Annotated in this window: 67 protein-coding genes and 1 pseudogene (2 of these 68 only partly in view); 14 read left to right on the forward strand and 54 right to left on the reverse strand. The window is 72.1% G+C overall.

The annotated features are described in order from the left end of the window. From pfkB to CTE05_RS00775, 3 genes are all read right to left on the reverse strand, one after another. Nucleotides 1-443, reverse strand: the 5' end (the start) of a protein-coding gene (gene pfkB / locus CTE05_RS00765) for a 1-phosphofructokinase (protein WP_146844227.1). 505 nt of this gene lie to the left of the window's left edge; 443 of the gene's 948 nt are visible here — the first part of the coding sequence; its start codon is at nucleotides 441-443; its stop codon lies off the left edge, out of view. Then, nucleotides 440-1,201: a DeoR/GlpR family DNA-binding transcription regulator gene (locus CTE05_RS00770; RefSeq protein ID WP_146844229.1), complete on the reverse strand. Its 762-nt coding sequence runs from the start codon at nucleotides 1,199-1,201 to the stop codon at nucleotides 440-442. Before CTE05_RS00770 ends, pfkB begins: the two co-directional genes overlap by 4 nt. A 223-nt stretch (nucleotides 1,202-1,424) precedes the next feature. Next, nucleotides 1,425-2,549 (reverse strand): GuaB3 family IMP dehydrogenase-related protein, encoded by a 1,125-nt coding sequence (locus CTE05_RS00775; RefSeq protein ID WP_146844230.1) that lies wholly within the window; start codon nucleotides 2,547-2,549, stop codon nucleotides 1,425-1,427. A 123-nt stretch (nucleotides 2,550-2,672) separates the two neighbouring features. Here CTE05_RS00775 and CTE05_RS00780 point away from each other — a divergent pair, with 123 nt between their 5' ends. Together CTE05_RS00780 and CTE05_RS00785 are read left to right on the forward strand one after the other, a co-directional pair. Further along, nucleotides 2,673-3,392 carry an exonuclease domain-containing protein gene (locus CTE05_RS00780; RefSeq protein ID WP_146844231.1) on the forward strand — a complete coding sequence of 240 codons (720 nt, stop codon included), beginning with the start codon at nucleotides 2,673-2,675 and terminating at the stop codon, nucleotides 3,390-3,392. Nucleotides 3,393-3,504: 112 nt separating this feature from the next. Continuing rightward, nucleotides 3,505-5,079: a helix-turn-helix domain-containing protein gene (locus CTE05_RS00785; protein ID WP_146844233.1), complete on the forward strand. Its 1,575-nt coding sequence runs from the start codon at nucleotides 3,505-3,507 to the stop codon at nucleotides 5,077-5,079. 96 nt (nucleotides 5,080-5,175) lie between these two features. Here the strand turns inward: CTE05_RS00785 and CTE05_RS00790 are convergent, their stop codons facing one another. The 4 genes from CTE05_RS00790 to CTE05_RS00805 form a co-directional block, all read right to left on the reverse strand. Then, entirely contained in the window at nucleotides 5,176-5,994 is an 819-nt protein-coding gene (locus CTE05_RS00790) for a VanZ family protein (RefSeq protein WP_186814686.1), read from the reverse strand. A 123-nt stretch (nucleotides 5,995-6,117) separates the two neighbouring features. Next, complete coding sequence (guaB, locus tag CTE05_RS00795) at nucleotides 6,118-7,629, reverse strand: IMP dehydrogenase (RefSeq protein ID WP_146844236.1); 1,512 nt, start codon at nucleotides 7,627-7,629, stop codon at nucleotides 6,118-6,120. 40 nt (nucleotides 7,630-7,669) lie between these two features. Next, nucleotides 7,670-8,341, reverse strand: a complete 672-nt coding sequence (locus CTE05_RS00800; protein ID WP_443092657.1) for a helix-turn-helix transcriptional regulator — start codon at nucleotides 8,339-8,341, stop codon at nucleotides 7,670-7,672. Between the two features lie 213 nt (nucleotides 8,342-8,554). Next, nucleotides 8,555-9,472, reverse strand: coding sequence for a MerR family transcriptional regulator (locus CTE05_RS00805; protein ID WP_146844239.1), 918 nt, complete (start codon nucleotides 9,470-9,472; stop codon nucleotides 8,555-8,557). A 253-nt stretch (nucleotides 9,473-9,725) separates the two neighbouring features. Between CTE05_RS00805 and CTE05_RS00810 the strand changes: the two genes are divergently transcribed. Further along, nucleotides 9,726-10,022 carry a WhiB family transcriptional regulator gene (locus tag CTE05_RS00810; protein WP_146844240.1) on the forward strand — a complete coding sequence of 99 codons (297 nt, stop codon included), beginning with the start codon at nucleotides 9,726-9,728 and terminating at the stop codon, nucleotides 10,020-10,022. A gap of 145 nt (nucleotides 10,023-10,167) precedes the next feature. On the opposite strand, the gene groES is transcribed toward CTE05_RS00810, so the two are convergent. Continuing rightward, entirely contained in the window at nucleotides 10,168-10,464 is a 297-nt protein-coding gene (gene groES, locus CTE05_RS00815) for a co-chaperone GroES (RefSeq protein ID WP_055912235.1), read from the reverse strand. 204 nt (nucleotides 10,465-10,668) lie between these two features. On the opposite strand from groES, the gene CTE05_RS00820 reads away from it, so the two are divergent. The 4 genes from CTE05_RS00820 (at nucleotide 10,669) to CTE05_RS00835 (ending at nucleotide 13,933) form a co-directional block, all read left to right on the forward strand. Beyond that, a complete protein-coding gene (locus tag CTE05_RS00820; protein ID WP_146844241.1) occupies nucleotides 10,669-11,850 on the forward strand; it encodes a class I SAM-dependent methyltransferase in 1,182 nt (393 codons plus the stop codon). After that, nucleotides 11,850-12,998, forward strand: a complete 1,149-nt coding sequence (locus CTE05_RS00825; RefSeq protein ID WP_146844242.1) for a glutamate--cysteine ligase — start codon at nucleotides 11,850-11,852, stop codon at nucleotides 12,996-12,998. Before CTE05_RS00820 ends, CTE05_RS00825 begins: the two co-directional genes overlap by 1 nt. A 69-nt stretch (nucleotides 12,999-13,067) precedes the next feature. Continuing rightward, the gene (locus tag CTE05_RS00830) at nucleotides 13,068-13,415 is read left to right on the forward strand and encodes a PadR family transcriptional regulator (RefSeq protein WP_146844243.1); all 348 of its coding nucleotides are present in this window, start codon (nucleotides 13,068-13,070) and stop codon (nucleotides 13,413-13,415) included. Beyond that, nucleotides 13,412-13,933, forward strand: coding sequence for a hypothetical protein (locus CTE05_RS00835; protein WP_146844244.1), 522 nt, complete (start codon nucleotides 13,412-13,414; stop codon nucleotides 13,931-13,933). Before CTE05_RS00830 ends, CTE05_RS00835 begins: the two co-directional genes overlap by 4 nt. A 3-nt stretch (nucleotides 13,934-13,936) precedes the next feature. Here the strand turns inward: CTE05_RS00835 and tsaD are convergent, their stop codons facing one another. After that, complete coding sequence (gene tsaD, locus CTE05_RS00840; RefSeq protein ID WP_146844245.1) at nucleotides 13,937-14,977, reverse strand: tRNA (adenosine(37)-N6)-threonylcarbamoyltransferase complex transferase subunit TsaD; 1,041 nt, start codon at nucleotides 14,975-14,977, stop codon at nucleotides 13,937-13,939. Nucleotides 14,978-15,063: 86 nt separating this feature from the next. On the opposite strand from tsaD, the gene CTE05_RS00845 reads away from it, so the two are divergent. Then, nucleotides 15,064-15,705: a malonic semialdehyde reductase gene (locus CTE05_RS00845; RefSeq protein WP_146844246.1), complete on the forward strand. Its 642-nt coding sequence runs from the start codon at nucleotides 15,064-15,066 to the stop codon at nucleotides 15,703-15,705. Between the two features lie 7 nt (nucleotides 15,706-15,712). Here CTE05_RS00845 and CTE05_RS00850 read toward each other — a convergent pair whose 3' ends face one another. Genes CTE05_RS00850 through CTE05_RS00875 form a run of 7 tightly spaced genes read right to left on the reverse strand, consistent with a single transcriptional unit; the run spans nucleotide 15,713 to nucleotide 21,544 of the window. Then, complete coding sequence (locus CTE05_RS00850) at nucleotides 15,713-16,537, reverse strand: sulfurtransferase (RefSeq protein WP_146844247.1); 825 nt, start codon at nucleotides 16,535-16,537, stop codon at nucleotides 15,713-15,715. Further along, nucleotides 16,534-17,004 carry a ribosomal protein S18-alanine N-acetyltransferase gene (gene rimI / locus CTE05_RS00855; RefSeq protein WP_146844248.1) on the reverse strand — a complete coding sequence of 157 codons (471 nt, stop codon included), beginning with the start codon at nucleotides 17,002-17,004 and terminating at the stop codon, nucleotides 16,534-16,536. Before rimI ends, CTE05_RS00850 begins: the two co-directional genes overlap by 4 nt. Next, on the reverse strand, nucleotides 17,001-17,720 hold the full coding sequence (gene tsaB, locus CTE05_RS00860) for a tRNA (adenosine(37)-N6)-threonylcarbamoyltransferase complex dimerization subunit type 1 TsaB (RefSeq protein WP_146844249.1): 720 nt from the start codon (nucleotides 17,718-17,720) through the stop codon (nucleotides 17,001-17,003). The genes rimI and tsaB overlap by 4 nt, the downstream gene beginning before the upstream one ends. A gap of 4 nt (nucleotides 17,721-17,724) precedes the next feature. Next, nucleotides 17,725-18,255, reverse strand: coding sequence for a tRNA (adenosine(37)-N6)-threonylcarbamoyltransferase complex ATPase subunit type 1 TsaE (tsaE, locus tag CTE05_RS00865; RefSeq protein ID WP_146844250.1), 531 nt, complete (start codon nucleotides 18,253-18,255; stop codon nucleotides 17,725-17,727). Continuing rightward, entirely contained in the window at nucleotides 18,252-19,415 is a 1,164-nt protein-coding gene (alr, locus tag CTE05_RS00870) for an alanine racemase (RefSeq protein WP_371863340.1), read from the reverse strand. Before alr ends, tsaE begins: the two co-directional genes overlap by 4 nt. Nucleotides 19,416-19,439: 24 nt before the next feature. After that, nucleotides 19,440-20,054 (reverse strand): nucleoside/nucleotide kinase family protein, encoded by a 615-nt coding sequence (locus CTE05_RS20500; RefSeq protein WP_246123176.1) that lies wholly within the window; start codon nucleotides 20,052-20,054, stop codon nucleotides 19,440-19,442. Next, nucleotides 20,051-21,544 (reverse strand): bifunctional ADP-dependent NAD(P)H-hydrate dehydratase/NAD(P)H-hydrate epimerase, encoded by a 1,494-nt coding sequence (locus CTE05_RS00875; RefSeq protein ID WP_246123177.1) that lies wholly within the window; start codon nucleotides 21,542-21,544, stop codon nucleotides 20,051-20,053. The genes CTE05_RS20500 and CTE05_RS00875 overlap by 4 nt, the downstream gene beginning before the upstream one ends. 107 nt (nucleotides 21,545-21,651) lie before the next feature. Between CTE05_RS00875 and CTE05_RS00880 the strand changes: the two genes are divergently transcribed. Next, nucleotides 21,652-22,638, forward strand: a complete 987-nt coding sequence (locus tag CTE05_RS00880; RefSeq protein ID WP_146844252.1) for an LLM class F420-dependent oxidoreductase — start codon at nucleotides 21,652-21,654, stop codon at nucleotides 22,636-22,638. 6 nt (nucleotides 22,639-22,644) lie between these two features. Here the strand turns inward: CTE05_RS00880 and CTE05_RS00885 are convergent, their stop codons facing one another. Genes CTE05_RS00885 through CTE05_RS20700 form a run of 3 tightly spaced genes read right to left on the reverse strand, consistent with a single transcriptional unit; the run spans nucleotide 22,645 to nucleotide 25,018 of the window. Further along, on the reverse strand, nucleotides 22,645-22,998 hold the full coding sequence (locus CTE05_RS00885) for a holo-ACP synthase (RefSeq protein ID WP_146844253.1): 354 nt from the start codon (nucleotides 22,996-22,998) through the stop codon (nucleotides 22,645-22,647). After that, entirely contained in the window at nucleotides 22,995-24,851 is a 1,857-nt protein-coding gene (glmS, locus tag CTE05_RS00890; protein WP_146844254.1) for a glutamine--fructose-6-phosphate transaminase (isomerizing), read from the reverse strand. Before glmS ends, CTE05_RS00885 begins: the two co-directional genes overlap by 4 nt. Nucleotides 24,852-24,892: 41 nt before the next feature. Then, entirely contained in the window at nucleotides 24,893-25,018 is a 126-nt protein-coding gene (locus CTE05_RS20700; RefSeq protein ID WP_281286141.1) for a YbhB/YbcL family Raf kinase inhibitor-like protein, read from the reverse strand. Nucleotides 25,019-25,155: 137 nt separating this feature from the next. Here CTE05_RS20700 and CTE05_RS20505 point away from each other — a divergent pair. Beyond that, nucleotides 25,156-25,647, forward strand: a pseudogene (locus tag CTE05_RS20505) (TetR/AcrR family transcriptional regulator); the annotation flags it as partial. Next, on the forward strand, nucleotides 25,642-26,736 hold the full coding sequence (gene coaA, locus CTE05_RS20510) for a type I pantothenate kinase (protein ID WP_371863342.1): 1,095 nt from the start codon (nucleotides 25,642-25,644) through the stop codon (nucleotides 26,734-26,736). The pseudogene CTE05_RS20505 and the gene coaA, both read left to right, overlap by 6 nt. A gap of 3 nt (nucleotides 26,737-26,739) precedes the next feature. Here the strand turns inward: coaA and CTE05_RS00900 are convergent, their stop codons facing one another. The 7 genes from CTE05_RS00900 to CTE05_RS00930 form a co-directional block, all read right to left on the reverse strand. Next, nucleotides 26,740-27,339 (reverse strand): hypothetical protein, encoded by a 600-nt coding sequence (locus CTE05_RS00900; protein ID WP_146844256.1) that lies wholly within the window; start codon nucleotides 27,337-27,339, stop codon nucleotides 26,740-26,742. Between the two features lie 138 nt (nucleotides 27,340-27,477). After that, a complete protein-coding gene (locus tag CTE05_RS00905) occupies nucleotides 27,478-28,179 on the reverse strand; it encodes a DedA family protein (RefSeq protein ID WP_246123178.1) in 702 nt (233 codons plus the stop codon). 167 nt (nucleotides 28,180-28,346) lie between these two features. Further along, nucleotides 28,347-29,012, reverse strand: a complete 666-nt coding sequence (locus tag CTE05_RS00910; protein ID WP_222595390.1) for a peptide deformylase — start codon at nucleotides 29,010-29,012, stop codon at nucleotides 28,347-28,349. Then, on the reverse strand, nucleotides 29,012-30,361 hold the full coding sequence (glmM, locus tag CTE05_RS00915; protein WP_146844257.1) for a phosphoglucosamine mutase: 1,350 nt from the start codon (nucleotides 30,359-30,361) through the stop codon (nucleotides 29,012-29,014). Before glmM ends, CTE05_RS00910 begins: the two co-directional genes overlap by 1 nt. Nucleotides 30,362-30,485: 124 nt before the next feature. Next, nucleotides 30,486-30,974: a 30S ribosomal protein S9 gene (gene rpsI, locus CTE05_RS00920; protein WP_055912205.1), complete on the reverse strand. Its 489-nt coding sequence runs from the start codon at nucleotides 30,972-30,974 to the stop codon at nucleotides 30,486-30,488. 38 nt (nucleotides 30,975-31,012) lie between these two features. Continuing rightward, entirely contained in the window at nucleotides 31,013-31,462 is a 450-nt protein-coding gene (gene rplM, locus CTE05_RS00925; protein ID WP_055912203.1) for a 50S ribosomal protein L13, read from the reverse strand. Nucleotides 31,463-31,695: 233 nt separating this feature from the next. Then, the gene (locus tag CTE05_RS00930) at nucleotides 31,696-32,631 is read right to left on the reverse strand and encodes a LysR family transcriptional regulator ArgP (RefSeq protein ID WP_146844258.1); all 936 of its coding nucleotides are present in this window, start codon (nucleotides 32,629-32,631) and stop codon (nucleotides 31,696-31,698) included. A 70-nt stretch (nucleotides 32,632-32,701) separates the two neighbouring features. Here CTE05_RS00930 and CTE05_RS00935 point away from each other — a divergent pair, with 70 nt between their 5' ends. After that, nucleotides 32,702-33,298 carry a LysE/ArgO family amino acid transporter gene (locus CTE05_RS00935; protein WP_246123179.1) on the forward strand — a complete coding sequence of 199 codons (597 nt, stop codon included), beginning with the start codon at nucleotides 32,702-32,704 and terminating at the stop codon, nucleotides 33,296-33,298. A gap of 3 nt (nucleotides 33,299-33,301) precedes the next feature. Here CTE05_RS00935 and CTE05_RS00940 read toward each other — a convergent pair whose 3' ends face one another. Beyond that, complete coding sequence (locus tag CTE05_RS00940) at nucleotides 33,302-34,984, reverse strand: ABC-F family ATP-binding cassette domain-containing protein (protein WP_146844259.1); 1,683 nt, start codon at nucleotides 34,982-34,984, stop codon at nucleotides 33,302-33,304. 103 nt (nucleotides 34,985-35,087) lie between these two features. Between CTE05_RS00940 and CTE05_RS00945 the strand changes: the two genes are divergently transcribed. After that, a complete protein-coding gene (locus CTE05_RS00945) occupies nucleotides 35,088-35,528 on the forward strand; it encodes a DUF5709 domain-containing protein (RefSeq protein WP_146844260.1) in 441 nt (146 codons plus the stop codon). A gap of 3 nt (nucleotides 35,529-35,531) precedes the next feature. Here the strand turns inward: CTE05_RS00945 and truA are convergent, their stop codons facing one another. After that, on the reverse strand, nucleotides 35,532-36,449 hold the full coding sequence (gene truA, locus CTE05_RS00950; protein ID WP_146844470.1) for a tRNA pseudouridine(38-40) synthase TruA: 918 nt from the start codon (nucleotides 36,447-36,449) through the stop codon (nucleotides 35,532-35,534). A gap of 144 nt (nucleotides 36,450-36,593) precedes the next feature. Here truA and CTE05_RS00955 point away from each other — a divergent pair, with 144 nt between their 5' ends. Continuing rightward, nucleotides 36,594-37,361: an ROK family protein gene (locus tag CTE05_RS00955; protein ID WP_146844261.1), complete on the forward strand. Its 768-nt coding sequence runs from the start codon at nucleotides 36,594-36,596 to the stop codon at nucleotides 37,359-37,361. A gap of 33 nt (nucleotides 37,362-37,394) precedes the next feature. Here CTE05_RS00955 and CTE05_RS00960 read toward each other — a convergent pair whose 3' ends face one another. The 26 genes from CTE05_RS00960 to rplV all read right to left on the reverse strand — a co-directional run. Further along, nucleotides 37,395-38,126: an alpha/beta fold hydrolase gene (locus tag CTE05_RS00960; RefSeq protein ID WP_146844262.1), complete on the reverse strand. Its 732-nt coding sequence runs from the start codon at nucleotides 38,124-38,126 to the stop codon at nucleotides 37,395-37,397. 102 nt (nucleotides 38,127-38,228) lie between these two features. Further along, on the reverse strand, nucleotides 38,229-38,798 hold the full coding sequence (gene rplQ / locus CTE05_RS00965; RefSeq protein ID WP_146844263.1) for a 50S ribosomal protein L17: 570 nt from the start codon (nucleotides 38,796-38,798) through the stop codon (nucleotides 38,229-38,231). A 76-nt stretch (nucleotides 38,799-38,874) separates the two neighbouring features. Continuing rightward, on the reverse strand, nucleotides 38,875-39,885 hold the full coding sequence (locus CTE05_RS00970; RefSeq protein ID WP_056023453.1) for a DNA-directed RNA polymerase subunit alpha: 1,011 nt from the start codon (nucleotides 39,883-39,885) through the stop codon (nucleotides 38,875-38,877). Between the two features lie 153 nt (nucleotides 39,886-40,038). After that, nucleotides 40,039-40,440: a 30S ribosomal protein S11 gene (gene rpsK / locus CTE05_RS00975; RefSeq protein WP_055912186.1), complete on the reverse strand. Its 402-nt coding sequence runs from the start codon at nucleotides 40,438-40,440 to the stop codon at nucleotides 40,039-40,041. A 60-nt stretch (nucleotides 40,441-40,500) separates the two neighbouring features. Continuing rightward, on the reverse strand, nucleotides 40,501-40,881 hold the full coding sequence (gene rpsM / locus CTE05_RS00980; RefSeq protein WP_056023447.1) for a 30S ribosomal protein S13: 381 nt from the start codon (nucleotides 40,879-40,881) through the stop codon (nucleotides 40,501-40,503). Nucleotides 40,882-41,067: 186 nt separating this feature from the next. Continuing rightward, nucleotides 41,068-41,181 carry a 50S ribosomal protein L36 gene (rpmJ, locus tag CTE05_RS00985; protein WP_013117849.1) on the reverse strand — a complete coding sequence of 38 codons (114 nt, stop codon included), beginning with the start codon at nucleotides 41,179-41,181 and terminating at the stop codon, nucleotides 41,068-41,070. A 68-nt stretch (nucleotides 41,182-41,249) separates the two neighbouring features. Then, complete coding sequence (gene infA / locus CTE05_RS00990; protein ID WP_013770189.1) at nucleotides 41,250-41,471, reverse strand: translation initiation factor IF-1; 222 nt, start codon at nucleotides 41,469-41,471, stop codon at nucleotides 41,250-41,252. A gap of 296 nt (nucleotides 41,472-41,767) precedes the next feature. Beyond that, nucleotides 41,768-42,736: an LPXTG cell wall anchor domain-containing protein gene (locus tag CTE05_RS20090; protein WP_186814704.1), complete on the reverse strand. Its 969-nt coding sequence runs from the start codon at nucleotides 42,734-42,736 to the stop codon at nucleotides 41,768-41,770. Nucleotides 42,737-43,063: 327 nt separating this feature from the next. Then, complete coding sequence (gene map, locus CTE05_RS01005; protein ID WP_146844266.1) at nucleotides 43,064-43,906, reverse strand: type I methionyl aminopeptidase; 843 nt, start codon at nucleotides 43,904-43,906, stop codon at nucleotides 43,064-43,066. A gap of 2 nt (nucleotides 43,907-43,908) precedes the next feature. Continuing rightward, entirely contained in the window at nucleotides 43,909-44,490 is a 582-nt protein-coding gene (locus tag CTE05_RS01010; RefSeq protein ID WP_146844267.1) for an adenylate kinase, read from the reverse strand. Next, nucleotides 44,487-45,782, reverse strand: a complete 1,296-nt coding sequence (gene secY / locus CTE05_RS01015; protein ID WP_146844268.1) for a preprotein translocase subunit SecY — start codon at nucleotides 45,780-45,782, stop codon at nucleotides 44,487-44,489. The genes CTE05_RS01010 and secY overlap by 4 nt, the downstream gene beginning before the upstream one ends. Nucleotides 45,783-45,942: 160 nt before the next feature. Beyond that, complete coding sequence (rplO, locus tag CTE05_RS01020) at nucleotides 45,943-46,686, reverse strand: 50S ribosomal protein L15 (RefSeq protein WP_146844269.1); 744 nt, start codon at nucleotides 46,684-46,686, stop codon at nucleotides 45,943-45,945. A gap of 2 nt (nucleotides 46,687-46,688) precedes the next feature. Then, on the reverse strand, nucleotides 46,689-46,871 hold the full coding sequence (gene rpmD, locus CTE05_RS01025; RefSeq protein ID WP_028045050.1) for a 50S ribosomal protein L30: 183 nt from the start codon (nucleotides 46,869-46,871) through the stop codon (nucleotides 46,689-46,691). Then, nucleotides 46,871-47,536 carry a 30S ribosomal protein S5 gene (rpsE, locus tag CTE05_RS01030; protein ID WP_055912175.1) on the reverse strand — a complete coding sequence of 222 codons (666 nt, stop codon included), beginning with the start codon at nucleotides 47,534-47,536 and terminating at the stop codon, nucleotides 46,871-46,873. The genes rpmD and rpsE overlap by 1 nt, the downstream gene beginning before the upstream one ends. Nucleotides 47,537-47,570: 34 nt before the next feature. Beyond that, complete coding sequence (gene rplR / locus CTE05_RS01035; RefSeq protein ID WP_056585849.1) at nucleotides 47,571-47,945, reverse strand: 50S ribosomal protein L18; 375 nt, start codon at nucleotides 47,943-47,945, stop codon at nucleotides 47,571-47,573. A gap of 1 nt (nucleotide 47,946) precedes the next feature. Continuing rightward, entirely contained in the window at nucleotides 47,947-48,486 is a 540-nt protein-coding gene (gene rplF, locus CTE05_RS01040) for a 50S ribosomal protein L6 (protein WP_056585851.1), read from the reverse strand. Nucleotides 48,487-48,510: 24 nt separating this feature from the next. After that, the gene (rpsH, locus tag CTE05_RS01045; protein WP_055912171.1) at nucleotides 48,511-48,909 is read right to left on the reverse strand and encodes a 30S ribosomal protein S8; all 399 of its coding nucleotides are present in this window, start codon (nucleotides 48,907-48,909) and stop codon (nucleotides 48,511-48,513) included. Between the two features lie 78 nt (nucleotides 48,910-48,987). Further along, the gene (locus tag CTE05_RS01050) at nucleotides 48,988-49,173 is read right to left on the reverse strand and encodes a type Z 30S ribosomal protein S14 (RefSeq protein ID WP_028045055.1); all 186 of its coding nucleotides are present in this window, start codon (nucleotides 49,171-49,173) and stop codon (nucleotides 48,988-48,990) included. 2 nt (nucleotides 49,174-49,175) lie between these two features. Further along, on the reverse strand, nucleotides 49,176-49,748 hold the full coding sequence (gene rplE / locus CTE05_RS01055; RefSeq protein ID WP_055912169.1) for a 50S ribosomal protein L5: 573 nt from the start codon (nucleotides 49,746-49,748) through the stop codon (nucleotides 49,176-49,178). Continuing rightward, nucleotides 49,748-50,089, reverse strand: a complete 342-nt coding sequence (gene rplX, locus CTE05_RS01060; protein ID WP_146844270.1) for a 50S ribosomal protein L24 — start codon at nucleotides 50,087-50,089, stop codon at nucleotides 49,748-49,750. Before rplX ends, rplE begins: the two co-directional genes overlap by 1 nt. Before the next feature lie 2 nt (nucleotides 50,090-50,091). Next, complete coding sequence (gene rplN, locus CTE05_RS01065) at nucleotides 50,092-50,460, reverse strand: 50S ribosomal protein L14 (protein ID WP_034625870.1); 369 nt, start codon at nucleotides 50,458-50,460, stop codon at nucleotides 50,092-50,094. 153 nt (nucleotides 50,461-50,613) lie between these two features. Then, entirely contained in the window at nucleotides 50,614-50,907 is a 294-nt protein-coding gene (gene rpsQ / locus CTE05_RS01070) for a 30S ribosomal protein S17 (protein ID WP_056585853.1), read from the reverse strand. Nucleotides 50,908-50,911: 4 nt separating this feature from the next. Further along, nucleotides 50,912-51,151, reverse strand: coding sequence for a 50S ribosomal protein L29 (gene rpmC, locus CTE05_RS01075; protein ID WP_056023416.1), 240 nt, complete (start codon nucleotides 51,149-51,151; stop codon nucleotides 50,912-50,914). Beyond that, a complete protein-coding gene (rplP, locus tag CTE05_RS01080) occupies nucleotides 51,151-51,567 on the reverse strand; it encodes a 50S ribosomal protein L16 (RefSeq protein ID WP_055912160.1) in 417 nt (138 codons plus the stop codon). Before rplP ends, rpmC begins: the two co-directional genes overlap by 1 nt. Before the next feature lie 3 nt (nucleotides 51,568-51,570). Continuing rightward, entirely contained in the window at nucleotides 51,571-52,404 is an 834-nt protein-coding gene (rpsC, locus tag CTE05_RS01085; RefSeq protein ID WP_146844271.1) for a 30S ribosomal protein S3, read from the reverse strand. Further along, nucleotides 52,404-52,704, reverse strand: partial view of a 50S ribosomal protein L22 gene (gene rplV, locus CTE05_RS01090; protein WP_055912156.1) — the 3' portion only. Its footprint extends 68 nt past the window's final position; only the last 301 of its 369 coding nucleotides appear in the window; its start codon lies beyond the right edge, outside the window; it ends in the stop codon at nucleotides 52,404-52,406. Before rplV ends, rpsC begins: the two co-directional genes overlap by 1 nt.

A 52,704-nucleotide genomic window follows, 5' to 3' on the forward strand; every position in this document is an offset into this window, starting at 1 on the left:
AAGAACGTCTCCGGCGCGCCGAGCGGCAGGCTGCCCGCGCAGACCAGCGCACCGGGCTGCGTCCGGAGCTGCGTCTCGAGCGCGGCGAGCAGCGCGTCGACCTCGTCGGGCGTCAGCCGCGGGCCGGGGGCGTTGATCTTGGTGGTCACGCCCGAGCTCTCGACGATCGTGAGGTTGCTGCGGGTCTGGTCGGCGAGCGGGACGGCGAGCGTCGGGACGTCGATCTCGGCGAGCATCTCGACCAGGCGCGCACCGTCGGCACCACCGGTCGGCAGCACCGCGAGCGTGGGGACGCCGTGCCGGACGAGCACCCGGGAGACGTTGATGCCCTTGCCGCCGGGGTGCAGGTGCCCGCCGTGGGCGCGGTTGACCTCGCCCACCTCCAGGCGGTCGACCTCGAGCGCCCGGTCCAGGCTGGGGTTCGGCGTCAGCGTGACGATCATGCGGTCACCACCCGCGGGCCGGCGGCCTCGAGCTCCTCGACGAGCTCCGGCTCGACCCCGCTGTCGGTGATGATCGTGTCCACCTGGGACAGCGGCACGACGTGCGCGAACTCGACGCGGCCGATCTTGGAGTGGTCCGTGAGCACCACGGTGCGTCGCGCGTTGGCGACGAGCGCCCGCTTGACGGCGGCCTCCGCGAGGTCCGGGGTGGTCAGGCCGTGCTCGACGCTGAGCCCGTTGGTGCCGAGGAACGCGACGTCGGCGTGGATGTCGGCGAGCTCGCGCTCCGCCCAGGACCCGACGGCGGCGAGCGTCCGGCCGCGCACGGTGCCGCCGACGAGGTGGAGCGTGAGGTTCGGCCGCATCGCCAGCACCATCGCCACGGGCAACGCGTGGGTCACCACGGTGAGCTCACGGTCCGACGGGAGGAGCTCCGCGAGCCGGACGGTCGTCGTACCGGCGTCGAGGATGACGGCGCCGCCGTCGGGCAGCTCGTCGAGAGCGGCCTTGGCCACCCGCTCCTTCTCGCCGGCGAACCTGGTCTCGCGGTCCGCGACGCCGGGCTCGAAGCCGAGCCGCTCGACGGGGATCGCGCCGCCGTGCACCCGACGGACGAGGCCGTGGCGCTCGAGCACCGTGAGGTCGCGGCGGATGGTCTCCGGGGTGACGTCGAGGTCCTCGGCCAGCCGGTTGACGTCGACCCTGCCCTCGGCGCGAGCCGTGGCGAGGATCTGCTGGTGCCGCTCGGGTGCGTACACATCGACTCCGTCGTCCTGCGCGCCGGCCCTGACTCCGGCGTCCACTTCGTCCAGAGTGCGCCCCGTCACACGCCGATGTCAAGCGATACGGACATATTCGGCGGTAATCAAATGTTGATTCGGGCATCACTCCTGGTCACAAGTCCGCGTCCCACACGATCAGACACACGAAGACGCCCGGGTGCGCCCGTTTCGGGGCGCCACCGGGCGTCGTCGGAAAGGATCAGTGCGGCTGGTACGGGCTCACGACCACCTCGACGCGCTGGAACTCCTTGAGGTCGGAGTACCCGGTCGTCGCCATCGCGCGACGGAGCGCCCCGACGAGGTTGAGCGTGCCGTCCGCGGTGTGCCCCGGACCGAACAGGATCTGCTCCAGCGAGCCGGCGGTGCCGACCTCGACCCGCTCGCCGCGCGGCAGCTCCGCGTGGTGCGCCTCGGGCCCCCAGTGCCAGCCGCGGCCGGGTGCCTCGGTCGCCCGGGCGAGCGCCGCACCGAGCATGACCGCGTCCGCACCGCACGCGACCGCCTTGACCAGGTCCCCCGAACGGCCCACACCACCGTCGGCGATGACGTGCACGTACCGTCCGCCGGACTCGTCGAGGTAGTCCCGCCGCGCCGCGGCCACGTCGGCCACCGCCGACGCCATCGGCGCGTGGATGCCGAGCGACAGCCGGGTCGTGTGCGCGGCGCCACCGCCGAAGCCGACGAGGACGCCCGCCGCGCCGGTGCGCATGAGGTGCAGCGCCGCGGTGTACGTCGAGGCCCCGCCGACGATGACCGGGACGTCGAGCTCGTAGATGAACCGCTTGAGGTTGAGCGGCTCCACGCGGCCGGAGACATGCTCCGCCGAGACCGTGGTGCCACGGATGACGAACAGGTCGACGCCGGCGTCGACCACGGTGCGCCAGAACTCGTTCGTGCGCTGCGGCGAGAGGGCACCGGCCACCGTGACCCCGGCGGCGCGGATCTCCTTGAGGCGGGCGGTGATCAGCTCCGGCTGGATCGGCGCCGCGTAGATCTCCTGCATCCGCGCGGTGGCGCGGGCGCTGTCGAACGTCGCGATCTCCGCGAGCAGGGGCGTCGGGTCCTCGTACCGCGTCCACAGCCCCTCGAGGTCCAGGACGCCGAGGCCGCCGGCCTGGCCGAGCGCGACCGCCGTGGCGGGGCTCATCACCGAGTCCATGGGGGCCGCGATGATCGGCAGGTCGAAGTGGTAGGCGTCGATCTGCCAGCCGACCGAGACCTCTTGGGGGTCACGGGTCCGCCGCGACGGGACGACCGCGACGTCGTCGAAGGAGTAGGCGCGGCGTCCGCGCTTGCCGCGGCCGATCTCGATCTCGTTGCTCACCGGGCAAGGCTACCGGGGTGCGGCACCGGTCCCCGATCCCGCGGCACGCGGAGCACGTTCCGCGGCGATGTCGGACGTCGGTGCGACTCTGGTCGCAGCACCACACCGAAGGAGCACCGCGAGATGAGCTGGACGGACGGGCCGCTGCTCGGCTTCGACACCGAGACCACGGGCGTCGACGTCGACCACGACCGCATCGTCACCGCCGCCCTGGTCCGTCGCGACGCCAGCGGCACCCACGTCCGCAGCTGGCTGATCGACCCCGGCATCCCCATCCCCGACGCGGCCGCCGCCATCCACGGGGTCAGCACCGAGCACGCGCGCACGCACGGCCGCCCGCCGCGCGAGGCCCTGGAGGAGATCGCCACCGACCTGGCCGAGGCCCTGCGCACCGGCGTCCCGGTCGTCGCGTACAACGCGTCGTTCGACCTGTGCCTGCTCGACGCCGAGCTGCGGCGGCACCGCCTCCGGACGCTGCCCGACCGGCTGTGCAGCGACGCGCGCCCGGTGATCGACCCGCTCGTGCTCGACCGCGCGGAGGACCGGCTCCGGGAGGGCAAGCGCAAGCTCGTGGACCTCTGCGGCTACTACCAGGTCGTCGAGTCCGGGACCCTGCACACTGCCGACGTCGACGTCGTCGCCACGCTCGACGTGCTGGAGCGGATCGTCGGGCGGTTCCCGCACCTCGCCTCGCTCGACCTCGACACCCTGCACGAGTACCAGTCGACGGCGCACCAGGCGTGGGCCGAGAGCTTCAACGCGTGGCGCGCCGAGCAGGGCTTCGACGGCCCGGGGGCGTCCGACGTCTGGCCCACGCGGGAGCCTGTCGGCACGCTCTGGTGAGACGCACGTCATATCGCGGCTGAGTTCCCCAGCGTGCACCGTGACGGATCCGACCGATTCGATGCCTCGGCACCGGCTGGCAATATCTCATCCATGAGATAACGTCATCGCCATGACGACGACCACCCTTCCGGTCCCGACGAGCACCGGGTCCTTCCCGGTCATCCAGGACCCGCTCGCCCACGTCGGCTCCCTGGTCCGCTCGGCCCGCCAGCACCGCGGCCTCACCCAGGCCCAGCTCGCGGAGCGCCTCGCGACGAGCCAGTCCGCCATCCACCGCATCGAGCAGGGCGCCCAGAACGTCAGCCTCGAGATGCTGACCCGCATCGGCGCCGCGCTGGACTCCCCCATCGTCACGCTCGGCGGCCCCCAGCGCACCCACCTGCGCGTGCAGGGCGGCCAGACGCTGAGCGGCCGGATCGACGTCAACACCAGCAAGAACGGCGCCGTCGCCCTGCTCTGCGCGTCGCTGCTCAACCGCGGAACCACCCGGCTGCGCAACGTCGCCCGCATCGTCGAGGTCGACCGGATCGTCGAGGTCCTGCGCTCGATCGGGGTCCGCGCGGTGTGGTCCCCCGACGGCCGGGACCTGGAGATCGTCGTCCCGCGGCACCTCGACCTGGACGCCATCGACGTCGACGCCGCCCGCCGCACCCGGTCGATCATCATGTTCCTCGGGCCGCTCCTCGGGCTCGAGGACGAGTTCCGCCTCCCCTACGCGGGCGGCTGCGACCTCGGCACCCGGACCGTCGAGCCGCACCTCATCGGCCTGCGCCCCTTCGGCCTGGACGTCACCGCGACCGCCGGCGACTACCACGCGCTCGTCGCCCGAGCCGGAGCGCAGGACCTCTCGATCGTGCTGACCGAGCGCGGCGACACCGTCACGGAGAACGTCATCATGGCCGCAGCAGGCCGCGAGGGCGTCACCACCATCCGCAACGCGAGCCCCAACTACATGGTCCAGGACCTGTGCTTCTACCTCGAGCTGCTCGGGGTGCGCATCGACGGCATCGGCACGACGACCCTGCGCGTGCACGGCCTGGCTGCCATCGACGCGGACGTCGAGTACGCGGTGTCCGAGGACCCGGTCGAGGCGATGAGCCTGCTCACCGCCGGCATCGTCACCGGCTCCGAGATCACCGTCGGCCGCGTGCCCATCGAGTTCATGGAGATCGAGCTCGCCACCCTCGCCGAGATGGGCCTGCGCTACACGCTCTCCGAGGAGTACGCCGCTGCCAACGGCCGCACCCGCCTGGTCGACGTGACGGTCCACCCGAGCGACCTGCGCGCCCCGATCGACAAGATCCACCCGATGCCGTTCCCCGGGCTGAACATCGACAACCTGCCGTTCTTCGTCGCCATCGCCGCGTGCGCCGAGGGCTCCACCCTGGTGCACGACTGGGTCTACGAGGGCCGCGCGATCCACCTGACCGACCTCACCCGGCTCGGCGCCGACGTCCGGCTCCTCGACGCCCACCGGCTCCAGGTCAGCGGCCCCACGCACTGGTCCGGCGCCGAGGTCTCCTGCCCGCCCGCGCTGCGCCCCGCGGTCGTCATCCTGCTCGGGATGCTCGCCGCCAAGGGCACGTCCGTGCTGCGCGACGTCGACATCATCGCCCGCGGCTACGAGCAGCTCCAGGACCGCCTGGTCGAGCTCGGCGCGCAGATCGAGACGTTCCGCGACTAGCCCTCTCGCGGCGGCCGTCCGCGTCGGCCAGGTGGGCGCGCAGGTCCGCCGTCGTGCGGGCGTACGCGTCCGCCGGCGCCAGCACGGACCACACCCCTAGCGACGGACGGCCCACACCAGCACGCGGGACCCGTCGACGGCGTGCAGCTCGACCGTCTGGCCGCCGACGCCCTCCGTCAGCACGTCACCGGGCAGGGCCGTCCCGACCTCCCAGGTGCCGTCGGACCGCTCGTAGGTCAGTGCTGAGCCTGGCCCGGCGTCCGACGGCACCGACGCGGTCCCGCCGTCGGCCTGCAGGCACACCGACCCGTCGCTGCCCGCGTACGCGCTGGCGCCGCCCGGCAACGAGGTGACCGTGCCGGCGGGCGGCTCGTCGCACGCGTACACGACCGCGTAGGTGTGAGTGGTCAGGGTCGAGGCGACCGCCCAGCCGACGAGCAGCGCGGCCAGCCCGCCGGTCACCAGCCGCCGGGCCGGCGGCAGTGCGGGGCGGCGCACGATCGCCAGCACGACGCCCGTCAGGGCCAGTCCGAGCAGACCGCCGACCGTGTTGAGCAGCACGTCGTTGACGTCGAACGCACGCCACGCCCATCCCACCGACGCCGACACGAGCAGCTGCACCGTCTCGATCAGGAACGTCACGCCGACGCACGCGAGCACGAGCGCCTCGTACCGCCAGCGGACGACCAGCGGCAGGAGGACCCCGAACGGGATCGTCATGAGGACGTTGCGCTGCGCCTCCCACCCGCCGAGCAGGTCCGGCCGTTCCAGCGTGAGGTCGTACCTGGCACCGTCGCCGCGCTCGACCTGCCCGAACGGCAGGGGCAGGAAGGCTGCACCGGCGAGCACGACGAGGTAGAGCACGAATGCCACGGTGGCCGCGCGGCGCAGGACGGGATCGGGCTGAGCGTTCACCGCTCCAGCCTCGCCGCCGCACCCGGAGCAGCGCGTCCGCCGACGGCCCGACCGCACGTCAGACCGTGGTCGTACCCTCGTCGACGGACTGTCGTGCGGTCGACGAGATCGTCGGGACGCGGCTCAGCGGCCGGTGTAGTTCGGCGCCTCCACCGTCATCTGGATGTCGTGCGGGTGGGACTCCTTGAGCCCTGCCGCGGTGATCCGGATGAACTGGCCGCGGTCCTGCAGCTGCGGAATCGTGTGCGCGCCGACGTAGAACATCGACTGGTGCAGCCCGCCGATGAGCTGGTGCGCGACGGCGGACAGGGGGCCGCGGTACGGCACCTGGCCCTCGATGCCCTCGGGGACGATCTTCTCGTCGGACGACACGTCGGCCTGGAAGTACCGGTCCTTGGAGTAGGAGATCCGGCCGCGGGACGCCATCGCGCCGAGCGAGCCCATCCCGCGGTAGTGCTTGAACTGCTTGCCGTTGACGAACACGAGCTCGCCGGGAGACTCGTCGCAGCCGGCCAGCAGCGAGCCGAGCATCACGGTGTCGGCGCCGGCGACCAGGGCCTTGGCGATGTCCCCGGAGTACTGGAGCCCACCGTCGCCGATGACCGGGACGCCGGCGGGCTTGCAGGCGCGGGCAGCGTCGTAGATGGCGGTGACCTGCGGCACCCCGACGCCGGCGACGACGCGGGTGGTGCAGATGGAGCCGGGTCCGACGCCCACCTTGACGGCGTCGACACCCGCGTCGACCAGCGCCTGAGCGCCAGGGGTCGTCGCGACGTTGCCGCCGATGACCTGCACGTGGCGGGTCGACGGGTCGGACTTGAGCTTGCGGACCATGTCGAGCATGAGGCGAGCGTGGCCGTTCGCGGTGTCGACGACGAGCGCGTCGACACCCGCGTCGACCAGCGCGGTGGCCCGCTCCCAGGCGTCGCCGAAGAACCCGATCGCGGCGCCGACGACGAGCCGGCCCTCGCTGTCCTTCGTCGCGTCCGGGTACTGCTCCGACTTCACGAAGTCCTTGACGGTGATGAGCCCGCGCAGGATCCCGGCGTCGTCGACCAGCGGGAGCTTCTCGATCTTGTGCTTGGCCAGCAGCGCCGCGGCGTCGTCGCGCGCGATGCCGACGGGGGCGGTGACCAGGGGCATCGGCGTCATGATGTCGCGGACGCGGCGCGTCTCGAAGTCCCCCGGCGGGACGAAGCGCAGGTCGCGGTTCGTGATGATGCCGAGCAGCAGGCCGTTCTCCGCGATGACCGGCAGCCCCGAGACCCGGTAGATGCCGCACAGGTGGTCCAGCTCCGCGAGCGTCGCGTCGGGCGACACGGTGACCGGGTCGGTGATCATGCCGGACTCGGAGCGCTTCACCAGGTCGACCTGGTGGGCCTGGTCCTCGATGGACAGGTTGCGGTGCAGGATCCCGATGCCGCCCTGGCGCGCCATGGCGATGGCCATGCGCGACTCGGTGACGGTGTCCATCGCGGCGGACAGCAGCGGGACGCGCACGGTGATCTCGCGCGTCAGGCGCGAGGACGTGTCCACCTCGCTGGGGATGACGTCGGTCTCCCCCGGCAGGAGGAGCACGTCGTCGTAGGTGAGCCCGATGCGGGCGAACGGGTCGGCAGGCGAGTGCTCCGTCATCCGGCAAGGATACGCGGGCGCGCGCGTGCTGAGGTCCCGCCTACTGGATCAGGCCCCGACGCAGGCCGATGGCGACCGCTTGGGCGCGGTCGTTCGCGCCGAGCTTGCGGAACAGCCGGCGCGCGTGGGTCTTGACGGTGTCCTCGGACAGGTAGAGCTCGGCACCGATCTGGGCGTTCGACCGGCCGTGGCTCATGCCGGTGAGCACCTCGATCTCCCGCTTGGTCAGCGGGACCCCGGGGATCGCGCCCGTCGTGGGCACCCCCACAGGTGCGCCGTTCGCGTCGGGCGCGGTGACCGCAGGGTTGCCGTTCGACGGGGTGCGCAGGTCGCTGGCCCGGAAGCTGCCCTGGCTGGGCACGTCGACGGACGGCCGCGACGAGGGCTGGACGGGGAGCACCGGGCTGGCCAGCACGTGCGCGGCCACCGCGGAGAGCTCGGCGCGGCCGACGTCGGGTGCGAGGAACCCACGTGCGCCCAGGGCGAGCGCCCGGTCGAGCGCGACGGTGTCGTCCGGCAGGGCGAGCAGCACGATCGCGGCCGACGGCGCCACCGCGCGCAGCCGGCGGATCGCCTCGATCGCGCCGGGCGCTGCGAGGTGCGCGTCGAGCAGCACGACCGTCGGCGGCATCCGCCGCGCGAGGCTCAGCAGCTCGTCGACGGTGGACGCCGCTCGCACCGGTCCGAGCGCGGGCACCCCGATGGAGGTCACGACAAGTCGCTCCCGAACGACCGCCGAGCCGTGACAGACCACGACTCCCGCCATGTTGTTTCCCCTCTCGGGCCCCGTGCGGGCCACCCTGAGTCCTATCGGCCGAGGATCACGCTGAAGTTAGCCGGAGAGTCGAACCGCACTCTCCGTGGGCGGGGCTTCGTCCGCCTGTGCGTCACCTGGGTGGAATGTCACCCCCGCTCGGCGGAGATCTCACCCGTCCACGCCCGCGGTCGCGACGGCGAGAACCTCGTGCAGCAGGCCGGTGAACGTCCTCGCCCGGTGCACGGAGCGACCTAGCGGGACCGCTCCCGCCGCCCGGTCCGGCACCATCACGAACTGCGGCAGGTCCGGCTGCTCGCGGGCCAGCCGGTCCACCACCTCGAGGTCGACGTCGACGCGCTCCCCCAGCGTGACGACGGCCCGCGCGCGGGTCATCGCGGTGAGCTCGACCGCGTGGTGGGGGCCCACGGGGCCGCCGACGATGCGTGCGTCGACCCCCTGCGCCGCCAGCGCCCCGGCGAGGACGTGGGCGACCAGCGGCCGGGCCTCGCGTGCGGCGACCAGGACGAGGACGACCGGCCGGCGTCCGGCGCCGAGCGGGACGGGCCGGTCCCGGAGGGCGGCGAGCACCCCGGCGTGGACCGCGAACGTCGCGTCGACGCCGGGCAGGTCGACGACGGTGCGCCGGGCGAGGGCGGCGAGGACCGGCTCGACCAGGCTCGTCCACCAGTGCACGACGTCCGTGCTCCCGTCGAGCGCGAGCAGGCGCGCGCACCGCGCGACGTCCCCCGCGAGCGCGGCGTCGACGACGGCGGTCGGCGTGGTGGGCGACGCGTCGTCCGTGGACGCGACAGGACCGGCGACCACGTCGGTCGCGAGCGCGATCCGCGCGGACTCGACCGGCGCGACGCCGTCGAGCGTGAGCCGCCGCATGATCAGCAACCGCTCGACGTCGGTGGCGGAGTACCGGCGGTGGGCGCCCGCGGAGTGCTCGGACGGCCCGAGCCCGTACCGGCGGTCCCAGGTGCGCAGCGTCGCGGGGGCCACCCCGAGGCGGCGGGCGACGGCCGCGACGGCGAGCGCGGGCGTCGGCGCGGCCGCCGGTTCGTCGTCGTCGCGCGTCACCATGGCGCGATTCTGCCAGGCCGCCACGATTCGGCCCGATCTACGCGTGTCGGCGCCGACACGCCGACCTGCGGCAACATCCGCAATCGCGCCATCGCACGAATGTGTGACACACCCTTGAACAACTTCTGGCGCGGTTGTAACGTCCTCCCCAACGCGTCACCCCCGGTGGACACCACCGGACATCCGTGTTCACAACTTTTTCGGTGCATCCGCCACCGCGGCATCGCACCAGAGCGACTCAGGAGGAACACACATGGCCGAGATCTCGCGCCTCCCCGGACCGGTGATGGACCTGTGGGAGTGGCAGTTCGACGGTGCCTGCCGTGACGAGGACCAGGACCTGTTCTTCCACCCCGAGGGCGAGCGGGGATCCGCCCGCCGCCGCCGCGCCGAGGCCGCCAAGGCCATCTGCGCGACCTGCCCGGTCATCAAGGAGTGCCTCAAGCAGTCGCTCGCCGTGCGTGAGCCGTACGGCGTCTGGGGCGGCCTCTCCGAGGACGAGCGCGCCGCCGTCCTCGCCGAGCGTGGCCGCGCCAGCCGCGTCGGCTGACCCACCGCTTCTCCCAGAGCCCCTCACCCCGTCGGCACGATCGGGGAGAGGGGCTCTGGCACGTCCGCACCCACCGACGCGGAAGGCCCCCACGGCAGCTGCCGTGGGGGCCTTCCGAGCGAGCGGGGCGCGGGCGCCCCTCAGCTCACTTGACGACGATCGCGAGGATGTCGCGGGCGGAGAGGATGAGGTACTCCTCGCCCGAGTACTTGACCTCGGTGCCGCCGTACTTCGAGTAGATGACCTTGTCGCCGACGGCGACGTCGAGCGGGATCCGGTTGCCGTTGTCGTCGACACGGCCGGGTCCGACCGCCAGGACCTCGCCCTCCTGGGGCTTCTCCTTGGCGCTGTCCGGGATGACGAGACCAGAAGCGGTCGTCGTCTCTGCCTCGAGCGTCTTGACGACGATCCGGTCCTCGAGGGGCTTGATGGAGACCGACACAGCGGACCTCCCCTTCGCATGTGAGTAGTTCTCTGAGGTTCGTGCGCGCTCGTCGACCACGTCGTCGCGGGTGCCGTGGCCTGGAGCGCAGCTGGCACACTCACCGGGAGAGTGCCAGCCATCACTCTAGGAACCGGTTAGCACTCGGTCAAGGCGAGTGCCAACGGGCGGTTCCGCACGGCCCCTGCGTGCGAGGATCGCGACATGGACCGCGACGGCATCGCCCAACTCCTCAGCCCCGCCGGCTGGGCCCTGCTGTCGGCCCTGCCGCCGTACGACGAGAGCCGCACGCTCGCCCTCTCCGAGCGCATGCGCGACGAGGGGATCGATCCCGCACTCGTGGCTGCCGCGCTCACCCAGTCGCGCCTGCGCGCCAAGGCCGCCGGGAAGTTCGGGACGTTCGCGGCCGGCATGCTCTTCACGGCGGCCGGGCTCGAGCAGGCCACACGGCTCAGCGTCGCGGCGCACCACGCCCGCCGGTTCCGCGACGCTGGCAGCACGCGGGTCGCGGACCTGACCAGCGGCATCGGGGCCGACGCGATGGCCTTCGCGGGCATCGGCCTGCGGGTGCTGGCGACGGACGTCGACGAGGCCACCGCCGCGATCGCGACCGTCAACCTGCGGCACTTCCCCGACGCCGAGGTGCGCCACGGGGACGGGCTCGCGCTCGACCTCGAGGCGGAGGGCGTCGACGGCGTCTACGCGGACCCGGCGCGCCGGACGTCGTCGGGGAGCCGCGTGTTCGACCCGACCGCCTACGAGCCGTCGCTCGACGCGGTGCTCGCGGTCCGCGACCGGGTGCCCGCGCTCGGGCTCAAGCTGGGTCCCGGCATCCCGCACTCGGCCCTGCCCACCGACGCCCAGGCGCAGTGGGTCTCGGTGGACGGCGACGTCGTCGAGGTCGGCCTCTGGTTCGGCCCCCTGGCACCGGAGGGGCCGGGACGCTCGGCGCTCGTGCTGCGCGACGGCGAGGCGCACGTGGTCCAGCAGACGTCCGAGGAGCGACCCCCGACGGGCCCCCTCGGCGGGTACCTGTACGAGCCGGACGGTGCGGTGATCCGCGCCGGGCTCGTCGGGGAGACCGCCGCGCAGGTGCACGGCCGCCTGCTGGACGCCACCATCGCCTACGTGACCTCGGACGCCCTGACCGCCGTCCCGACGGCGACCGCCTACCGGGTGCTCGACGTCATGCCGTTCGGCCTGAAGCGGCTCCGCACGTACCTGCGAGGACGCGACGTGGGCAAGCTGACCATCAAGAAGCGCGGCACGGCGGTCGTCCCGGAGCAGCTGCGGCGTCAGCTCGACCTGCGGGGCAGCGCCACGGCGACAATCATCCTCACGCGCGTGGCGGGCAGCCAGCAGGTGCTCGTGGTGGAGCCCGTCTGATGGCCGCGCCGGTCACCCTCCCGTTCGGGCGCTCCGAGCGGTCCACCGTGGGCATCGAGTGGGAGGTCGCCCTCGTCGACGCCGACTCCGGGGACCTGCGCCAGGCGGCCGAGGCCATCCTCGCGGCGGTCCGGCCCGCCGGGGGCGGCGAGCACCCGCTGATCACCCAGGAGCTGCTGCTCAACACCGTCGAGATCCGGTCGGGCAAGTGCCGCACGATCGGCGAGGCGACCGCCGACCTGCAGCGCGCGCTCGACGAGGTCGAGTCGGTGGCGACGCCGCTGCGCATCGAGCTCATGGGCGGCGCGACGCACCCGTTCGCCAACTGGGCGCAGCAGAAGGTCACCGACAAGCAGCGGTACGCGACCCTCATCGACCGGACGCAGTGGTGGGGCCGGCAGATGCTCATCTACGGCGTGCACGTGCACGTCGGCATCGAGGACCGCGCCAAGGTGCTGCCGCTGTCCCGGGCGATGCTCACGGTGTTCGCGCACATCCAGTCGCTGTCGGCGTCGTCGCCGTTCTGGGGCGGCCGGGACACCGGCTACGCCTCGAACCGCGCGCTGCTCTTCCAGCAGCTGCCGACCGCGGGTCTGCCGTTCGCGTTCGAGGACTGGTCCCAGCTCGAGCAGTACGTCGGCGACATGATGCACACTGGCGTCATCGACCAGTTCGACGAGGTCCGCTGGGACGTCCGCCCGTCGCCGCGGTTCGGCACCCTGGAGATGCGCATCGCCGACGGCGCCTCCAACCTGCTCGAGGTCGCGGCGATCTCCGCCCTCACCCACTGCTTCGTCGAGCACTTCTCCTCGATGCTCGACCGCGGCGAGACCCTGCCGACGCTGCCGCCGTGGTTCGCACAGGAGAACAAGTGGCGCTCCGCGCGCTACGGCATGGACGCGATCATCATCACGAACGCGGCCGGTGACGAGGAGCTGGTGACCGATGCGGTCGGTCGCTGGCTGGTCGAGCTCGCGCCCGTGGCCGAGCGGCTGGGCTGCGCGGCCGAGCTCGAGCAGGTGCGGGTCATCCTGCGCCGCGGCGCCTCCTACCAGCGGCAGCGGGCGGTCGCGCGGCGCCATGCGGGCGAGCTGGACGCAGTGGTCCGGTCTCTCGTGGCCGAGCTCAAGGCCGGCCGCCCCCTGTAAGCACCCCCGTCGTGAATCCGACGTCGCCTACTACTTGTTTATACCTAATAGCAGGCATAGCCTGAACGCATGGACGAGCCCCGCGACCCGCAGCTCCTCAAAGGAGTGCTCCCGATGCTGGTGCTCGCCCTGCTCACCGAACGCGAGTCCTACGGCTACGAGCTGGTGACCAGGCTGCACGAGAGCGGCCTCGACGACCTGAGCGCCGGGACCCTCTACCCCGTCCTCAACCGCCTCGAGCGCGACGGGCAGATCTCGTCCCGCCTCGTCGCCTCCTCCGCGGGCCCGGCCCGCAAGTACTACCTCCCCACCGACACGGGTGCGGAGCAGCTGTGGAGCACGGCCCGCGCCTGGCAGCAGCTGGCCGTCACGGTCGACCACCTGCTCGCCCGCGCCACCCCGAAGGAGACGTCATGACCTCGACACGCGACACCCTGGTCCGGGAGCTCTACCTGATGCGGTTCAGCTGGGCCATGCAGGACTTCCCGAAGGACAAGCAGGTGGTCCGCGAGCTCCGCTCCGAGATCGACGTGGCGGCGTCCGAGGTCGGCATGCGCCAGGCGGTCGCGGACCTCGGCCACCCGCGGGTGCTCGCCGACGGCTACCTGAGCGAGCTCCGCCGGCCGGTGCCGCGCTGGACCACCGGAGCGGTCTGGGGCGCGCTGGCCGTCGGCGCCGTGGCGTACCTGGCCGTCGCGTACGCCATCGGGACGATGGACACGATCGGGCAGATGGGCGGCGGCACGCTCGAGCGCGCGTTCCTCGGCGCGACGACCACGTTCACCCACGACGACGACGCGATGTCCGTCGCCTCGACGTTCACCTGGCAGGTCCTCGTGTTCTACGCGTGCGTGTTCACGGTGCCGTTCCTGCTGGGTGCGCGCGTGTGGCGCGCCTGGGCCAAGGCACCCGTCGGGCGGCCCGTCGCAGCCTGACGGTCAGACGAGGACCTGGGTCAGCGGCATCGAGGAGTCGACGGGCAGGTCCAGCGACGACGGCGGCAGGCCGCGGCGCACGACCGCCGAGCCGAGCGCCGCGATCATCGCGCCGTTGTCGGTGCAGTAGCGGATCGGCGGGATGCGCAGCGTGATGCCGGCCTCGGCACACCGCTTCGCGGCCATGTCCCGCAGCTGCGAGTTCGCGGAGAACCCGCCGCCGACCACCAGCGTGTCCACACCGTGCGCGCGGCAGGCGGCGATCGTCTTGGCGGTCAGCACGTCGGCGACAGCCTCGGCGAAGGAGGCGGCGACGTCCGGCAGCGGCACCTCCTGACCGGAGTCCTGCCGCGCCTCGACCCACCGCGCGACGGCGGTCTTCAGCCCGGAGAACGAGAAGTCGGCGGCGTGCGCGGCCTGGTCCTTCGCGGCGGTGAGGCCGCGCGGGAAGCGGATCGCCGCCGGGTTCCCCTCCCGCGCCAGGCGGTCGATGTGCGGGCCGCCCGGGTAGGGCAGCCCCAGCAGCCGGCCGACCTTGTCGAACGCCTCCCCCGCGGCGTCGTCGAGCGTCGAGCCGAGCTCCGTGACGCGCACCGTGTCGTCGAGGAGGAGCAGCGACGAGTGACCGCCGGAGACGACGAGCGCCATGACCCGCTCGGGGAACGCGCCGTCGACGAGCTCGTCGACGACCGCGTGACCGATCACGTGGTTGACGCCGTACAGCGGCTTGTCGAGGGCGAGCGCGAGCGCCTTGGCGGCGGAGGCTCCGACGGTCAGGGGGCCGACGAGCCCGGGGCCGGCCGTGACCGCGATCGCGTCGACCGCGCCGAGGGAGACGTTGGCGGTGGCCAGCGCCCGCTCGATCGTCGGCACCATGGCCTCGAGGTGGGCGCGTGACGCGATCTCCGGGATGATCCCGCCGAACCGCGCGTGCTCGTCGACCGAGCTGGCGACGGCGTCGACCAGCAGGTCGTAGCCGCGCACGAGGGCGACGCCGGTCTCGTCGCACGAGGTCTCGATCCCGAGGACGAGGGGGTCTGCCATGCGCCCAGGATAGGCGGGCGCGACGCTGTGACGATCGCCACCCCACTCCCCGGAACATCGGCGAGTGGTTGATGCTTCAACCACTCATGACCACTGACATCACCGTCCTCGACGGCCTCGACTTCCCGACGCCCGGACTGGCCGTCGCGGACGACGTCGCCGACCTCCTCTTCCGCGAGGCGCGCACCGCCGCCACGTTCACCCCCGACGAGGTCAGCGACGAGCAGATCGCCGCCGTCTACGACCTGGTCAAGTGGGGCCCGACCGCCCTCAACACGATCCCCCTGCGCCTCCTGGTCGTCCGCACGCCCGAGGCCCGTCAGCGCCTCGCCGCGCACATGAGCGAGGGCAACCGCGACCGCGTCCTGGCCGCCCCCGTCTCGCTCGTCCTGGCGGCCGACACCGGCTTCCACACCCACATCCCGACCCTCGCGCCGCACATGGCCGCACTCGCCGACGCGCTCGAGGGCCAGCCCGAGCAGCGCGAGTCGATGGCTCGCACCAACGCACTCATCCAGGCCGGGTACCTGATCGTGGGCCTGCGCGCAGCCGGCCTGGCGGCGGGCCCGATGGGCGGCATGGACACCGACGCCATCGACCAGGAGTTCTTCGCCGACAACGGCTGGAAGTCGCTCCTCGTCGTCAACGTCGGGCACGTCGAGGGCGCCGGGACGCACCGGCCGCGCGCCGAGCGGCTCGGCTACGCGCAGGCGTCGCTGACCGTCTGACCCGCCCCTACGCCGTCCCGGTCGCGACCGGCCGGGACGGGTCGTTCGACCACTGCGACCACGAGCCCGGGTACAGCGCGGCCTCGACACCGATCGACGCCAGCGCGGCGACCTCGTGCGCGGCCGTGACGCCGGACCCGCAGTACACCGCGACCGGCCCCACGAGCGACGCGAACCGCTCCCGCAGGGCGGCGTCGGACAGGAACGCGCCGTCGGGCCCGAGGTTCCCGGCCGTGGGCACCGAGCGCGCGCCGGGGATGTGGCCCGCGCGGGGGTCGACGGGCTCGACGTCACCGGCGTACCGCTCGGCCGCGCGCGCGTCGAGCAGCGAGCCGTCCCACGCGGCCGCCTGGTCGGCGTCAATCGTCGCGAGCGACCCCGGCTCCAGGACGACGTCCCCGGGCTCCGGCGTCACGGACCCCGCCTCGAGCGGCAGCCCGGCAGCGGACCAGGCGGCGAGGCCGCCGTCGAGCAGCCGCACGTCGCGCACGCCCGCCCAGCGCAGCAGCCACCACGCGCGGGCTGCGGACGTCCCGCCGACCGCGTCGTACGCGACGACGGGCCGATCGGCCGTGACGCCCCACCGGCGAGCGGCGGCCTCCAACGCGGCGAGGTCGGGCAGCGGGTGCCGGCCCTCGAGCGGGGACGCCGGCGCGGCCAGCTCGGTCTCCAGGTCCACGAACACGGCGCCCGGCAGGTGCCCCTCGAGGTAGCGGTCGTGACCGTCCGTCTGCCCCAGCGCCCAGCGCACGTCGAGCAGGACCGGCGGGTCGCCGCCGACCAGGGCCGCGTGCAGCGCGACGGCGTCCACGATGACCGCGTCCCTCGTCATCCGGCCTCCTCCTGACCACGCAAGTCCAGCCGCATGGTCCACGCGTCGATGTTCCCCGGCTGGTAGTACCCCCGGCGCTTGCCGAGCCGTTCGAAGCCGACGCTCTCGTACAGGTGCAGCGCGGCGAGGTTGTCCACCCGCACCTCGAGGAGCACGACGGCCGCGCCGACCTCCCGGGCCCGGTCCAGCAGGTTCGCGAGCATCAGCCGGCCCAGACCTTGCCCCTGGAAGCGCTCGTCCGTGCCGATCGTCATCACCTGCGCGTCGAACCCGTCGAACCACAGCCCCGCGTACCCGACGAGCTCTCCGCCGACCGTCGCTCCCACGTACCACCGGCCGGGGCCGACGATCTCCGCGGCGAGGCTCTCGGGGGACCAGGCGGCCGGGCCGAACAGCTCGACCTCCATGCGCTCCAGGGCGGGCAGGTCCGCGGGAGTCAGGGCGCGGACCTCGACCTCCGAGCTCATCCCAGCACGCGCTTGCGCGCGGCCTGCGGCACCGCGTCGGGCCGGCGCAGGTAGAGCGGCTCGGTACCGAGCGCCTGTCCGCTCGCCAGCCGGTCCAGCGCCAGTCGCGCCAGCTCGGCCGGGTCGGGGTCGAGGAGGGCCGGCGCGTCGAGGTCGGGGCGGGCGCCGGCTCTCCCGACGTCAGGGCGGTCGGCGAGCACGTCGGCGTAGAGCAGCGCCCCGCGTCCCACGGCGAGCGCCCCGCGCGTGCGGGCGTCGGCAGCCACGTCGGCGGCTGCGGCGACCTCCGGCGCGACGAGCACCTCGATCCGTCCCGTCTCGACGAGCCGGTACAGCGACCAGTACACCTCGCGCCGTCGCGCGTCCGTGGCGACGAGCACGTCCGTCCCCGCGGGCAGGACGCGCGACGCCCGCAGCGCCACGGCGTCGAGGCTCGGGACCCCGTGCGTCGGGATGCCGAGCGCCAGCGCGAGGGTCCGCGCGGTGACGAGCCCGACGCGCAGCCCGGTGAAGGGCGCGGGGCCGGTGCCGACCACGACGGACGTGAGGTCGCGCCGGTCCACCCCCGCATCGGCGAGGACGGCCGCGATCATCGGGGTGAGCAGCTCCGCGTGGTGCCGCTGCTGCGCGTCGGAGCGCTCGGCCAGCAGGGCGCCGGCGTCGTCGGTGAGGGCCACCGCGACCGCGGCGGAGGTGTCGAGGGCGAGGACGGGCACGAGCTCAGCCTGCCACCGGGTCGGCGTCGGGCAGCGCGACGTCCGCCCAGCGTGCACCGACGGGCCGGACGGTGACGACGCGCTCTCCCGCGGCGGCGTCGTCGAGGTCGTCGTCGGCGAGCGCTCCCCCGCGCGGTCGCTGCAGCGTGATCTCGAGGCGGTCCTGCGCGAGCGACTCGACCCAGCCCTCGCCCCACTCGACCACCGTCACGGCCTCGTCCAGGCTCGCGTCGAGGTCGAGGGCGTCCACCTCGTCCAGCGAGCCCAGCCGGTAGGCGTCCACGTGCACGAGCGTCGGGCCGCGCGAGCCGTCGGGGCGCGCGACGGGCGGGTGCTCGCGGGCGATGATGAACGTCGGCGACGCGACCTGACCGCGCACCTGGAGACCGGCACCGATGCCCTGCGTCAGCGTGGTCTTGCCGGCCCCGAGGTCCCCGGTGAGCACGACGAGGTCGCCGGCGCGCAGGACCTCCGCGAGCGCGCGGCCGTACGCCCGGGTGGCGTCGGCGTCCTGAAGCGTGACCGTGACGCTCACGGGGCCGTCCCCTCGCTGTCGACGTGCACCCGGGGCACGCGTGCACCGATCCTCGTGACGATCTCGTAGGAGATGGTCCCGGCGGCCACCGCCCAGTCCTGCGCCGTCGGTCCGCCGTCGCGACCGTTCCCGAACAGCTCGACGCGCGCCCCCGCCTGCTCGGTCGCGTCGGGACCCAGGTCGACGACGACCTGGTCCATGCAGACGCGCCCGGCGACGCCGATCGTGCGGCCGCCGACGCGCACCGGGCCGCCGGGCTGCTCCTGCGTGCCCGACGCGTGCCGCGGGATCCCGTCGGCGTAGCCGAGCGGCACGAGTCCGAGGACCGTGTCGTGCGTCGTGACGTACTGGTGCGCGTACGAGACGCCGTGCCCGCCCGGCACCCGCTTCACGTTCGCGAGCTCCGCCTCCAGCGTCATGGCCGGCACGAGACCGTAGTCGTCGTGCCCCCCGAGCTGCGGGACGGGTGACAGGCCGTAGACCGCGATGCCCGGTCGCACGAGGTCGTAGTGCACGGCGGGGGTGGTCAGCGTCGCGGCGGAGTTGGCCAGGTGCCGGACCTCGAGCCCGACCCCGGCGGCGTCGACGGTGCGCAGGGCGTCGGCGAACACCTCGCCCTGGTGCTTGACGGTCGGGTGCTCCGGCTCGTCGGCGAACGCGAGGTGGCTCCAGAGCCCGACGACCTCCACGGCACCCTCGGCCCGCAGGCGCAGGACCTCCGGCAGGAGCGCGGCGAGGTCGGCCGGGGTGAGCCCGTTTCGGCCGAGACCGGTGTCCACCTTGAGGTGCGCCCGGGCGGGACGGCCGGCGGCGCGCGCGGCCGCGGCGAGCTCGGCGAGCGCCCACGGCGCGGACACCGACACGTCGACGTCGGCCTCGACGGCCTCCCGCAGCGGTGCACCGGGCGCGTAGAGCCACGTGAGCACGCGGGCCCCGGTGATCCCGCCGCGCCGCAGCGCGAGCGCCTCGTCGACCTGCGCGGCACCGAGCCACGTCGCGCCCCCGGCGACAGCGGCGGCGGCGGTCGGCAGGAGGCCGTGGCCGTAGCCGTCGGCCTTCACGACGGCCATCACCTGCGCGGTGGGGGCGTGCGCGGCCAGCGACCGGACGTTGGATCGGACGGCTGCGAGGTCGACGACGGCACGGGCGGGGTAGCTCACGGCGCCCAGTCTCGCACCGTGATGTCAGGCGAGCCGAACGACGACGTCGGCGCGGACGGCCGTCGCCGCGACGAGACGGGCGTTCTTCTCGTCGGGCCCGTGCGACCACGCACGCGCCGCCTCGGGCGACTTGCCGAACGCCTCGTGCCGGGCCACCAGCCGGCTCAGCCGCAGCGCGTCGTCGGGCGCCAGGAACCACGACTCGTCCAGCAGAGCGGCGACGGGACCGAAGCCGTGCTCGTCGAGCAGCAGGTAGTTCCCCTCGACGACGACCAGCCGGGCCTCGGGCGGCACCGCGATGGCGCCGGCGACGGGATTGCGCAGCTCGCGCCGGTACTCGGGTGCGTAGACGGTCCTGCGGGGGTCTCGCAGGCGCGTGAGCAGTGCGACGAACCCGTCGGCGTCGAACGTGTCCGGCGCGCCCTTGCGGTCCGCTCGCCCGATCCGCTCCAGCTCCGTCTGCGCCAGGTGGAACCCGTCCATCGGCACGACGACCGCGGCAGGTCCCACGGCGGCGGCCACCTGTGCGGCGACCGTCGACTTGCCGGCCCCGGGTGCGCCGACGATGCCCAGGACCCGCCGCGGTCCGCCCGCCAGGAGCGCCTCGACGCGGGCGAGGAGGTCGGGGGTCAGCGTCACCGGCCCAGCAGCTCCGCGATGGTGCCCGGCAGCGCGTCGGCGACGGCCTGCGCCGAGATCGGGCCACCGGGGTTGGCCCGGTGGGCCGCGCGGCCGTGCACCAACGCGGCCGTGGCCGCGAGCGCGGCGGCGAGCGTCGGGTCCTCGTGGACGGCGTCGACGGATCCGGCCAGCAGCGCGCCCAGCAGCCCTGCCAGCACGTCCCCCGCTCCCGCGGTCGCCAGCCACGCGGGGGCGTCGGCCTGCGCGTAGGCGGCACCGTGGGCGCCCGCGACGACCGTCACCGGGCCCTTGAGCAGCACCGTCGCACCGGTCAGCTCGTGCGCACGCCGCGCCCACCGCAAGGGGTCCGCCTCGACCCCGGCCCGGTCGACGTCCTCGCCGCGCTGCACCAGGACCCGTGCGAGCTCGCCGGCGTGCGGGGTCAGCACCGCGTGGGGGCCCACCCGAGCCGGGAGGAGCTCGAGGGCACCCGCGTCCACGACGGCCGCCTCGCCGCGCTCCAGCACGTGCTCGAACGCGTACCCGATGCGTCGCCGCTGCCCCGCGTCGTCCGGCGAGACCCCCGGCCCGAACACCCACGCCTGCACGCGTCCGTGGCCCACCACGACCTCCGGGTGGGCGGCCACGACCACGTCTCCGACGTCGCCGAGGTACCGCACCATGCCGACACCGGCCCGCACGGCGGCGCTCGTCGTGAGCACCGCCGCCCCCGGGTACGCGCGGGAGCCCGCCACGACGCCGAGGACGCCGCGCGTGTACTTGTGCTCGTCGCGCGTCGGCACGGGCCACAGGTCCGCGACGTCGCCGGGCTCGAGCCGCACCACCGCGGGCGCCCCCGGCAGGTCGAGCCCGAGGTCCACCAGCTCGACGCGTCCGGCGGCGTGCGTGCCGGGCGGCAGCAGGAGGCCGGGCTTGAGCGCGCCGAACGCCACCGTCAGGTCGGCGTCCAGGACGGTCCCGTCCCGTCGGCCGTCGTCGACCCCGAGGCCCGACGGCACGTCGACCGCGACCACGTACGGACGCCCGCGGTCCAGGAGCGCCCGGACGAGGTCGCCCGCCGTCCCTCGCAGGCCGGCGCCGTCCGAGCCGATGCCGAGCAGCCCGTCCAGCACCAGGTCGGCGCCGGCTGCGAGCGCCGCGCCCTCGTCGACGGACCCGTCGGCCGGCAGCACCTGCCCACCGGCCCGCCGGAGGGCGGCCAGGCCCTCCTCGTGGACACGCGACCCCGTCAGCACGGCATGGACCTCGACGCCACGCCGCGCCAGCAGCGCGCCCGCGTGCAGGGCGTCCCCACCGTTGTTGCCCGGTCCCGCCAGCACCACCACGCGTGCGCCCGCGACCGTGCCACGCAGCTCGCGCAGCACCGCGGTCGAGCGCACGTGCAGGGCGAACGCGGCGCGCTCCATCAGGGGGACGCCGAGCGCCAGCAGCGGTTCTTCCGCCGCCCGCACCTGCGCGGAGGTCCAGGTCTGCAGCACGCTCCTCATCCTGACGGCTGCGAGCGCATTCGCACGCAGGCGCGGGCACCGATGTCCGATCGCATCGATTCGATCCCGCCACGCGCGAGCGCTCCCGCGCAGGTAACGTGCCCCGCATGCGATTCGGACTCTTCATCCCCCAGGGCTGGCGGCAGGACCTCACCGGCATCGAGCCGCGTGACCACTGGCAGACCATGAGCGGCCTCGCCCAGCACGCCGACCAGGGCGACGCCTACGACTCCATCTGGGTCTACGACCACTTCCATGCCGTGCCCCAGCCCAACGGTGAGGCCACCCACGAGGCATGGAGCCTGATCAACGCGTTCGCCGCGTCGACCAGCCGCGTCCGGCTGGGCCAGATGTGCACGTGCATGGCCTACCGCAACCCCGCCTACCTGGCCAAGGTCGCCACGACGGCCGACATCATCTCCGGCGGCCGCGTCGAGATGGGCATCGGCGCCGGCTGGTACGAGCACGAGTGGCTCGCGTACGGCTACGGCTTCCCGTCCGCGGGCGAGCGGATCGCGATGCTCGACGAGGGCGTGCAGATCTTCAAGCAGATGTGGACCAACGGCACCGCGACGCTGGCCGGGAAGCACTACCAGGTCGACGGCGCGCAGCTGTCGCCGCTGCCCCTGCAGGTGGACGGCCCGCCGCTGTGGATCGCGGGCGGCGGCGAGAAGAAGACGCTGCGCATCGCGGCCGAGCACGCCGCGTACACCAACTTCGCGGGCGCTCCCGACGAGTTCGCCCGCAAGTCCGAGATCCTGCGCGGGCACTGCGAGGCGATCGGCCGGCCGTTCGAGGAGATCACCCGGTCGGCCAACTACAACGTGGTCATCGGTGCCACCGAGGCGGAGGTCGACGACCGCATCGCGTGGGTCGAGGAGCACCTGAGCAACACGGTGCCCGAGAAGGCCGCCGAGGTGGCGGAGGACTTCCGCAACGGCACCCTGGTGGGCACGCCCGAGCAGATCGTCGAGAAGCTACGGCACCTCGAGTCGCTCGGCATGACCTACGCGATCACGTACTTCGCGGAGGCCGCCTACGACCGCTCCGGCATCGAGCTGTTCGAGTCGGAGGTCATCCCGGCCCTGCGCTGAGGGGCGTCAGTCCCGCTCGGCGATCACGACGGCGGACGCGATGCCGGCGTCGTGCGAGATGGACAGGTGGAACCGGTCGACGCCCGCCGCGGCCGCCGCGGCGGCGACCGTGCCGACGACCTCGACCACCGGCTGCGCGCCCGAGATGCGGCGGACGGTCGCGTCCTGCCAGCTCATCCCGGCGGGGGCGCCGAGCGCCTTGGCGATGGCCTCCTTGGCCGCGAACCGCGCGGCCAAGGAGGTCTCGGGCATCTCCTGCTCCTCGGGCGTGAACAGCCGCGTCCGCAGCGCCGGCACCCGGTGCAGGGTGTCGACGAAGCGCGCGACGTCGACGACGTCGATACCGACGCCGACGATCACTCGACCGTGACGGACTTGGCCAGGTTGCGCGGCTGGTCGACGTCGAGCCCCTTGGCGGTCGCCAGCTCGCACGCGAAGACCTGCAGCGGCACGACGGAGAGCAGGGGGGCCAGCAGCGTCGGCGCCTGCGGCACGTAGAACACCTCGTCGGCGTACGGCAGGACGTCCTCGTCGCCGTCCTCGGCGATCACCAGGGTGCGGGCACCGCGGGCGCGGATCTCCTGGATGTTGGAGACCACCTTCGAGTGCAGCGAGTCGCGTCCGCGCGGCGACGGCACGACGACGAACACCGCCTGTCCCTCCTCGACGAGCGCGATCGGACCGTGCTTGAGCTCCCCGGCGGCGAACCCCTCGGCGTGGATGTAGGCGAGCTCCTTGAGCTTGAGCGCGCCCTCCATGGCCACGGGGAACCCGACGTGCCGGCCCAGGAAGAGCACCGACTTCGTGTCCACCATCGAGCGTGCGGTCTCGCGCACGCGGTCGGCACGGTCGAGGACGCGCTGGATCTTGTCCGGCATGGCGCGCAGCTCGGACAGGATCTCCGCGACCTCGTCGGCGTACTTGTTGCCCCGCAGCTGTGCCAGGTAGAGGCCCAGCAGGTACGCGGCGGTGATCTGGGCGAGGAACGCCTTGGTGGACGCCACCGCGATCTCCGGGCCGGCGTGCGTGTAGAGCACCGCGTCGGCCTCGCGCGGGATGGTCGAGCCGTGCGTGTTGACCAGGGCGAGCACCTTGGCGCCCTGCTCACGGGCGTGGCGGACCGCCATGAGCGTGTCCATGGTCTCGCCCGACTGGGACACCGCGACGACCAGCGTGCGCTCGTTGACCACCGGGTCGCGGTACCGGAACTCGTGCGCCAGCTCGACCTCGACGGGGATCCGGCACCAGTGCTCGATCGCGTACTTGGCGACGTGCCCGGCGTAGGCGGCGGTGCCGCAGGCGACGACGACGATCTTGTCCACCGACCGCAGCACGGACTCGTCGATCCGGATCTCGTCGAGGACGAGCCGGCCGTGTGCGTCGGTCCGGCCGAGCAGCGTGTCGGCGACGGCGTGCGGCTGGTCGTGGATCTCCTTGTCCATGAAGGACGCGAAGCCACCCTTCTCCGCCGCCGCGGCGTCCCAGTCCACGGTGTAGCGGCGCGCCTGCGCCGGCTGCCCGTCGAAGTCGGTGACCGTGACGGCGGTCGGGGTGATGGTCACGACCTGGTCCTGGCCGAGCTCGAGCGCCTCCCGCGTGTGCGAGATGAACGCGGCGACGTCGGACCCGAGGAAGTTCTCGCCGTCACCGATGCCGACGACGAGCGGCGAGTCGTGCCGGGCGCCGACGACCACGTCGGGGGCGTCCTCGTGGACGGCGAGCAGCGTGAACGTGCCGTGCAGGGTCCGCGCGACGGACGCCATCGCGGACGTGAGGTCGCCCGTCGTCTCGTAGGCGCGGGCGATGAGCTGCGCGGCGACCTCGGTGTCGGTCTCGGACGTGAACCGGACCCCGTCGGCCTCGAGCCCGGCCTTGAGGCTCGCGAAGTTCTCGACGATCCCGTTGTGGATCACGGCGAGCTTCCCGGCGACGTGCGGGTGCGCGTTGACGTCGGTGGGTCCGCCGTGGGTGGCCCAGCGCGTGTGGCCGATGGCCGCCGTCGACACGGGCAGGGGCCGCAGGTCCAGCTCCTCGACGAGGTTCGCGAGCTTGCCGGCCTTCTTCGCGGTCGCCAGCGTCCCCTCCGGACTGACGAGCGCGACCCCCGCCGAGTCGTACCCGCGGTACTCGAGGCGTCGCAGACCCTCCAGCACCACGTCCAGGGGGCGGTCGCTGGCTACCTGGCTACCGACGTAGCCGACGATTCCACACATGACGGCGAGTCTAGTCGGCGACCGTCGGCCCTCTCGGACCCCTACGACGGGGCCCGCAGCACCTCGAGCTCCGCCTGGTCGAGGATGTGCCCTTCCATCAGCACCGACAGGGCACCGAGCGTCGTGCTCGCTGTGCCGGAGATCTCCTCGTCGAGCGCGTACACCATGCGGCTGCACGCACCCGACGTCCGCCGGGCCCTCGCGGCTCGTCCCGCGGAGCGTGCGCCATGTCGCCTCCTCGCGGGTCGCCCCCGTCGAGAGCTCTCGACGCGGCATTACGTTGTTATGGCCATAACGTAGTGATGTGACCACAGCGACGTCAACGCTGCCCCTGCGCGACCGGATCCTGGCCGAGACCGTCAAGATCCTCGGCACCGAGGGGCCGGCGGCACTCACCGTGCGCCGGGTCGCCGCCCTGTCGGGATGCTCGACCATCGGGGTGTACACCCACTTCGGCAGCAAGGCGGCGCTCGTCGACGCGGCGATCATGGAGGCGTTCGCGGGTCTCGACGAGGCCCTGGCACCGATCGACGCGCTCCACGGTGTCGACCGGCTCCTGCGCGGAGCGCACGCGTACCGCGACTGGGCGCTCGCTCACCCGCTGGAGTACACCGTGATGTTCGCGCCGAGCATCACCGCCAACGACGCCACCGACGTCTCCGCGCAGCGCGGCGGGATGTCGCTCGACGACCACGTCGCGCGGACGCAGGACGCCGTCGACCGCGGCGAGCTGACCGGCGACACCGAGACGATCGCGCGCAGCATCTGGTCCCAGGTGCACGGTTGGCTCATGACCGAGATCCTGCAGTCCGACTCCGGCAGGGTCGCACCGACCCCTGCCGCCCGCGCCGAGTTCGACGCGAGCGTGCGCGCGGTGCTCGTCGGCTTCGGGGCGACCGCCCCCGTCGACCCCGCCCCTGCCCTGCACGCGCCGCGCCGTGCCGCGGTGGCACCGGCGTCGCCCTACGTCGATCTCGACCGCGACGCCTGGACCCGGCTCTCCGCCTCGACCCCGCTACCCCTCACCGACGCTGACGTCGAACGCCTGGCCGGCCTCGGGGACCCGATCGACCTCGCGGAGGTCGACGCCATCTACCGCCCGATCTCCCGCCTGCTCGACCTCCACATCGAGGCGACCCGCGGGCTGCACGCCGCATCGAGCACGTTCCTGCGCGAGGACGTCGGCGGGACGCCGTTCGTGATCGGCGTCGCCGGCTCCGTCGCCGTCGGCAAGTCGACCACCGCGCGTCTCCTGCGCGAGCTGCTGGCCCGGTGGCCCGCGACCCCGCGCGTCCAGCTGATCACCACCGACGGCTTCCTCTACCCCAACGCCGAGCTCGAGCGTCGCGGGCTGATGGAGCGCAAGGGCTTCCCCGAGTCGTACGACCGCCGGGCCCTGCTCCGCTTCGTCTCGAAGGTCAAGGCCGGGCGCCCCGAGGTCCACGTGCCCGTCTACGACCACCTGACCTACGACATCCTCCCGGGACGCGAGATCGTCGTGAACCGTCCCGACGTGCTCATCGTCGAGGGCCTCAACGTCCTGCAGCCGGCCCGGCCGACCGCCGAGGGGACCTCGAACCTGGCCGTGAGCGACTTCTTCGACTTCTCGATCTACGTCGACGCGCGTACCAGCGACGTGCGCCGCTGGTACGTGGACCGGTTCCTCGCGCTGCGGCAGACGGCGTTCGCGCGGCCCGAGTCGTACTTCCACCGGTACGCGGCGCTCTCCGACGACGAGGCGGTGGAGCGTGCCGAGCAGATCTGGGACTCGATCAACGAGCCCAACCTGGTGCAGAACATCCTGCCCACCCGGAGCCGCGCCACCCTGGTCCTGACCAAGGACAGCGACCACGCCGTCGAGCGGGTCCGGCTGCGCAAGCTGTAGGGCTCAGCGCTGGGCCGTCGGCTCCGCGGGGATCACGAGCCGGACCGGGTACTGCTCGCTGTCCGTCTCCTCGAGAGCGTCCAGGGCCTCCGACACCGCCTCCTGCGGGGAGCCGCAGCGGTCCGTGGGCCAGACAGGCCGGATGGCGCGGCCGAGCGCGTCGACCAGCCAGAGCGAGGGTGCGGAGACGGCTGCGCTGCTGCACGTCCCGCCCCGCTCGGCCGACGGGCGACGCAGCGCCGCGACGAGCGGCTCGAGGTCCCCCTCCCGGCGGCTCGCCGTCAGGGCGACCCACGTCCCGGACGAGTCCTGCAGGGTCCCGCCCGGAGCACAGACCACGACGCTGACCGGCAGGAAGTCGTCCGGCACGCGGCCGGCCTCGGGGGCGTCCGCGTGCGGGGTGCCCGTGCCGCCGGACGCACCGGCCGCGACCAGGCCCAGGTCCGCGAGGACCTGCGAGGAGAGGCAGTCGGCCGCACCGACGACGACCGCGGTGGGCGTCTCCTGCGCCGCCTGCTCGTCGGGAGCGCTGCACGCGGCGAGGCCCAGCAGGAAGGCAGCAGGCAGCGCGAGGCCGACGGCCCAGCGCCCACGCACGCCCATCTCGCCCCCTGTCCGCTCCAGCCCATGCCGGCGGACACCCCCGGGGGTGTGGTCAGGCACGGGAGCGCCGACCGCGACGTCGACACAGTCAGAGAGTAAGCACAGTCATGGGCGAAATGACGCAGTGATACCGGATCGTTAGGCAGCGGGGTCGGATCGTGAGCGTCCTGTGACCGGAGCGCTCGTCTGCGCCAGGGTCGCGTCCGGCTCGTCGGCCACGCGCAGCGCCGGAGTGCTCGTCTCCTCGGCCGGGCGGTGGTGGGTGAGCTTGCGCAGCACCCAGTCGACGACCAGGCCGATCGCCAGACCGCCGACCACGCCGACGGCGACCGCGACCAGCGTGTGGTCGTGCAACCACGCCCCGGCACCGATCCCGATGAGCGAGGAGTACATGCCCCAGGTGACCGCGGCGATCGCGGTCAGACCCATGAACCGGCGACGGCTGTAGCCCACCGCACCCGCGGTCATGTTCACCGCCACGCGTCCGATCGGGATGTAGCGGGCGGCGATGATGAACGCGGCACCACGGTTCTCCAGGGCGTTCTCCGCCCAGTCGACCGCGGCCTGGCCCTTCGGCGACCGCAGGAAGCGCAGCTCCCGCACCTTGACCTTCGTGCCGATCTGGTACGCGATCTGGTCCCCGGTCCATGCTCCCGCCGCAGCGACCAGCATGATCAGCGCCAGGTTCGGCGTGCCCTCGGCCATCGACACCGCGGACAGCGCGATGACGATCGACTCGCTCGGCACCGGAGGGAAGAACCCGTCGATCGTGGCGAACAGATAGAGCACGACGAAGATCCACGGGGAACCTACGAGGGCCAGGGCCCACCCCTCCAGCACGTGACATCAGCTCCTGCGTCGTGCACCCGGCGGTGGTCCGCCCGGTGTCGTGCCTCCACGGTAGGACGCCGTGCCCCCCAGAGACATAGGGGTGACCCCCGGTTCATCCCTGGTGCAGCCCCCATTCATCCCTGGGTCGGACCCCGGCTCCCCCTGCAGACTGGCACTCAGTCCAGCTCGAACGCGAGGGCACGCGCCGCGGCGACCGGCCTCGGCTCGGCCGCCCACCGGGCACCGAACTCGTCGGTGGCCGCCAGCGAGCGCAGCTCGGCACGGTCGAGGTACAGGGTTCCGGCCAGGTGGTCGGTCTCGTGCTGGACGATCCGCGCGGACCAGCCGCCCACGATCTCGTCGACGGCTGCGCCCCGCTCGTCCGTCCCCGTCAGGTGCACGTGCCTCGCGCGGGCGACGACAGCCTGGTACCCGACGACGCTCAGGCAGCCCTCGTAGAAGCCGACCCGGTCGTCGCCCACCGGGGTGTACCGCGGGTTCACCAGGACCCGGTACGGCAAGGGCTCACGCTCCCGGACCTGCGCGTGCTCCTCGGAGATGCTGCCCGGGTCCTCGAGCACCGCGAGCGCCACCGGCAGCCCGAGCTGCGGCGCCGCCAGCCCGACGCCCGGTGCCGCTCGCATCGTCCGGTGCATGACCTCCAGCAGCGCGGTCAGCTCCGCGTCCGACAGCTGCCCGTCGTACGGCGTCGCCACGGCACGCAGCGCCGGGTGCCCCGCCTGCACGATGGGTGCGACACCGTCGGCCGAGCTCGTGCCGGCCTCGATGATCCAGAGCGCCACGTCCCGCAGCGCCTGGTCCCACTGGGGGCCCGACGGCACTACAGCGCCAGCCGGTGCAGGACGACGTCGGCCAGCTCGTGGGCGACCCGGTCCGCCTCGGCCTGGGTGCCCGCCTCGACCATGACCCGGACCAGGTCCTCGGTCCCCGACGAGCGCAGCAGCACGCGTCCGGTGTCCCCCAGCCCGGACTCCGCCGACCGCACGGCGTCGAGGAGCGACTCGTCCGACGACGCCCGGCGCTTGTCGACCCCCGGCACGTTCACCAGCGTCTGCGGCAGCCGCCGGACCACGCCCGCGAGGTCGGCGATCGTCGTCCCCGTCGCTGCCACGCGCGCGGCCAGCTGCAGCGCCGTCAGGACGCCGTCCCCGGTGGTCGCGTGCGCGGCCATGATGATGTGGCCGGACTGCTCGCCGCCGAGGGAGAAGCCCCCGGCGCGCATCGCCTCGAGCACGTACCGGTCACCGACCGCGGTGTCGATCGTCGCGATCCCGGCGTCCCGCATCGCGAGCTTCAGGCCGAGGTTGCTCATGACGGTGGTGACCAGCGTGTCGGCGACGAGGTCGCCCCGGTCCCGCATCGCGATCGCGAGGATCCCCATGATCTGGTCGCCGTCGACCAGCACCCCGGATGCGTCGACCGCGAGGCAGCGGTCCGCGTCCCCGTCGAAGGCGACCCCGAGGTCGGCGCCGGAGGCCACGACGGCCGCCTGCAGCTGCTCCGGGTGCGTGGAGCCGCACTTCTCGTTGATGTTGCGACCGTCGGGCGAGGCGTTGATGACGACGACGTCGGCGCCGGCCGCCCGCAGGGTCGCAGGACCGACCTCGCTCGCCGCACCGTTCGCGCAGTCCACCGCGATGCGCAGTCCCGTCAGCGGCACGTCGATGGTCCCGACGAGGTGCTCGATGTACTGCTCGCCGGCCCGACCGGTGTCGACCCGGATCCGGCCGACGTCACCGCCGAGCGGCCGCTCCCAGTGCTCGCCCATCCGCGCCTCGATGGCGGCCTCGAGCTCGTCGTCGAGCTTGTGCCCGCCCTTGGCGAGGAACTTGATGCCGTTGTCGGGCATCGGGTTGTGCGACGCGGACAGCACGACCCCGATGTCCACACCGAGCTCCGCGGTCAGGTACGCCACGGCGGGCGTCGGCAGCACGCCGACGTTGTTGACGTCGACGCCGGCGGAGGCCAGCCCGGCGGCCACGGCCGCCGCGAGGAACTCCCCCGACGCGCGGCTGTCCCGCCCGACGATCGCCCGCGGCCGGTGGCCCTCGAACTCGCCCAGCGAGCCGAGCACGTGCGCGGCCGCGACCGACAGGTCGAGCGCGAGCTCTGCGGTGACGTCCCGGTTGGCGAGCCCACGCACGCCGTCGGTACCGAACAGTCGGCCCATGGTCAGACTCCTTCGTCCTGAGGCCCGGCGATACCCGCGCGCGGCCCCTCGCTGATGGTTGCAGACATGCCGATGGCCCCGCTGGTCGTGAGACCGGCAGGGCCATCGGGCGCAAGTGCGACGATCAGCGCTTCGAGTACTGCGGAGCCTTGCGGGCCTTCTTGAGACCGGCCTTCTTGCGCTCCACGACGCGCGCGTCGCGGGTCAGGAAGCCGGCCTTCTTCAGGGCCGGACGGTTGTGCTCCTCGTCGATCGCGTTCAGCGCACGGGCGATGCCCAGGCGCAGCGCGCCGGCCTGGCCGCTCACGCCCCCGCCGGTGATGCGGGCGACGACGTCGAAACGACCCTCGACGTCGACCAGCTTGAACGGGGAGTTCACGAGCTGCTGGTGCACCTTGTTCGGGAAGTAGTCCTCGAGCGTGCGCCCGTTGACCTTCCACTGACCGGTGCCGGGGACCAGGCGCACGCGCGCGATGGCCTCCTTGCGACGGCCGAGCGCGTTCGCCGGTGCCGTGATGCTCTGACCGCGGCCCGTGGGGGCAACCGTCTCGGAGGTGTAGCTGGTGGGGGTGTCATCGCCCTCGAGGTCGATGTCGACCGTGGTCTCTGCCACTGGTGTCCTCGCGTCCTTGTTCTCTGTACTCAGCCGGCTCACGCCTGCTGAGAGACCTGGGTGATCTCGAAGGGCTTCGGCTGCTGCGCCGCGTGCGGGTGCTCGGCACCGGCGTAGACCTTGAGCTTGGTGAGCTGCTGGCGCGCGAGGGAGCTCTTGGGGAGCATGCCGCGGACAGCCTTCTCGATCGCGCGCTCGGGGTGCTTCTCCAGGAGGTCGGAGTAGGCCACGGCGCGCAGGCCACCCGGGTACCCGGAGTGGCGGTACGCGAGCTTGTTCTCGCGCTTGTTGCCGGTCAGTGCCACCTTGCTCGCGTTGATGACGATGACGAAGTCACCGCCGTCGACGTGGGGAGCAAAGGTTGCCTTGTGCTTGCCGCGCAGCAACGTGGCCACATGTGTGGCCAGGCGACCCAGGACGACATCGTTCGCGTCGATGATGTGCCAGGTCCGCTCGACGTCGCCGGGCTTCGGGGTGTACGTGCGCACGGTCGTCAGCCTTCGTTTCGTTGCGAATCTTGTCGCGGCGGGACTCCGCAGGGTGCGGGTCCGCCGATGAATGCTCTCGTCGGCATCCAGGCGGCGAGCGGGAACGCACCGGCCTTGCCGTTCTGGCTCGGTGCTGAGTGCTGAGAAGGCACTCGCAGCCGCCCGAACAGGGACGCACAACGAGTCACTAGATTACCTGGCGCTGGACCGAGGGGTCAAAACGCGGAACTCCGTCATCCCGCGGTGGACGGCGGTCCGTGCCTGCGCACCGGCCGGAGCGCCTTCGCGGCGGCCCGCACGACGCGCTCCGTGAGGTCGTCGAGGGTCGGGGTGCGCAGCGCCCAGTGCTGCCAGTACAGCGGTACGTCGAGGTGCCGCCCGGCCCGGATCTCGACGAGCGCCCCGGCAGAGATCAGCGGGGCGGCCGCGACCTCCGGCACCATCCCCCACCCGAGCCCCGCCTCGACGAGCCCCACGAACGCCGACTGCGACGGCACGTAGTGCACGTGCGGAGTGGTCGTGCGACGCCCCACGACGGACGCCACGAAGCGTTCCTGCAGGCCGTCCTCCCTGTTGAACGCCAGCAGCGGCGCCGCGGCGAAGACCTCCGCTCCCAGCCCGTCGGCGAACCAGCGGTCCCGCCGGTCGGGTGCCGCGACCGCCAGGTAGCGCATGGCTCCGAGGCGCCGGACGCGGCAGCCCTGCACGGCGCGCGGGTCGGCGGTGACCGCGGCCATCACGGTGCCGTCGCGCAGCAGGTCGGCGGACAGCTCCTGGTCCTCGCGCCGCAGGTCGAGCAGGACGTCGGCAGGCAGGTCCGCGACGGCGGCGGGGAACCAGGTGGACATCGAGTCGTCGTTGACGGCGACCGGCAGCCGGCGCGACGACGGTGCGGCGCGCGAGGCGCCGGGCGCGGGCACCAGCTGGGCCATCGCGTCCCGGCCGAGCAGCTCCATCTGGCCCGCCAGGCGGACGAGCACCTCGCCGTCGTCGGTGGGCCGGCAGGGACGCGTCCGGAGCACCAGGACCCGTCCCACCTGCTGTTCCAGGGCCTTGATGCGCTGGCTGACGGCCGACGGCGTGACGTGCAGGCGCTGCGCCGCCGCGTCGAAGCTGCCCTCGTGGACGACTGCTGCGAGGGCACTGAGCTGATCTCCGTCGAAGGCCACATGAATGATTCTAATGGATCTGGAAAATCATGAACTGGTCTTCGTCATCGTGGCGTCCTACGGTCTCCCTGTGCCCGCCATCGCCCTCACGGGCTTCCTCACCGCCCTCGGCCTCATCGTCGCCATCGGCGCCCAGAACGCCTTCGTCCTGCGTCAGGGGATCCGCGGCGAGCACGTGCTGCCGGTCGTGGCGGTGTGCGCCGCGGCCGACGCGCTGCTCGTCGCGGCCGGGATCGCCGGGCTGGGCGCGCTGGTGACCGACCACCCCGTCGTGCTCACGGTGACGAAGTACGCGGGAGCCGCGTTCCTGCTCGCGCTGGCCGTCGGCGCGGCCCTGCGGGCACGGCGCCCCGAACGTCTCGACCCCGCCGCCGACGGTCCGGCGACCCTCGGCGCGGTGCTCACCACCTGCCTGGCCCTGACGTTCCTCAACCCGCACGTCTACCTGGACACGGTCGTGCTGCTGGGCTCGCTGGCGCACCAGCACGACCCGGGGGCGTGGGTCTTCGGTGCCGGGGCGATCCTCGCGAGCGTCGTGTGGTTCACCGCGCTCGGGTTCGGCGCCGCCCGGCTGCGCCCGGTGTTCGCCCGCCCGCGGGCCTGGCAGGTCCTCGACATCGCCATCGCCGTGGTGATGGCGATGCTCGCGGTCACGCTCCTGCTCTGATCCTCAGCGCACGCGGTCGACGCGGCCGACGTCCCAGACGGGCTCCGGCGTCTCGACGACCTCGCCGTCCGCGCCGAACACCAGGTACCGGTCGAACGTCCGGGTGAACCAGCGGTCGTGCGTGACCGCCAGGACCGTGCCCTCGAACGCGGCCAGCCCGGTCTCGAGCGCCTCGGCGGAGTGCAGGTCCAGGTTGTCCGTCGGCTCGTCGAGCAGCAGCAGCGTCGCTCCCCCGAGCTCCAGCAGGAGGATCTGCAGGCGGGCCTGCTGACCGCCGGAGAGCGTCTCGTAGCGCTGCTCGGCCGCAGCGACGAGCTCGTACCGGTCGAGCGCCTTGCTGGCCTGCTCTCGACCGAGGCCCGCGCGATGGCCCTCGCCGCGGTGCAGGATCTCCAGCAGCGTCCGGCCGACCAGCTCGGGGTGCCCGTGGTTCTGCGCGAACCAGCCCGGCCGGACGCGCGGGCCGAGGACCACCCGGCCCGTGTGCGTCACCGGGGCGACCGGGAGGTCGTCGGCCGGTGCGTGCTCGGGACCCGGGTCGCTGCCGCCCGCAGCGAGCAGCCGCAGGAAGTGGGACTTGCCGGACCCGTTCGACCCGAGCACCGCGACGCGCTCGCCGAACCAGACCTCGAGGTCGAACGGCTTCATCAGCCCCGTGAGCTCGAGCCCGGTGGCGACGATCGCGCGCTTGGCGGTCCGTCCCCCGCGCAGCCGCACCCGGACGTTCTGCTCGCGCGCCAGCAGCGTCGGCGGACCCGCCTCCTCGAACTTGCGCAGCCGCGTCTGCGCGGCGGAGTAGCGGGACGCGAGCCCGTCGTTGAACGCGGCCTTCGTCTTGAGCGTCAGCACCAGCTCCTTGAGCTTCGCGTGCTCCTCCTCCCACCGCCGCAGCAGCTCCTCCAGCCGCGAGCGCCGGTCCTCGCGCGCCTGGTGGTACGTCGCGAAGCCTCCGCCGTGCACCCAGACCGCCGCACCGTTCACGCCCGGTTCCAGGGTCGCCACCTGCGTCGCGACCCGGGCAAGCAGCTCCCGGTCGTGGCTCACGAAGAGCACGGTCTTGTTCGACGCCCGCAGCCTGTCCTCGAGCCAGCGCTTCGTCGGCACGTCCAGGGCGTTGTCGGGCTCGTCGAGCAGCAGCACCTCGTCGGGACCCCGCAGCAGCGCCTCCAGGACCAGGCGCTTCTGCTCGCCGCCGGACAGCGTCCGCACCTCCCGGTGCTGCGCCGCGTCGAACGGGATGGACAGCACCGCGTCGGTCACACGGTCCCAGCCGGCCTCCGCCTCGTACCCGCCCACGTCGGCCCAGTCCACGAGCGCCTGCGCGTACCGCATCTGCGCGGGCTCGTCGTCGACCTCCATGATCCCCAGCTCCGCCGCCGCGAGCTCGACGGCAGCGTCCCGCACGGCGGGCGACGCCAACGACGCCAGCAGGTCCCGGATCGACCGGTCGTCGTCGATGCGGCCGATGTCCTGCCGCATGATCCCGAGCCCACCGCTGCGACCGACGGACCCGGCGTGCGGTGCCTCGTCCCCCGCCACGATCCGCAGCAGGGTCGTCTTGCCGGCCCCGTTGGGCCCCACGAGCGCGACGCGGGCGCCGTCACCGACCCGGAACGACACGTCGTCGAGGAGCGGGCGGCCGTCGGGCAGGAAGTACCCGATGCCGCCGATGTCGAGGTGGCCCATGCGCCCAGTGTCCCCGGCCACCGACGCCCCGGGACACTCGATTGATCGTGGCGTGCCCCACTTCCCCTGGCGCCGCGGGCCGCGCGGTGTCAGGGTCGGAGGCATGAGCGAGACTCCTGCCACCAGCGCCGACCCCGAGCTCGGCAGCGAGGGCGACACCGACCAGCTGCCCAGCGAGGACACCTTGATCGACCGCGGCGTCGACGACCTCCTCGACGAGGGCTACACCGTGCCGGACCGGCCGCGCTCGAACCACTACGGCGAGACGCCCTGGGAAGAGGCGCACCGCGAGACCATCGACCAGCGGATCGGGCAAGAGGAGCCCGAGGTCTGGGAGGCCCGGCCGCGCCCCGAGCGCGACGAGTCCCGGGCCGGTCGGCTGATCGAGGACGACGACGCCGTCGAGGCGGGCGGCACCGACGGGTTCGCCATCGACGCCGGGTACTCGGGCGGTGCCGCGAGCGCCGAGGAGGCGGCCGTGCACCTCATCGAGGAGGAGTACGTCGACGACCGCCGCTACCGCGACGACGTCGACGAGGTCTGATCCTCAGCCGCAGCAGCCCGCCGCGTGCTGCAGGTCCTCCGCCGCGCGTCGCGCCCGCGTCTGGACCGCTCGCGCGGCGAGCTCGGCGTCGGGCGGGTACCCCACCTCCTCGAGGGTGAGCCCGTGGGCGGCGACGACGTGCACCCCCTCACCGCGGCGCCGCGCGGCGAGGAGCTCCGCCGGCCAGCCCGCTCCGCGACGCGCCTCCCCCACGGCGAGGCTCGCGCCGACGAGCGACCGCACCATCGAGTGGCAGAACGCGTCCGCCTGCACCGTGGCGACCACCAGGCCGGCATCGGGACCGTCGACCGGGCGGGACCACGCGAACGCCTCGAGCGTGCGGATCGTCGTCGCCCCCGGGCGGGGCTTGCAGTACGACGCGAAGTCGTGGCGTCCCACCAGCGGCCGCGCCGCCGCGGCCATCGCGTCCACGTCGAGCCCTCGGCGGTGCCACAGGACGTGCGTGCGCGACAGCGGGTCGCGCCGGGCCGCGTCGTCGCAGATCCGGTACGTGTAGCGACGGCGCAGCGCCGAGAACCTGGCGTCGAACCCCTCGGCCGCACGCGTCAGGGTGTGCACGACGAGGTCCGGCGGAAGGATGCCGCCGAGCCGGGTCAGCAGCACCTCGTCGACCGGGCGCGACGACCGGCCGCTGCTCTTCTCGATGAGACCCGCGGGGATGTCGACGTGCGCCACCTGACCGCGCGCGTGGACGCCCGAGTCCGTGCGACCGGCCACCGTCACGCGCGGCGGGCCGTCCGTCCGTAGGACCGTGCCCAGGGCGGCCTCCAGCACCCCCTGGACGGTCCGCAGACCCGGCTGGATCGCCCAGCCCGCGAAGCCGGTGCCGTCGTAGGCCAGCTCGAGCCGCAGCCGGACGGCGGGCTCCTGCGTCGGCACGCCCTCGGGCTCGCCGTCCATGCTCTCGCTCACGGGTCCACACGGTAGTCCGCCCACGCCGCGTGACCGCACCGAGCCCTCGACATCCCGCTCGGCGCCGCGTCCACCTCCTGCCTCTGCGGCGCGTCCCAGCGCCCGTGCCGGCCGTCGCCTAGCGTGGGCTCCGTGCCCACCTCCGGCTCCGACCCGTTCACGCTGGCCGTCGACTGCGGCGGCGGGGGCATCAAGGCGTCGGTCCTCGACGCGGCCGGCACGCTCCACGCACCCGCGGTGCGGGTGCCGACGCCCTACCCGCTACCCCCGGAACGCCTCGTGGCCACGATCGCGGACATCGCGGCCGGCCTCCCCGCCGCCGACCGCGTGACCGTGGGGATGCCCGGGATGATCCGGCACGGCGTCGTCGTCGCGACCCCGCACTACGTCACCCGGTCCGGGCCACGGAGCGCCATCGACCCGGCCCTGGTCGCCGCCTGGGCCGGATGCGACATCCGCGCGGCCGTCGAGAGCCGCCTCGGACTGCCGACCCTCGTCCTCAACGACGCCGAGGTGCACGGCGCCGGCGTGATCTCCGGGACCGGCGTCGAGCTCGTCCTCACGCTCGGGACCGGGCTCGGCACGTCGCTGTTCGACGGCGGCGTCCTCGCACCGCACCTCGAGCTCTCGCACGCCCCCGTGCGCTGGGGCACGACGTACGACGCGTACATCGGGCAGGTCGAGCGTGCACGTCTCGGAGATGCCCTCTGGTCCCGGCGCGTCCGCCGTGTCGTCGACGGCTTCCGCCCGGTGTTCGTGTGGGACCGCCTCTACCTCGGCGGCGGGAACGCTCGCCAGGTCACGGCGACCACGCTCGCACGGCTGGGCGACGACGTCGTGGTCGTGCCGAACCAGGCCGGCATCGTCGGCGGCGTCAGGGCGTGGTCGTTGGGTCGGTGACCATCGACGACCACGTCGTCGGGGCCACCGCCATCACGTCTCGGCGGACACCGCCGCTCGGGCCTCCACCTCGTCGAGCGCCTCGAGCAGGACGCGTGTGAACCGTGCCGGCTGCACCAGGCTCACCAGGTGGGTCGCACGCGGAACCACCACGAGCCGCCCGTCCCGGCAGGCCGCGAGGAACCGGCGCTCCTCCCCGCGGAAGTGGTCGAACGCACCGTTGACGAGCCAGACGGGGGCCTCGATGCGAGCCAGGTCCGCCACGGGGGTCGCGATCGACATCTCCCGCAGCACCTCGTTCGTCGCGTCGAGCGCGAACCCCCCGGCGCCGACGTCCTGCGCCGCGGCGGGCGGCAGCGCGAGATCGACGAAGAACTGGTTCAGGCGGGCGCCCCGGTCCGGCAGCCGCGCGATCCCCTGCGCCCCGACCGACCAGCCCGCCACGAGGACACGGTGCGGGCGGGTCGAGCAGGACGCCGCGAGCAGCCCGGCGACCTGTTCCGGGTGCCGTGCCGCGTGCCGGATCCCGACGTAGCCGCCGAGCGACAGCCCCACGACGAACGCCCGTCCCCCGACCGCGTCGACGGCGCCCGAGACGGTGTCCACCGCCGAGTCCAGCGTGAACGGCTCGCCGATCCGGGTGCCGTGGCCGGGCAGGTCCACCGCGACGGCCACGCGACCCACCCGCTCCAGCGCCTCCACCTGGGCTCGCCACATCGTGCGGGAGGTCCGCAACCCGTGCACCAGGACGACCGGCACGCTCATGCATCCGACTCTAGGCGCGCACCCCGCCCAGCGTGAGCGCCCGGCACACGCGACAAGGCCCGGGACCATCCGGTCCCGGGCCTCGTCGGAGAAGCTGTCAGGTCACGCCTTGTCGGCGTCACCCTTCGTCTCGGCGTCCTCGACGGGCGCGTCCTCGACGACTGCGTCCTCGGCGGGAGCGTCCTCGACGACTGCGTCCTCGACAGGGGCGTCCTCGACGGGCTTGTCCTCGACCATGTCGGCCTTCGACGCCTTCGGCGCAGCCTTCGCGGCGGCCTTGGTGGCCTCCTTCACGACGGCCTGCTTCGGCGAGAGCGGCTCGAGCACGAGCTCGATGACGGCCATCGGGGCGTTGTCGCCCTTGCGGGGGCCGATCTTGGTGATGCGCGTGTAGCCACCCTGACGCTCGGCGACAGCCGGGGCGATCTCGGTGAACAGCACGTGGACGACGGACTTGTCCTTGACGACGGTCATCACGCGGCGGCGGGCGTGCAGGTCACCACGCTTGGCGAACGTGATGAGGCGCTCGGCGAGCGGACGCAGGCGCTTGGCCTTCGTCTCGGTCGTCGTGATGCGCTTGTGCTCGAACAGCGACGTCGCGAGGTTCGCGAGGATCAGCCGCTCGTGCGCCGGTCCGCCACCGAGCCGGGGACCCTTGGTGGGCGTAGGCATGGTCTTTACTCCTTGAGTTCCAGTGATGGGCGGCTCGTGAGGTGGTCAGCGACCGACCTCACGAGCATCCCCGGCGTCAGTACTGCTCGTCCTCGACGAAGTCGCCCTCGTCGTCGCCGTAGTAGGCGGTGGCGGACGGGTCGAAGTCGAGCGGGCTGTCCTTGAGCGTCAGGCCGAGCTCGGCGAGCTTCTCCTTGACCTCGGTGATGGACTTCGCACCGAAGTTGCGGATGTCCAGGAGGTCCGCCTCGGACCGGGCGACGAGCTCACCCACGGAGTGGATGCCCTCGCGCTTGAGGCAGTTGTAGGAGCGGATCGTGAGCTGCAGGTCCTCGATCGGCAGAGCGAGGTCCGCGGCGAGCGCAGCGTCGGTCGGCGACGGGCCGATCTCGATGCCCTCGGCCTCGATGTTCAGCTCGCGTGCCAGGCCGAAGAGCTCGACGAGGGTCTTGCCGGCGGAGGCCAGCGCGTCGCGCGGGCCGATCGCCGACTTGGTCTCGACGTCGACGACCAGCTTGTCGAAGTCCGTGCGCTGCTCGACACGCGTCGCCTCGACCTTGTAGGTCACCTTGAGGACCGGCGAGTAGATCGAGTCGACCGGGATGCGGCCGATCTCGGTGTCGAACGACTTGTTCTGGTTCGCCGACACGTACCCACGACCGCGCTCGACGGTCAGCTCGATCTCGAGCTTCCCCTTGTCGTTGAGCGTGGCGAGGTGCAGGTCGGGGTTGTGCACCTCGACGCCGGCCGGCGGCACGATGTCCGCGGCACTGACCTCACCGGCACCCTGCTTGCGCAGGTACATCACGACGGGCTCGTCGTTCTCCGAGGAGACGACCAGCTGCTTGATGTTGAGGATGATCTCGGTGACGTCCTCCTTGACGCCCGGCACGGTGGAGAACTCGTGCAGCACGCCGTCGATCCGGATGGACGTGACGGCGGCACCGGGGATGGAGGACAGCAGCGTCCGGCGGAGCGAGTTGCCGAGCGTGTAGCCGAAACCCGGCTCCAGCGGCTCGATGGAGAACCGCGACCGGTTCTCCGAGATGACCTCTTCGGTCAGGGTGGGGCGCTGTGCAATCAGCACGGTGTGTTTCCTCTCAGCGGGCGTCCGCCATATGACGCTGCGCAGTACTACGGGTCGGCCTGGTCTCGGTCCACCTGGTCGACGTAAGGATGTCCGGGTCGGTGCGCGACGTGCGGTCGCGCACCGACCCGTACGAAGAGCGAGGTCGGACTGTCAGACCCTGCGGCGCTTCGGCGGACGGCAGCCGTTGTGCGCCTGGGGCGTCACGTCCTGGATCGAGCCGACCTCGAGGCCGGTCGCCTGCAGCGAACGGATCGCGGTCTCACGGCCGGAGCCGGGGCCCTTGACGAAGACGTCGACCTTCTTCATGCCGTGCTCCTGGGCGCGACGAGCGGCCGCCTCGGCGGCGAGCTGCGCCGCGAAGGGGGTCGACTTGCGCGAGCCCTTGAAGCCCACCTGGCCCGACGAGGCCGACGCGATGACGGCGCCGGTCGGGTCGGTGATGGAGATGATCGTGTTGTTGAACGTGCTCTTGATGTGCGCCTGGCCGTGGGAGACGTTCTTCTTCTCCTTGCGGCGCGGCTTGCGCACGGCGGAACGGGTCTTGGGAGGCATTCTCTTCTTCTCTCGAGGTCTGATCGGCTTGCCCTGGCGCGTGGCGCCCGGGGCGGAGGGCTACTTGCGCCCGGCCTTCTTCTTGCCGGCGACGGTGCGCTTCGGACCCTTGCGGGTACGCGCGTTGGTCTTGGTGCGCTGGCCGCGCACCGGAAGGCCACGGCGGTGGCGCAGGCCCTCGTAGCAGCCGATCTCGACCTTGCGGCGGATGTCCGCAGCGACCTCACGGCGAAGGTCACCCTCGAGCTTGTAGCTCGTCTCGAGGAAGTCACGCAGCGCGACGAGCTCGGCGTCGCCGAGGTCCTTCACGCGCAGGTCCGGGCTGATGCCGGTCGCGGCCAGAGTTGCCTGGGCGCGGGTACGGCCGACCCCGTAGATGTAGGTGAGCGCGATCTCGAGCCGCTTCTCGCGGGGGAGGTCGACGCCGATAAGACGTGCCATGTGCCTGGTGGCTCCTGAACTGCTTCGGAGGTCTGCCGCACTGCCCTCCCGCGTGCTGCGGGCCCCGGCCTCCGACCGAGGGTGCACCGGCGGGTGACCGCCGGAGTGGCTGTGCGCTTGCTGGTCCTCCGAGGAGGACCGGTGGTGCTGGTCGAGCTGCTGGTCCGTCGGACCGGCGTCAGGGCATCAGCCCTGGCGCTGCTTGTGGCGCAGGTTCTCGCAGATCACCTGGACGCGACCGTGCCGGCGGATCACCTTGCACTTGTCGCAGATCTTCTTGACGCTGGGCTTGACCTTCATCGCGTGTTCCTCCGCCGCCGCTGCGCTCCCGGGAGGCCCCGAGGGATGACGGCGTGTTCGAGTGGCTGTTACTTGTAGCGGTAGACGATCCGGCCACGGGACAGGTCGTACGGGCTCAGCTCGACCACGACCCGGTCCTCGGGGAGGATCCTGATGTAGTGCTGTCGCATCTTGCCCGAGATGTGGGCGAGCACCTTGTGGCCGTTGGTGAGCTCCACGCGGAACATCGCGTTGGGCAGAGCCTCCACGACGCTGCCCTCGATCTCGATGACACCGTCCTTCTTCGCCATATCCTCCGCTAACTGTCGGTTCTGATGAATCAGCCCACATCGGCCGGCCCCGCCCAGGAGTGGACGAGTCAGCGTGGTGGGGACTTTCGGTCGGGACCCTCGCAGGTACAGCGCGCCACGAGAACCGGGCGCACACCCAACGGACAATCTTACGCCATCAGGCCCACGTCACGAAACCGCCCTGTGCCCCGCAGCGGTCGGCGGCGTGTGCCGTCCGCCACACGCCCTCCCGCGAGGGGGCGGCGACGCACGACGAAGGGCCGCCGTCAGCACGACGGCGGCCCTTCGAGGCTCGGTCAGCTCGTGCGGTGGCGCCGCAGCAGGAGCAGGGCGGCGCCGGAGAGCACCAGGATCCCGCCGGCGAGCAGGCCCGGCAGCGGGGACGAGCCGGTCGCGGCGAGCGACGCCCCGCCCGTGCTGCCGTCGGCCAAGACCTGCGAGTCGAACGACGCGGTCGGGGTCGGCGTCGAGGCCAGGACGACAGCCGTCGGCGTCGGGGTCGCCGTCGGCAGCGGCGTCTCGTCATCCACCTCGGAGTCAGGCGTGGGGGTCTCGGACGGCGACGGCGTCTGCTGCGGGGGGGTCGTCACAGTCGCCGACGGGGTCGGGGTCGCCGTGACGGTGGGCGTCGGCGTGACGGTCGCCGTCGGCGTGGGCGTGACCGTCGGCGTCGGCGTGGCGGTCGGCGTCGGGCTGCACGCCGGCACGGTCACCATGGCGGACAGGTCCCAGTGCTTGGCGTCGAAGATCGCACCCGTCGGGTTGCTCTTGCTCCGCCAGCCGATGTAGTCCTTCGGGTAGTTCGGCGCCTTGCTCTCGGTGAAGACCGTCTCGTCGCCGAAGGCCTTGTCCTGCTGGACACCCCAGGCGGGCCCGCAGAGCGTCAGCCCGGCGGGGAGCGCCGCGACGACCTCCTCGAGCGTGAGGTCGCGCCACGACGCGCCGGGCCAGGTCGCCACGAGGTACTGCTGGGTGGAGTTCTTCCACGACGCGGGCTGGCCGGCGTCCTTCTTGAGGTAGACGTAGGCGCCCGTGGTCTGCTGCTCGGCCGGCGCCGGCGACGCGATCGGCTTCTGCGTGGCCTTCGGGCCGCCGCCACCGTGGCCGCCCCCGTAGCCGCCGTTGCCCGTGCGGTCGTGCGCCTGTGCGGCGCCGGCGCCCAGCGCGACGAGGAGGGCCGAGGTGACGGCGACGGCGCCGAGCAGACGCGCACGCCGACGACCGTGTCGGGGAGAGGTCAGGGAGGGAAGAACGCTGCGCTGCATGAGTCACCCATCACGTCGAGTGCAGGCGCGCGCTGACCACGTGCCTGCCGGAGTCGGGCGCTCACACCCCTCACCGCGCGGATCAGACCCGCGCGGGCCCCAGGAGCGCCCGTGGCGGAAGGTTCACCGCCGGGCAGACCGTATCCGACAAACCGGTCATCGCGCGCGCGTTTCGGCCGCTCACGGGCGATTTGTGGACAACTGGACGGAAGTTCACCTAGACGGCCCTACTCACCGGTACGCCACATCTCGCGCCTGCGCCTGCGCGTCGCCGTCCTCACCTGCCCGTCGCCGGCGACGTCACCGCCGGCCGACGGCACGTGCCCGTCAGGCGAGCGCCGCGACCGTGACGCCCCGCGCGCCGAGCTCCTGCGCGCCACCGTCCGCAGCCGTCAGGACCCAGATGCCGTCCTCCAGGACCGCGACCGTGTGCTCCCAGTGCGACGCACGCGAACCGTCGGACGTGACGACGGTCCAGTCGTCGTCCAGGACCTGCGTGAACCTCTGCCCGCGGACGACCATGGGCTCGACCGCGACGCAGAGGCCCGGGCGGATCCGCGGACCACGGTCACGGCTGCGGAAGTTCGGGACGTCGGGCGGCTGGTGCATCGACGTGCCGATCCCGTGACCGACGTACTCCTCGACGAGCCCGTACCGCGCGCCCCCGTTCAGGCCGGCCGCCTCGGCTGCGTCCACGACGTCCTCGACCGCCTCCCCCACGACACCGAGGCGCTCGGCCCCGGCCAGCGCGGCGATGCCGGACCACATGGCCCGCTCCGTCGTCGCCGCGAGGTCGACGTCGTCGGGAGCGGCGCCGTCCAGCACCACCGTGATCGCGGAGTCGCCGTGCCACCCGTCGACGATCGCGCCGCAGTCGATCGAGACCACGTCACCGGGCTCGAGCACCCGCGCGCCGGGGATGCCGTGCACCACCTCGTCGTTCACCGACACGCAGAGCGTGGCCGGGTACCCGTGGTAGCCCAGGAACGACGCCGTCGCGTGGTGGTCGGCGATGACCTCGGCCGCGACCGCGTCGAGCTGCGCGGTCGTGACGCCGGGCGCCGCCTTGTCCCGGACCGCTGCGAGAGCCTCGGCGACCACCAGCCCGGCGCGCCGCATGAGCAGAACCTGCTCCGGCGTCTTGTACTCGATCCGCTCGCGCCCGAACACCGTCAGTGCCCGCTGGTCGCGCCGATCGCCGCGACCAGGCGCTCGGTGACCACGTCCACGTCGCCGATCCCGTCCACCTGGACGAGCAGACCACGCTCGGCGTACACCCGCGCGATCGGAGCGGTCTCCTGGGCGTAGATGTCGAGCCGGTGCCGGATGACGTCCTCGGTGTCGTCGTCGCGCCCCTCGATCTGCGCGCGCTTCAGCAGCCGCTCCGCCACGATGTCGGAGTCCGCCGTGATCTCGACCGCGAGGTCGAGCGCCAGCCCGGAGTCGGCGAGGATCGCGTCGAGCTCGCCGACCTGCGCCACGTTGCGAGGGTAGCCGTCGAGCAGGAACCCCTCCGTGACGTCGTCCTGCGCCAGCCGGTCACGGACCATGTCGTTGGTGACGGAGTCCGGCACGAGCGCACCCCGAGAGGTGTACTCCTGCACGGTGCGCCCGAGCGGCGTGCCGCCCTTGATGTTGGCCCGGAAGATGTCACCGGTCGAGATGGTCGGCACCCCGAACCGCTCGGCGAGCCGCGCGGCCTGGGTGCCCTTGCCCGCCCCGGGAGGGCCGAGCAGGACGAGACGGGTGCTCAACGCAAGAACCCTTCGTAGTGCCGCTGCTGCAGCTGGGACTCGATCTGCTTCACGGTCTCGAGACCGACACCGACGACGATGAGGATCGAGGCCCCGCCGAACGGGATGTTCGCCCCGACGCCCAGGACGATGAACGCGATGGTCGGGATGAGCGCGACGATCGCCAGGTACACCGAGCCCGGCGCGGTGATCCGCGAGATCACGTAGTCGAGGTACTCGGCCGTCGGCCGCCCGGCACGGATGCCGGGGATGAAGCCGCCGTACTTCTTCATGTTGTCCGCGACCTCGTCCGGGTTGAACGTGATCGCCGTGTAGAAGTAGCAGAAGAAGATGATCAGGACGACATAGATCGCCAGGTGCAGCGGCGCGCTCGGCGAGGCCAGGTAGCGGGTGACCCACTGGACCCAGCCCGCGGCCGGGTCACCGAACTGCGCGAGCAGCCCGGGCACGGCGAGCAACGACGACGCGAAGATGACCGGGATGACGCCGGCCATGTTGATCTTGATCGGGATGTAGGTGCTCGACCCGCCGTACATGCGGCGGCCGACCATGCGCTTGGCGTACTGCACCGGGACGCGTCGCTGCGACTGCTCGACGAACACCACGAGCGCGATGACCAGGACGACGATCGCCATGACCACGATGAACTTCGAGGCGCCGTTGTCGCCACCGGCGATCGACCACATGGCACCGGGGAAGCTGGCGGCGATCGACGTGAAGATGAGGAGCGACATGCCGTTGCCGACGCCGCGCTCCGTGATGAGCTCACCGAGCCACATGATCAGACCGGTACCCGCCGTCATGGTGATGACCATGATCAGGAGCGTCTGCCAGGAGTCGTTCGGGATGACCTCGACGGTGCACCCGCTGAACAGCTGACCGCTGCGCGCGACGGTGATGATCGTCGTCGACTGCAGGACCGCCAGGCCGATCGTCAGGTACCGCGTGTACTGCGTGAGCTTCGCGGTGCCGGACTGGCCCTCCTTGTGCAGCTCCTCGAAGCGAGGGATGACCACCCGGAGCAGCTGCACGATGATGCTCGCCGTGATGTACGGCATGATCCCGAGCGCGAACACCGAGAGCTGGAGCAGGGCTCCGCCGCTGAACAGGTTCACCAGCCCGAGCAGGTCGTTGCCCTGCGACTGCTCGATACACGTCTGCACGTTCGGGTAGGACACCCCCGGCGTCGGCAGGAACGAGCCGACACGGAAGAGCACCATGATCCCGATGGTGAAGAGCAGCTTGCGCCGCAGGTCGGGCGTTCGGAACGCCCGCACGAATGCGCTGAGCACCTGTCCTCCTGGGCCGCCGGAGCGGCATCTCGTACGACCGGTCCATTCCGGCCGTGCAGCCTGCGACGAGTCGCAAGCACCGGGGCACCCTAACTGATGCCCGCCGACATACGGAACGGGACCGGTGGGTAACTACGTCCCCACCGGTCCCGTCCTTCGATCAGTCCTGCGCGACGCTTCCGCCGGCAGCCACGATCGCGTCCTTCGCGGACGCCGAGTAGGCGTCGACCGCGACAGAGACCTTGACCGTGAGCTCACCGGTACCGAGCACCTTGACGGGCTTGCCCTTGCGGACAGCGCCCTTCGCCACGAGGTCGGCGACCGTCACGTCGCCACCGTTCGGGTACAGCGCCGAGAGCTTGTCCAGGTTGACCACCTGGTACTCGACGCGGAACGGGTTCTTGAAGCCGCGCAGCTTCGGGAGGCGCATGTGCAGAGGCATCTGCCCACCCTCGAAGCGCGTCGGCACCTGGTAGCGGGCCTTGGTGCCCTTGGTGCCACGACCGGCCGTCTTGCCCTTGGACGCCTCGCCACGACCCACGCGGGTCTTGGCGGTCTTGGCGCCCGGGGCCGGACGGAGGTGGTGCACCTTGAGCGTGCCACCGTTGCCGGGCTGCGCAGCGGCCTCGGCCGCCTTCGCCGCCGCGGCGGAGACCGTCTTCTTCGGCGCAGCAGCCTTGGGCTCGGCCTTGGGGGCCTTGTCCTTGGTCGCAGCCTTCGGCGCCGACTCCGTCTTCGCCTCGGCCTTGTCGGCCTTGGCCGGCTTGTCCGCAGCAGCGGCCTTCGCCTTGGTCGCCTTCGGAGCGGACTCCGTGTCGGCGGCCTTCTTCGCGGGAGCCTTCTTGGCGGCGGCCTTCTTGGGGGCCGTCACCTCGTCGGTGCCCTTCTCGTTCTCGTCAGCCATGGTCACTCCACCTCTTCGACCGCGACAAGGTGCGTCACCGTCTTGACCATGCCGCGGATCTCAGGGCGGTCCTCCTTGACGACGACGTCGCCGATCCGCTTGAGGCCGAGGGTGCGCAGGGTGTCGCGCTGGTTCTGCTTACCGCCGATGCCAGAGCGCGTCTGGGTCACCTTGAGTCGAGCCATCAGGCACCTGCCTTCGAGCCCGCCGCTGCGGCCAGGCCGGCAGCCTGGGCACGGAGGAGGGCAGCCGGGACGACGTGCTCGACCGGGAGACCACGGCGCGCGGCCACGGCCTCGGGACGCTCGAGGCCACGCAGGGCCGCGACCGTGGCGTGCACGATGTTGATCGCGTTCGACGAGCCGAGCGACTTGCTCAGGACGTCGTGGATACCGGCGCACTCGAGCACGGCGCGCACCGGACCACCGGCGATCACACCGGTACCCGGCGAGGCCGGACGCAGGAAGACGACACCGGCAGCGGCCTCACCCTGGATGGGGTGCGGGATGGTGCCCTGGATGCGCGGGACCTTGAAGAAGTTCTTCTTGGCCTCCTCGACACCCTTGGCGATCGCCGCGGGCACCTCCTTGGCCTTCCCGTAGCCGACACCCACGGTGCCGTCGCCGTCGCCGACCACGACGAGCGCGGTGAAGCTGAAGCGGCGGCCACCCTTGACGACCTTGGCCACACGGTTGATCGTCACGACGCGCTCGAGGAACGCGCTCTTCTCTGCGGCGTCGCGGCCACGGCCGCCGCCACCGTCACGGCCACGACCGCCGTCACGACGGTCGCCGCCTCCGCCGGTGCCGCCCGCGGGCGCCCCGGTGTTGCTGCGCTGAGGAGCAGCCATCAGTGAGTCCTCTTCTTTCGGAAGGTCGTCGTCGTCACAGCTTCAGCCCACCCTCGCGGGCGCCGTCAGCCACCGCGGCGACACGGCCGTGGTACTTGTTGCCGCCGCGGTCGAAGACCACGGCGTCGAGGCCGGCAGCCTTCGCACGCTCGGCGATGAGCTCGCCGACCTTGCGGGCCTTGGCAGTCTTGTCGTCGTTCGAGCCACGCAGGTCGGCCTCGAGGGTCGACGCGGACACGAGGGTCTGGCCGATGCCGTCGTCCACGACCTGCGCCGTGATGTGCCGGGCGGACCGGGTCACGACGAGACGGGGACGGGCAGCCGAGCCCGAGACCTTCTTGCGAAGGCGCAGGTGACGACGCTGGCGGGCAACACGCTTGCCCTTGCCCATGATCTTGAGAGCAGCCATGTTACTTACCGGCCTTTCCGACCTTGCGGCGCACGTTCTCGCCCGCGTACCGCACACCCTTGCCCTTGTACGGCTCAGGCTTGCGGATCTTGCGGATGTTCGCGGCGACCTCGCCCACCTGCTGCTTGTCGATGCCCTGCACCGAGAAACGCGTGGGGGCTTCGACGACGAAGGTGATGCCCTCCGGCGGGTTGACCGTGACCGAGTGGCTGAACCCGAGCGCGAACTCGAGGTCCGAGCCCTTCGCCGTCACGCGGTAACCGGTACCGACGATCTCGAGCTTCTTGATGTAGCCCTCCGTCACGCCGATGACGAGGTTCGCCAGCAGCGTGCGGGTCAGGCCGTGCAGCGAGCGCGAGGCGCGCTCGTCGTCGGGGCGCGTCACCACGAGGGCACCTGCCTCGTCGCGCGCCACCTCGATGGGTGCGGGGATCGTGTGCGTCAGGGTGCCCTTGGGGCCCTTGACCGTCACGACCGCTCCGTTGATGTCGACATCCACGCCGGTGGGGACCGGGACGGGGACTCTGCCGATTCGGGACATGGCTAGCTCCTTTCCGTCTCGGACTTACCAGACGTAGGCGAGGACTTCCCCACCCACGCCCTTCTTGGCGGCCTGCTTGTCGGTGAGGAGACCGGAGGACGTGGACAGGATCGCCACGCCGAGGCCGCCGAGCACCTTGGGCAGGTTGGTCGACTTGGCGTACACGCGCAGGCCCGGCTTGGACACGCGCTTGACGCCGGCGAGCGCACGCTCGCGGTTCGGGCCGTACTTGAGCTCGATGATGAGGTTCTTGCCGACGACGGCGTCCTCCACCTTCCAGCCCGTGATGTAGCCCTCCGCCTGGAGGATCTCCGCGATGTGCGACTTCAGCTTCGAGAACGGGATCAGCACGGTGTCGTGGTGAGCCGAGTTCGCGTTACGCAGCCGCGTGAGCAGGTCTGCGATGGGGTCGGTCATGGTCATGGGGCTTGTGCCCTTCCTCGCCGGGGTATCCCGCCCCCGAGGGGGCAGGACCTACCGACGTTCGTCTTGCTCGGGTTGTTACCAGCTGCTCTTGGTGACGCCGGGAAGCTCGCCGCGGTGGGCCATCTCGCGCACGCAGATCCGGCACAGGCCGAACTTGCGGTACACCGAGTGGGGCCGGCCGCAACGCTGGCAGCGCGTGTAGCCACGCACCGCGAACTTCGGCTTGGCAGCAGCCTTGTTCTTGAGGGCGGTCTTCGCCATGGTCAGATCTCCTTGAACGGGAAGCCGAGGAGCTTGAGGAAAGCGCGACCCTCGTCGTCGGTGTCAGCCGTGGTGACGACCGTGATGTCCATCCCGCGGACGCGGTCGATCTTGTCCTGGTCGATCTCGTGGAACACGGACTGCTCCACGAGGCCGAACGTGTAGTTGCCGTGACCGTCGAACTGCTGCGGCGAGAGGCCACGGAAGTCACGGATGCGCGGCAGCGCGGTGGAGAGCAGGCGGTCCAGGAACTCCCAGGCACGGTCGCCACGCAGGGTGACGTGGGCGCCGATGGGCATTCCCTCACGCAGCTTGAACTGCGCGATCGACTTGCGAGCCTTGGTGACCTGCGGCTTCTGGCCCGTGATCTGGGTCAGGTCGCGGATCGCGCCCTCGATGAGCTTGGAGTCCTTGGCGGCCTCGCCGACGCCCATGTTCACGACGACCTTCACCAGGCGCGCGACCTGGTTGATGTTCTCGTGCGAGAACTGCTCGAAGAGAGCGGTCTTGATCTCGTCGTTGTACTTGGACTTCAGACGCGGGAGCGCCGGAGCCGTGAGAGTGGTCTCGGTCATCAGATGTCCTTACCGGAGCGCTTGGCGACGCGGACCCGAACGGTGCGGGTACGGCCGTCGCGCTCGACCTGCTCGGTGCGGTAGCCGACCCGGGTGCCCTTCTTGGTCTCCGGGTCCACGAGCATCACGTTGCTGATGTGGATGGGTGCCTCGACGGTCTCGATGCCGCCGGTGCGCGTGCCGCGCTGCGTCTGGCCGGCCTTCACGTGCTTCTGCACGCGCTGGACGCCTTCGACGACGAGCCGCTGCGACTCGACGAGCACCTCGAGGACACGGCCCTGACGGCCCTTGTCCCGACCCGAGATGACGAGGACGAGGTCGCCCTTCTTGATCTTCGCCATGGTCAGAGCACCTCCGGCGCCAGCGAGATGATCTTCATGAACTTCTTGTCGCGCAGCTCGCGGCCCACCGGGCCGAAGATGCGCGTGCCACGGGGTTCCCCGTCGTTCTTGAGGATCACTGCGGCGTTCTCGTCGAACTTGATGTACGAACCGTCCGGACGGCGGCGCTCCTTGCGGGTGCGCACGATGACAGCCTTGACGACGTCGCCCTTCTTGACGTTGCCGCCGGGGATGGCGTCCTTGACGGTGGCGACGATGACGTCACCGATGCCTGCGTAGCGACGGCCGGAGCCGCCGAGCACACGGATGCAAAGGATCTCCTTGGCACCAGTGTTGTCGGCGACACGAAGTCGCGACTCCTGCTGGATCATTACCTGCTCCTGTCGTCTGGCGGGTTCTCAGGCCGGAGTGGCCTGAGCCTGGCCGAACGGGTAGTTGCCGTGATGCACACGTCGCGCCGGGTGTCGTCCTGTCGGTCGTCACCCGGCGCCCGTGGGCAACTGGGGGTCGTACGAACTGCTGGCTTACTTGGCCTTCTCGAGGACCTCGACCAGGCGCCACCGCTTGGTGGCGCTCAGCGGACGGGTCTCCATGATGAGAACCAGGTCGCCGACGCCGGCCGAGCTGAGCTCGTCGTGCGCCTTGACCTTGCTCGTGCGTCGGATGACCTTGCCGTAGAGCGGGTGCTTGACCCGGTCCTCGACCTCGACCACGACGGTCTTCTCCATCTTGTCGCTGACCACGTAGCCGCGCCGCGTCTTGCGGTCGGCACGCTTCTCGGCAACAGCGGTGGTGTTCTCGTTCTTCTCGTCGCTCATCTGCTCACTCGCTCGCGCTCGGGGCGGTACGGATGCCGAGCTCGCGCTCACGCAGGATCGTGTAGATCCGCGCGATGTCGCGACGAACGGCCTTGAGACGCCCGTGGCTCTCGAGCTGGCCGGTCGCAGACTGGAAGCGGAGGTTGAACAGCTCCTCCTTGGACTTCTTCAGCTCGGCGACAAGCTTCTCGTCGTCGAAGGTGTCCAGCTCGCTGGGAGCCAGGTCCTTGGTGCCGATAGTCATCAGTTACCACCCTCGCGAACCACAAAACGTGTCTTCATCGGGAGCTTGTGCTGCGCGCGGCGCATGGCCTCGCGAGCCAGCGGCTCCGGGACGCCGGCGAGCTCGAAGAGAACTCGGCCGGGCTTGACGTTGGCGATCCACCACTCGGGCGAACCCTTGCCGGAACCCATGCGGGTCTCGGCAGGCTTCTTCGTGAGGGGGCGGTCCGGGTAGATGTTGATCCAGACCTTCCCTCCACGCTTGATGTGGCGGGTCATGGCGATACGAGCAGCCTCGATCTGCCGGTTGGTGACGTAGGCGGGCTCGAGAGCCTGGATGCCGTACTCACCGAAGGAGATCGCGGTACCACCGGTCGCGGCGCCGGAGCGCCCCGGGTGGTGCTGCTTGCGGTGCTTCAGCCTGCGCGGGATCAGCACGGCTCAGGCCTCCGTTCCGCTGTCAGTGGCCGGGGTCTCCGCGGGAGCGGAGGCGGCCTCGGTTGCCTCAGGAGCGTCGGGACGCTCGCGACGAGGAGCGCCGGCCCGGGGGCCACGGTCGCTGCGCTCGCCACGGTCCGTCCGCGGGCCACGAGCCGGGCGCGGGGCCTGGGTCGCCTGCTCGCGAGCGAACTCCTTCTCGGTCATGTCGCCCTTGTAGACCCACACCTTGACGCCGATGCGCCCGAAGGTGGTGCGAGCCTCGAAGAAGCCGTAGTCGATGTTCGCGCGGAGCGTGTGCAGGGGCACACGGCCCTCGCGGTAGAACTCCGTGCGGCTCATCTCCGCGCCACCGAGGCGGCCGGAGACCTGCACGCGGATGCCCTTGGCACCGGCGCGCTGGGCCGACTGGATGCCCTTGCGCATGGCACGGCGGAACGAGACGCGGCTCGCCAGCTGCTCGGCGATGCCCTGGGCGACGAGCTGAGCCTCGATCTCGGCGTTCTTGACCTCGAGGATGTTCAGCTGCACCTGCTTGCCCGTGAGCTTCTCGAGCTCGCCGCGGATGCGGTCGGCCTCCGCGCCACGACGCCCGATGACGATGCCCGGGCGGGCGGTGTGGATGTCGACGCGGACGCGGTCACGCGTGCGCTCGATCTCGACCTTGGCGATACCGGCACGCTCGAGGCCCGTGGCCATGAGCTTGCGGATCTTGACGTCCTCGCCCACGTAGTCGCGGTAGCGCTGACCCGGCTTCGTCGAGTCGGCGAACCAGCGCGAGCGGTGGTCGGTGGTGATGCCCAGGCGGTACCCGAGCGGGTTGACTTTCTGTCCCACTATCGGGCCCGTCCCTTCGTCTCACGCTCAGCGACGACCACGGTGATGTGGCTCGTCCGCTTGAGGATCTGGCTGGCCCGACCCTGTGCCCGCGGACGGAACCGCTTGAGCGTCGGACCCTCGTCGACGAATACCTCGGAGATGTAGAGGTCCGCCTCGTCCAGACGCTCGTTCGACCGCTTGGCGGTCTCCCGAGCGTTGGCGATCGCGCTCTCCACAACCTTGAGCACCGTCTCCCCCGCGGCCTGCGGTGCGAACTTCAGCACCGCCACAGCCTCGCCGGCCTGCTTGCCACGGATG

This window comes from Cellulomonas terrae (assembly GCF_007990265.1).
GTDB classification, from domain to species: domain Bacteria; phylum Actinomycetota; class Actinomycetes; order Actinomycetales; family Cellulomonadaceae; genus Cellulomonas; species Cellulomonas terrae.

What these genes read in the sequence shown, in the direction of transcription:
- CTE05_RS00780 (WP_146844231.1), top strand. Translation starts at nt 2,673, where the DNA reads ATGAGCTGGACGGACGGGCCGCTGCTCGGCTTCGACACCGAGACCACG.
- CTE05_RS00785 (WP_146844233.1), top strand. Translation starts at nt 3,505, where the DNA reads ATGACGACGACCACCCTTCCGGTCCCGACGAGCACCGGGTCCTTCCCG.
- guaB (WP_146844236.1), bottom strand. Translation starts at nt 7,629, where the DNA reads ATGACGGAGCACTCGCCTGCCGACCCGTTCGCCCGCATCGGGCTCACC.
- CTE05_RS00805 (WP_146844239.1), bottom strand. Translation starts at nt 9,472, where the DNA reads ATGGTGACGCGCGACGACGACGAACCGGCGGCCGCGCCGACGCCCGCG.
- CTE05_RS00810 (WP_146844240.1), top strand. Translation starts at nt 9,726, where the DNA reads ATGGCCGAGATCTCGCGCCTCCCCGGACCGGTGATGGACCTGTGGGAG.
- CTE05_RS00820 (WP_146844241.1), top strand. Translation starts at nt 10,669, where the DNA reads ATGGACCGCGACGGCATCGCCCAACTCCTCAGCCCCGCCGGCTGGGCC.
- CTE05_RS00825 (WP_146844242.1), top strand. Translation starts at nt 11,850, where the DNA reads ATGGCCGCGCCGGTCACCCTCCCGTTCGGGCGCTCCGAGCGGTCCACC.
- CTE05_RS00830 (WP_146844243.1), top strand. Translation starts at nt 13,068, where the DNA reads ATGGACGAGCCCCGCGACCCGCAGCTCCTCAAAGGAGTGCTCCCGATG.
- CTE05_RS00835 (WP_146844244.1), top strand. Translation starts at nt 13,412, where the DNA reads ATGACCTCGACACGCGACACCCTGGTCCGGGAGCTCTACCTGATGCGG.
- tsaD (WP_146844245.1), bottom strand. Translation starts at nt 14,977, where the DNA reads ATGGCAGACCCCCTCGTCCTCGGGATCGAGACCTCGTGCGACGAGACC.
- CTE05_RS00845 (WP_146844246.1), top strand. Translation starts at nt 15,064, where the DNA reads ATGACCACTGACATCACCGTCCTCGACGGCCTCGACTTCCCGACGCCC.
- CTE05_RS00850 (WP_146844247.1), bottom strand. Translation starts at nt 16,537, where the DNA reads ATGACGAGGGACGCGGTCATCGTGGACGCCGTCGCGCTGCACGCGGCC.
- rimI (WP_146844248.1), bottom strand. Translation starts at nt 17,004, where the DNA reads ATGAGCTCGGAGGTCGAGGTCCGCGCCCTGACTCCCGCGGACCTGCCC.
- CTE05_RS00875 (WP_246123177.1), bottom strand. Translation starts at nt 21,544, where the DNA reads ATGAGGAGCGTGCTGCAGACCTGGACCTCCGCGCAGGTGCGGGCGGCG.
- CTE05_RS00880 (WP_146844252.1), top strand. Translation starts at nt 21,652, where the DNA reads ATGCGATTCGGACTCTTCATCCCCCAGGGCTGGCGGCAGGACCTCACC.
- glmS (WP_146844254.1), bottom strand. Translation starts at nt 24,851, where the DNA reads ATGTGTGGAATCGTCGGCTACGTCGGTAGCCAGGTAGCCAGCGACCGC.
- CTE05_RS20700 (WP_281286141.1), bottom strand. Translation starts at nt 25,018, where the DNA reads ATGGTGTACGCGCTCGACGAGGAGATCTCCGGCACAGCGAGCACGACG.
- coaA (WP_371863342.1), top strand. Translation starts at nt 25,642, where the DNA reads ATGACCGAGATCCTGCAGTCCGACTCCGGCAGGGTCGCACCGACCCCT.
- CTE05_RS00900 (WP_146844256.1), bottom strand. Translation starts at nt 27,339, where the DNA reads ATGGGCGTGCGTGGGCGCTGGGCCGTCGGCCTCGCGCTGCCTGCTGCC.
- glmM (WP_146844257.1), bottom strand. Translation starts at nt 30,361, where the DNA reads ATGGGCCGACTGTTCGGTACCGACGGCGTGCGTGGGCTCGCCAACCGG.
- CTE05_RS00940 (WP_146844259.1), bottom strand. Translation starts at nt 34,984, where the DNA reads ATGGGCCACCTCGACATCGGCGGCATCGGGTACTTCCTGCCCGACGGC.
- CTE05_RS00945 (WP_146844260.1), top strand. Translation starts at nt 35,088, where the DNA reads ATGAGCGAGACTCCTGCCACCAGCGCCGACCCCGAGCTCGGCAGCGAG.
- truA (WP_146844470.1), bottom strand. Translation starts at nt 36,449, where the DNA reads ATGGACGGCGAGCCCGAGGGCGTGCCGACGCAGGAGCCCGCCGTCCGG.
- CTE05_RS00960 (WP_146844262.1), bottom strand. Translation starts at nt 38,126, where the DNA reads ATGAGCGTGCCGGTCGTCCTGGTGCACGGGTTGCGGACCTCCCGCACG.
- rplQ (WP_146844263.1), bottom strand. Translation starts at nt 38,798, where the DNA reads ATGCCTACGCCCACCAAGGGTCCCCGGCTCGGTGGCGGACCGGCGCAC.
- rpsK (WP_055912186.1), bottom strand. Translation starts at nt 40,440, where the DNA reads ATGCCTCCCAAGACCCGTTCCGCCGTGCGCAAGCCGCGCCGCAAGGAG.
- rpsM (WP_056023447.1), bottom strand. Translation starts at nt 40,881, where the DNA reads ATGGCACGTCTTATCGGCGTCGACCTCCCCCGCGAGAAGCGGCTCGAG.
- rpmJ (WP_013117849.1), bottom strand. Translation starts at nt 41,181, where the DNA reads ATGAAGGTCAAGCCCAGCGTCAAGAAGATCTGCGACAAGTGCAAGGTG.
- infA (WP_013770189.1), bottom strand. Translation starts at nt 41,471, where the DNA reads ATGGCGAAGAAGGACGGTGTCATCGAGATCGAGGGCAGCGTCGTGGAG.
- CTE05_RS20090 (WP_186814704.1), bottom strand. Translation starts at nt 42,736, where the DNA reads ATGCAGCGCAGCGTTCTTCCCTCCCTGACCTCTCCCCGACACGGTCGT.
- rplO (WP_146844269.1), bottom strand. Translation starts at nt 46,686, where the DNA reads ATGGCTGACGAGAACGAGAAGGGCACCGACGAGGTGACGGCCCCCAAG.
- rpmD (WP_028045050.1), bottom strand. Translation starts at nt 46,871, where the DNA reads ATGGCTCGACTCAAGGTGACCCAGACGCGCTCTGGCATCGGCGGTAAG.
- rpsE (WP_055912175.1), bottom strand. Translation starts at nt 47,536, where the DNA reads ATGGCTGCTCCTCAGCGCAGCAACACCGGGGCGCCCGCGGGCGGCACC.
- rplR (WP_056585849.1), bottom strand. Translation starts at nt 47,945, where the DNA reads ATGGCTGCTCTCAAGATCATGGGCAAGGGCAAGCGTGTTGCCCGCCAG.
- rplF (WP_056585851.1), bottom strand. Translation starts at nt 48,486, where the DNA reads ATGTCCCGAATCGGCAGAGTCCCCGTCCCGGTCCCCACCGGCGTGGAT.
- rpsH (WP_055912171.1), bottom strand. Translation starts at nt 48,909, where the DNA reads ATGACCATGACCGACCCCATCGCAGACCTGCTCACGCGGCTGCGTAAC.
- CTE05_RS01050 (WP_028045055.1), bottom strand. Translation starts at nt 49,173, where the DNA reads ATGGCGAAGACCGCCCTCAAGAACAAGGCTGCTGCCAAGCCGAAGTTC.
- rplE (WP_055912169.1), bottom strand. Translation starts at nt 49,748, where the DNA reads ATGACCGAGACCACTCTCACGGCTCCGGCGCTCCCGCGTCTGAAGTCC.
- rplX (WP_146844270.1), bottom strand. Translation starts at nt 50,089, where the DNA reads ATGGCGAAGATCAAGAAGGGCGACCTCGTCCTCGTCATCTCGGGTCGG.
- rplN (WP_034625870.1), bottom strand. Translation starts at nt 50,460, where the DNA reads ATGATCCAGCAGGAGTCGCGACTTCGTGTCGCCGACAACACTGGTGCC.
- rpsQ (WP_056585853.1), bottom strand. Translation starts at nt 50,907, where the DNA reads ATGAGCGACGAGAAGAACGAGAACACCACCGCTGTTGCCGAGAAGCGT.
- rpmC (WP_056023416.1), bottom strand. Translation starts at nt 51,151, where the DNA reads ATGACTATCGGCACCAAGGACCTGGCTCCCAGCGAGCTGGACACCTTC.